Here is a 44,891-nt window from a genome sequence, read left to right as displayed (position 1 = left end):
CTGCTCACCGCCCCGACCCTGCCCCAGGCGCATCGGGAAGGCATCAACGCCCTGGCGGCCACCCAGTTGCAAGTGGACATTGCGCCCTACCCCGGCATGGAGGAAGGCGACTTGATCGAACTGTTCTGGAACGACTGCTTTGCCGCCTCACGGCGGATCACTGCCTGCAAGGTCGGCATGTCGACCCACCTGCGCGTCCCGCAGAGTTTTGTGCAGGATGGCCGCGCTTGTGTGCACTACCAGGTGATGCAAGTGGGTTACGGCCCCGCGCGCTCGGCCCCGGCTCGGGTAAAGGTCAAGACCAATTACCCGGGCGGCGAACCTTCACCGCTGCTGGGTGACGAAAACCAGAACCTCGCCCCGGTGGACCTGCCCGAAACGATCCGCCGCCATGGGGTCAACGGCCGCCAGGTGCGACGTGGCATCCCCCTGGCCATCGAACCCTACCTGAACATGAGCTGCGGTGACGCCATCACCTTGCGCTGGGGAGACGTGCGCCTGGATCTGCCGAAAATAGCCGCCCGGGACGTCGGCCTGGCGGTACAGGTGTGGGTGCCCTCGGCGGTGATTGTCGAGGCGGGGGACGACTGTCGGCTGGACGTGACGTACTGCATCCTCGACCGGGTCGGCAATAATTCACGCTGGGCACCGGCCCGCATGCTGAGCATCGCCGCCTGTTCCCCACAGGTGCCAGCCCGGCCGGCCAGGGCCGCGTCGACCTACCAACCGCGTCACCCCGGCTCACCCTGCGAACCGGGGTGACAGCCCTTCTATGCATATTCCTAAAAGTTAGTTTATTTAAAGATTTAACACGCTTAGGGTATATGCACCGGACCACCGGACATCTCTGATTTTTCTGTTTTTATTTCATTGAATGCGAGGTCGGTATGGTCAGAATTACCCCGGTGCATAACGCCAGGGCATTACGTGCAGCCAAGGAGCGGCGCTGATGTCTAACTTGGCTCAAACACCCCCCCAGAGCGATCTGGATGTAGCCCCCCTGCTGTTGCCGGCCGCCGTGCTGCGCAACGACGCCGAGGCACTGGCCGCTGCCCACGAGCTTGCCAAGGCTGCACGCCTGCAAGCCGCCAAGCGCGACAGCCAACGCAAGCTGCCGTGGGCACAGATCGAACAGTTCACCCGCAGCGGGTTGGGCAGTATTTCCATTCCCCGCGAATACGGCGGCCCGCAGGTGTCCTTCGTGACCCTGGCCGAGGTGTTCGCGATCATCAGTGCGGCCGACCCGGCCCTCGGGCAGATCCCGCAGAACCATTTCGGCATCCTGCACCTGCTGCAGGGCGCGGCCACCGAACGCCAGAAAAAGCAGCTGTTCCAGAGCGTCCTCGACGGCTGGCGCATCGGCAATGGCGGTCCGGAACGCGGCACCAAGAACACCCTGGAACTCAAGGCACGCATCACCGCCAAGGGTGACGGGCATGTGATCAGCGGCCAGAAGTTCTACTCCACCGGCGCGCTGTTTGCCCATTGGGTCGCGGTCAAGGCGCTGAACGATGACGGCAAGCAGATCATGGCGTTCGTGCGCCGTGGCACCGAAGGGCTGCGCATCGTGGATGACTGGTCGGGCTTCGGCCAACGCACCACTGCCAGCGGCACGGTGCTGCTGGACCAGGTACCGGTGGACGCAGAGCTGGTGGTCGAAAACTGGCGCATCGGCGAATCCCCGAATATCCAGGGCGCTGTCTCGCAGTTGATCCAGGCTGCCATTGACGCGGGCATCGCACGCGGTGCGCTGGATGACACCATCGCCTTCGTGCGTGAACGTTCGCGCCCGTGGGTCGACGCCAACGTCGAACGCGCCAGCGATGACCTGTATGTGATCGCTGACATCGGCAAGCTCAAGATCGAGCTGCACGCCGCCGAAGCGCTGCTGCGCAAGGCCGGCCACGTGCTGGACCAGGTCAGCGCCGCACCGATCACCGCACAGTCTGCCGCCCGCGCCTCGATTGCCGTGGCCGAGGCAAAGGTGCTGGCCACCGAAGTGTCGCTGCTGGTCAGCGAAAAGCTCTTCGAACTGGCCGGCAGCCGCGCGACCCTCGCCGAGTTCAACCTCGACCGGCACTGGCGCAACGCCCGGGTGCACACCCTGCACGACCCGGTGCGCTGGAAGTATCACGCCATCGGCGCCTTTCGACTCAATGGCACCCTTCCGGCCCGCCATTCCTGGATTTGACCGACCAGACCTCTGGAGAAATACGCATGACCCTTTCTCATCACGTCGCGGTCATAACCAGCGACGAACAAGCCCTTATTGTCGCCAGCGACCTGGCCGAAGACTTCCGTCGCGACAGCGCCCAGCGTGACCGTGAGCGCCGCCTGCCCCTGCCCGAACTGGACGTGTTCTCCCGCTCCGGCCTGTGGGGCATCAGCGTGCCCAAGGAATACGGCGGCGCCGGTGTGTCCAACGTCACCCTGGCCAAGGTCATTGCGCTGATCGCCCAGGCGGATGCCTCGCTGGGCCAGATCCCGCAGAACCATTTCTACGCCCTGGAAGTGCTGCGCGTGAACGGCGCCCCGGCACAGCAACAACGCCTGTATGCCGAAGTGCTCGCGGGCCAGCGCTTTGGTAACGCCCTGGCGGAACTGGGCACCAAGACGGCCCACGACCGCGTTACATCGATCACCCGCGACGGTGATGGCTTTCGCATCAGCGGCCGCAAGTTCTACGCCACCGGTGCGATCTACGCCCAGCGCATCCCCACCTCCGTGGTGGATGAGCACGGCGTGCAGCAACTGGCATTTGTCCCACGTGACAGCGAAGGGCTGACGGTAATCGACGACTGGAGCGGCTTTGGCCAGCGCACCACCGGCAGCGGTTCGGTGGTGTTCGACAACGTGTGGGTGGCGGCGCAGGACGTGATCGCGTTCCAGAGCGCGTTCGAACGCCCGACCACCGTCGGCCCGCTGGCGCAGATTCTTCACGCGGCCATCGACACCGGCATCGCCCGTGCAGCCTTTGAAGACGCGTTGCATTTTGTGCGCACCAAGACCCGCCCGTGGATCGACTCAGGCAACGACAAAGCCACCGAAGACCCGCTGACACTAAAAAGTTTCGGCCATCTGAGCGTGCGCCTGCATGCCGCAGAAGCACTGCTTGAGCGTTCCGGCGAATTTCTCGACCGCGCCCAGGCCGACAGCAACGCCGAGACCGTCGCCGCCGCCTCGATTGCCGTCGCCGAAGTGCGCGCCCTGAGCACCGAGATTTCCCTGGCAGCCGGTAGCACGCTGTTCGAACTGGCCGGCAGCCAGGCGACCCTCGCCGAGCACGGCCTGGACCGTCACTGGCGCAACGCCCGCGTGCATACGCTGCACGACCCGGTGCGCTGGAAGTACCACGCGGTGGGCAATTACTACCTCAACGATGCAAACCCGCCACTGCGGGGGACCATTTGATGACCAAGAAAAAGATCCTGCTCAATGCCTTCAACATGAACTGCATCGGGCATATCAACCACGGCCTGTGGACGCACCCACGGGACACATCCACCCAGTATAAAACCATCGAATACTGGACCGACCTGGCCAAGACCCTGGAGCGCGGGCTGTTCGACGGGTTGTTCATCGCCGATATCGTCGGGGTGTATGACGTCTATCAGAACTCCATCGATGTGCCGCTCAAAGAGTCGATCCAGTTGCCGGTGAATGACCCGTTGCTGTTGGTCTCGGCCATGGCCGCCGTGACCCAGAACCTTGGCTTCGGCCTCACCGCCAACCTCACCTACGAGCCGCCGTATCTGTTCGCCCGGCGCATGTCCACGCTCGACCACCTGAGCCGTGGCCGCGTGGGCTGGAACATCGTCACCGGCTACCTCGACAGCGCGGCCAAGGCCATGGGTCTGACCGAGCAGGTCGAGCACGACCGCCGTTATGACCAGGCCGATGAGTACCTGGAGGTGCTCTACAAACTCTGGGAAGGCAGCTGGGAAGACGACGCGGTGCTCAACGATCCGCAGGCGCGGGTGTATGCCCAGCCCGGCAAGGTGCACAAGGTCGAGCACCACGGCGAGTTCTACCAGGTGGAGGGTTATCACCTGTGCGAACCCTCGCCGCAGCGCACCCCGGTGCTGTTCCAGGCCGGCAGTTCGGATCGCGGTTTGCTGTTCGCCGGGCATCACGCCGAGTGCGTGTTCATCAGCGGGCAGAACAAGGCCTCGACAAAAGTGCAGGTGGACAAGGTACGCGCCAGCGCCGTCGAGGCGGGGCGTAACCCGGACGACATCAAGGTGTTCATGGGCCTCAATGTGATCGTGGGCGCCACCGAAGCGCTGGCCTGGGCCAAGCACGCCGAGTACCTGAGCTATGCCAGCGCGGAAGCCGGCGTGGCGCACTTCTCGGCCTCCACGGCCATCGACTTTTCTCAATACGAACTGGACGAACCGATCCAGTACGTGAAGAGCAACGCGATCCAGTCGGCCACCAAAAACCTGCAGAACAACGACTGGACCCGACGCAAGTTGCTCGAGCAGCACGCCCTGGGCGGCCGCTACATCACCCTGGTCGGCTCGCCCGAGCAGGTGGCGGATGAGCTGGAGTCGTGGATCGCCGAGACTGGGCTGGATGGTTTCAACCTGACGCGCATCGTCACGCCGGAAAGCTATGTGGACTTCATCGACCTGGTGGTGCCGGAGCTGCAGAAGCGCGGGTCGTACAAGACCGCCTACGAGGCCGGCACGCTGCGGGAAAAAGTCTTTCACAACAGCGCGCGCCTGCCCGAACAACACACCGGTTCTACCTACCGCCACTGAACCAAAACTGTGAACCACAAAAAATGTGGGAGCTGGCTTGCCTGCGATAGCGGTGTGTCAGCAAAAGCACCTGCAACTGATAGACCGCTATCGCAGGCAAGCCGGCTCCCACAGTGGACCGCATTGTTAATACCGACACCTTATGACTGGAAAATGATGATGAAAAAAACACTGCTCACCCACCCAGTCAAAGCACTGGCCCTGGCGTTTGGTTTGTTCAGCTCGGCCGTCTTCGCCGCCGATGCACCCCTGAAAATCGGCACCACCGCCGCCTTCGCAATACCCCTGGAAGCCGCTGTGGCCGAGGCCGGCAAGCAGGGTTTGAAAGTCGAGCTGGTGGAGTTCACCGACTGGATCGCCCCCAACGTCAGCCTGGCGGCCGGCGATATCGATGTGAACTACTTCCAGCACATCCCGTTCCTGGAAAACGCCAAGGCTGCCGCAGGCTTTGACCTGGTGCCCTACGCCCCGGGCATCATCAACAACGTCGGCCTGTATTCGAAGAAGTACAAAAGCATCAACGACCTGCCCCAGGGCGCCAGCGTGGCCATCGCCAACGACCCGATCAACAGCGGGCGTGGCTTGCAACTGCTGGCCAAGGCCGGGCTGATCACCCTCAAGCCGGGCGTGGGCTACAAGGCCACCGAAGAAGACATCGTTTCCAACCCGAAAAAGATCAAGATCCTGCAAGTCGAGGCCGTGCAACTGGTGCGTGCCTATGACGACGCCGACCTGGTGCAGGGCTACCCGGCGTACATCCGCCTGTCCAAGACCTTCGACGCGGAGTCGGCGCTGCTGTTCGACGGCCTCGACCACCCGGAATACGTGATCCAGTTCGTGATCCAGCCGAAAAGCAAAACCGACCCGCGCGTGATCAAGTTCGTCGACATCTACCAGCACTCGCCGGTGGTGCGTGCTGCGCTGGATAAATCCCTGGGCAAGCTCTACCAGGTCGGCTGGGAAGATAAAAAATGACCGCCGCCCACGCCCAACTGCGCGACCTGGGCTTGCCGCCCAGGGACGCCGAGCAGACTGAACTGCACCCCGACCTGAACCGTGCCCATGTACGCTTTATCAACCTGGGCAAGACCTACGACGGCGCCGTGCATGCCTTGCAAGGCATCGACCTGGCGATCCAGCGCGGTGAAGTGTTCGGCATCATCGGCCGCAGCGGCGCCGGTAAGTCGTCGCTGATCCGTACCATCAACCGCCTGGAGCAGCCCAGCAGCGGACGCGTGCTGATCGACCAAGTGGACATCGGCGACTTCGACGAAGACCGCTTGGTGGCGCTGCGCCGGCGCATCGGCATGATCTTCCAGCACTTCAACCTGATGTCGGCCAAGACGGTGTGGCAGAACGTCGAGCTGCCGCTGAAAGTGGCCGGCGTGCCGAAATTGCAGCGCGAGCAGAAGGTGCGTGAGCTGTTGGAACTGGTGGGCTTGCAGGATAAGCACACGTCTTACCCTGCGCAGCTGTCCGGTGGGCAGAAACAACGGGTGGGCATCGCCCGCTCGTTGGTGCACGACCCTGAAATTTTGCTGTGCGACGAGGCCACCTCGGCCCTCGACCCGGAGACTACCCAGTCGATCCTCGGCCTGCTGCGTGAGATCAACAAACGCCTGGGTTTGACCATCGTGCTGATCACCCACGAAATGGCAGTGATCCGCGAGATTTGCGACCGCGTGGTGGTGCTCGAACACGGGCGTATCGTCGAGCAAGGCCCGGTGTGGCAAGTATTTGGCAACCCGCAGCACGAGGTCAGCAAGACCCTGCTGGCGCCGCTGCAACATGGGCTGCCGGAAGAACTGCACAACCGTTTGCAAGCCAGCCCGACGTCGGCGGAGGCCGCGGTGGTACTGCGCTTGCAGTTCACCGGCAGCGACACCGATGAGCCAGACCTGGCTGCGCTGTTCAGCGCCCTCGGCGGGCGGGTGCGCTTGCTGCAAGGCGGCGTGGAACGCATCCAGGGCCACGCCCTCGGGCAACTGCTGCTGGCGGTGAGCGGCTCGCCCCACACGCCCGAAGAACTGTGCACCCGCGCCGGCAATTGGGCACAACACGCAGAGGTGCTGGGCTATGTGGTTTGATCGTTTAGTGCAGGGCGCCATCGACACCTTGCTGATGGTGGGCGTGTCGTCGCTGATAGCGTTGCTGGTGGGGATTCCGCTGGCGGTGTTCCTGGTGACCAGCAACAAGGGCGGTATTTACCAGGCCCCGACGCTTAACCGCGTGCTGGGGGCGTTCGTCAATCTGTTCCGCTCTATTCCGTTTTTGATCCTGATGGTGGCCTTGATCCCCTTCACGCGGCTGATCGTCGGCACCACCTATGGCGTATGGGCCGCCGTCGTGCCGCTGACCATCGCCGCCACACCGTTCTTTGCGCGGATCGCCGAGGTGAGCTTGCGCGAGGTCGACCATGGCCTGATCGAAGCCGCACAAGCCATGGGCTGCCGGCGCTGGCACATCATCTGGCATGTGCTGTTGCCAGAAGCGCTGCCGGGGATTGTCGGCGGGTTCACCATCACGTTGGTGACCATGATCAACTCGTCGGCGATGGCGGGGGCGATTGGCGCAGGTGGGCTGGGGGATATCGCCTACCGCTATGGTTATCAGCGCTTCGATACGCAGATCATGCTCACGGTGATCGTGCTGCTGGTGATTCTGGTGGCGGTGATTCAGTTGGGGGGTGATCGCCTGGCGCGGGTGCTCAACAAGCGGTGAGGTATAGTCGGGCTATCTCAACGCCCGGTACTTCCCGTCATGCCCCTCAAACCCGACGACCTCGACCAGATTACCTCCACCACCCTCGGCCACTACAACAAGGTGGCCGAGGACTTCCGTGAAGGCACCCGCGATCATGATGTGAGCCAGAACATCGACGCGCTGCTGCGGCATATCCAGGGCACGGCGCCCTTTACTGTGCTGGATTTCGGCTGCGGGCCGGGGCGGGATTTGCAGACGTTCACGCGCATGGGGCACATCGCCGTAGGGCTGGACGGCTCAGAGCGCTTTGCGCAGATGGCGCGTGAAGACAGTGGCTGTGAAGTGCTGCAACAGGACTTCCTCAAGCTGGACCTGCCGGCCGAACGCTTCGACGGGATCTTTGCCAACGCCGTGCTGTTTCATGTTCCCAAGCAGGAGTTGCCGCGCGTGCTCAAGCAGCTGCATGGGGCGTTGAAGCCTGGCGGCGTATTGTTCAGCTCCAATCCTCGAGGTGAGAACCAGGAAGGCTGGAATGGGCCACGGTACGGGTCTTATCACGACCTTGAAGCGTGGCGGGTGCTGTTGACCGAGGCCGGGTTTGAAGAGCTGGAGCATTACTATCGGCCGGCGGGGTTGCCTCGGGAGCAGCAGCCGTGGTTGGCGAGTGTGTGGAGAAAAATTTAGATTTTTTGCGTCTGGGCCGGCCTCATCGCGGGCAAGCCAGCTCCCACAGTTGGAATGCGTTCCCCTGTAGGCGCTGGCTTGCCTGCGATAGCTATTTCACCTGGTACACCACTGGATCTTCGCCCACCACCAACGCCGTCACACTGCGCTCGGCAAAATTGGCGATCAACCGCGTGCCATCTGCAAAGGTGGTTTCCTGCACACGCCGATCAGCTGTCAGCCACCGAAAGCCCGTCATTTCCTGCGTGGCCAAGCGTTGATGCAACGGGCGGAAAAACGCGTCCTGGCGTTGAATGATGGGCAATCGCTGCTTAACCGTCCCGGCACTCAGGTGATACAGCGGCGGCACGTTGTAGAGCAGTTGGGTCAACTCGTTCTCTGCCCGCACATTGCTCAGCTTCAGGCTGTCGAACAGCCAGTGATGCGTGGTGATGACCGACCCGTGGAACACCGCCTGGTACAACGGCAGGCGCATACTCGGCTCGAAATACACCGTGCGAAACGGCTCCTTCAACGGCACTTGCTTGAAGAACACCGCAGGTTGCTCCGGCGGGTACCAGTTACCCACGTAATAGGGTGATTGCTTATCTTTGGTCATGTCCTGGTCACCCCAGCCCATCACCGGAGTCTGCATGCCATGGGCAAACAGGATGCCCTGGGCGGTGATGGCGTTGCCGTCTTCGGAACCGGCCGGCAGCTTGAGCACCGTATTGATCCACCGGGAGGCGTCGATATTGCCTTGGGCATTCTGTGCCTGGGACATCGGCGCGCTGTCGCGATAGCTGTCGAACACCATGCTTGTCGCGTACGCATCGAGGAACCAGGCGTTGAAACCGGACTTGGCCTGCACGGCCTTCACCCGGTCTTCCAGCAAGGGCCTTACGCAACGGGGGTCGGTGTAGTGGCCCGATTGCTGGAAGCCGGTTTTCAACGTGCCGCTCTTCAACACGATCGCGCAGTCGCGGTAGGCCTTACTGCCCAGGTGCGCGGTGGTCCAGTCCGGGTTTTCGGTGGCGGACAAGGCGGTTTCATAGGAGTCGTAGGGCGCCATGAGGTAACCGGCAGCGACACCTGAGCGAATCGCTTCGGGGTGCCAGAGGCCACCTTCCCAGCCTTCGCCAAGGGTCAGCAACAGGCGTTGCAGGCCGGATTGACGCAGCGTCTCAATCGTCTGGCCACCCCAGGTTCCCGGCGTATCACTCAATGCTCCGGCGAACGCCACGGCCAATTCGGCGCGCAGCTCGCCGTAGCGGGCAGCGAGCTGCGTCATATCGGGTTCCTCGACCTGCCAGCGCTGCCGGGCTTTCTTGTTGATCGCGGCGTTAAGGCCCCGGAGCAACACGCCCTGCTCGTAGCGATTGAGCGCCGACGTCTGCGCCAGAACCTTTGCCGCCTCCTTATCCAGCAAGCCTTTGAGTTCATGGCCACGCAAGCGCTTGAGCAACAGCGGCCAGTCACGCACGTCGCTCGATGCCAGCAGATCATTGCCCCACAGGTACACATGGCTGGCGCCCAGCAGTTTTTGCGCTTCGGGCGTTTGCCGAAACTTGTCTGCCAACGATTCATAGCGGCCCTGCTCCACCAACCATTGGCGATAGCGCTTGGCACCGGCCAACGGGTCGGCGTCGCCCAGGTGCAACAGCAGGGTCATCGGTGCAGAGGGATCGAGCGAGGTGAACTCATGGGCCAATGACAGGACCATGCCTTCCTGCCAGTGCAGGCGGTTGTTGTAGGGGTTGGTCAGCAGCCAATTCAGGGTGAAGCCGCCATGGTCCAGACCCCAGAGGGGCAGGCTGAGGTCCTGGGTGGTGTTGAGCTCGCCCTGGTCCAGCAGGAAGGCCTTCCACACCGGGTTATCGGCCGGCACGTAATGCCCTTCGGCCAATGGCCACATCACACCGCGTCCCATGGCACTGGCCGGTTGCTGGAGGATCGCCAGTGCGCCGGGCTCCCGTGCGTGGAGGGACAGCAGCAAGTCACGTTGCTCAAGGGTGGCAGTGATACGAAAGGCGCCCTCATCCCACTGCCAGCTGGCCTGCTGCTGATTATGTGAAAGTTGACTGACGACGTGCGCCTGCACGCCGCTTGAAGCCTGCACCGACGACTGGCCGCTGGGTGTGACGCGGATGCCCAGGGTGGCGGGGTCGAGCTCGACGCGCCACTGAGGGTTTTCCAGGACCGTGGCAGCAGAGACCAGTGGAGAGAGAAGGAGCGTGCAGGCCAGTAGGAAATGATGTTGCCAGTTCATGGTGCTCATCCTGTGCCGAAGGGGGGTCGAGGGTAAAACACCCGGGGGCTAGCAGGAGGAACGAAAGGTATTTCGAGATACTTCCTACAGCATAAATATCCAACTGTGGGAGCGGGCTTGCCTGCGATAGCGGTGCGTCAGCCACTCATTCGCTGACGGGTAGACCGCTATCGCAGGCAAGCCAGCTCCCACAGGTTTAACCACGTTTTTCCTGATGTTCCTGCTTCGGTTCGCGGATCTTGTACCAGGCCACATACAGCGCCGGCAGGAACAACAGGGTCAGCAACGTGGCAATGATGATGCCGCCAATCATCGCGTAGGCCATCGGCCCCCAGAACACTTCACGGGCGATGGGGATCATGCCCAGGCTCGCCGCCGCCGCGGTGAGCAAGATCGGTCGGCGCCGGTGCTCGGTGGCTTCCACCACCGCGTCCCACGGCGTGTAGCCAGCCAGTTCGTACTCGTGGATCTGCGTCACCAGAATCACCGAGTTGCGGATGATGATGCCGATCAGCGCCAGGATGCCCAGGATCGCCACAAAGCCCATGGGCGTGCCCGTGGGAATCAGCGCCAGCACCACGCCGATCAAGCCCAGCGGCGCGACGCTGGCCACCAGGAACATCTTCTGCACGCTGTGCAGCTGGATCATCAGGAAGGTCGCCATCAGGAACAGCATCAGCGGCACCACCTTGGCAATCGGCCCCTGGGCCTTGCCGCTTTCTTCCACGGTGCCACCGGTGGCGACCTTGTAGCCCACCGGCAAGCCGGCGCTGAATTGCTCGATGGTCGGCGCCAGCTGCTTCACCAGGTCGGTAGGCTGCATCTCGTCGCGCACCGAGGCCTTGATGGTGATGGTCGGCTTGCGGTCGCGACGCCACACCAGCGGTTGCTCCAGCTCGTAACGCACGGTGGCAAACGCCAGCAGCGGGATCGACGTGCCGTTGGGCGTGACAATCTGCAGGTTCTGCAAGGTTTCCGGGGTGCCGCGCTCGGCATCTTCGGCGCGGCCGACCACGTTGATCAGGTAGATGTCATCGTGCACCTGGGTCACCGAGGCGCCGCTGACCACGCTGTTCATCAACTGCGCCACGTCTTCCGACGACAGCCCCAACTGGCGCGCCTTGTCTTGCGCAATGTCCACGCGCAGCACTTTGCCCGGCTCGTTCCAGTCGTAGATGATCTCGCCCAGGTGGGTGTTTTTATCCAGCAAGGTCGCCAGCTCGATGGCGTGCTTGCGCACTTGGTCGATGTCTTTGCCCGACACGCGATACTGGATCGGCCGCCCCACAGGCGGGCCCATTTCCAGTGGCTGCACGTAGCTGCCGATACCGACGAAGTCATCACGCAGGCGTTTTTGCAGGCGCGCAATCAAGGCGCCGCGTTCTTCCAGGCCCTTGCTCACGATCACCAGCTGCGCGTAGTAAGGGTTTTCCAGTTGCTGGTCGAGGGGCAGGTAGAAACGAATCGCACCCTGGCCGATGTAGGTGCTCCAACGGGCGATGTCCGGGTCGTCCTTGATGATCGCTTCCAGGCGGTCGACGGCCTTGCGCGTCTCGTTGATCGAGGCGTTTTGCGGCAGGTTCAGGTCGACAAGGATTTCCGGGCGGTCGGATGACGGAAAGAACTGGTTCTGCACGAACTGCATCGAGAATACAGACGCCACGAACAGCGCGACGGTGATACCAATGGCCCACCAGCGGTTGCGCATCGCCCAGAGCATGCCGCCGTTGAACGCGCGGCCAATCCGCCCCGGCTCGGCATCGTGGGGTTTCACGTTGGCACTGAGAATGTGCACCCCGATCACCGGCGCGAACAACACCGCCACCACCCACGACACCAGCATCGCCACGGCAATCACCGCGAACAGGGTGAAGGTGTACTCGCCCGCCGAACTGGCGTTGAGGCCAATCGGCACAAAGCCGGCCACGGTCACCAGCGTACCGGTGAGCATCGGGAACGCCGTAGAGGTGTAGGCGTAGGTCGCCGCCTGTTCCTTGGTTTCGCCTTTTTCCAGCCGTGTGATCATCATCTCCACGGTGATCATCGCGTCGTCCACTAACAGGCCCAGGGCGATGATCAGCGCGCCGAGCGACACCCGCTGCATGGTGATGCCGCTGTACTCCATGAACACGAACACCAGCGCCAGCACCAGTGGAATCGAGCAGGCCACCACCAACCCTGCGCGCATGCCCAGGCTGATGAAGCTCACCACCAGCACGATAATCACGGCTTCGAACAGCGCGCTGGTAAAGCCGCCGACGGCCTCTTCCACCACTTCGGCCTGGTCGGACACCTTGTGCACGCCCACGCCCACCGGCAGGTCGGCGGTCAGCTCGTCCATGCGCTCATGCAGGGCCTTGCCGAACGACTGGATATTGCCGCCCTTCTGCATGGCAATCGCCAAACCGATGGCTGGCTTGCCATTGAAACGGAACATCGGCCGCGCCGGGTCGACGTAGCCACGGCTGATCTCGGCAACATCCGCCAAGCGATAAAAACGGTCGTTGAGCCGCAGGTTGACGTTGGCCAGGTCTTTCTCCGAGGCAAACTGCCCCGAGGTACGCACCGAAATCCGCTCCGGCCCGGCCTCGATCACCCCGGCTGGCGTGACCGCGTTCTGCGATTGCAGGCTCTGCACGACTTGGCGCTGGTCGATCCCCAAGGCGGCAAGTTTGCGTGTGGAGAAGTTCAGGTAAATCACTTCATCTTGCTGGCCGATCATCTCGACCTTGCCCAGCCCCGGCACCGAACGGATCTCGGCGCGCACCTGCTCCACGTAGTCGCGCAACTGGCGCATCGTCAGGCCGTCGCCGGTAAAGGCGTACACCGAGCCGAATACGTCACCGAATTCATCGTTGAACGACGGCCCCTGCAAACCCTGGGGGAAGGTGCCGCGAATGTCGTCGATTTTCTTGTGCACCAGGTACCAGATATGGGGGATGTCCTTGGCGCTGGTGGTGTCCTTCAAGAACACGAACACCGTGGACTCACCCGGCCGGGTGTAGCTCTTCACGTAGTCGAGGGCGTCGAGCTCCTCAAGCTTTTTCTCGATGCGGTCGGTGACCTGCTTGAGGGTTTCTTCCTGGGTCGCGCCCGGCCAGCGGGTCTGGATCACCATGGTCTTGATGGTGAACGAGGGGTCTTCCTCGCGGCCCAGGTTCATGTACGAGAACACGCCCATCAGCAGCGCGACGAACATCAGGTACCAGACGAAGGACTGATGCTTGAGGGCCCAGTCGGATAAGTTGAAGCTCCCTTTCATCGCGGGCTGTCCTCGTCGATTTTGACTTTCTGCCCAGGCTTCAGGCTGTTCACGCCAGCGGTGACAATGCGCTCGCCGGGTTTGACGCCGCCGTTGAGCACGGCACTGGCGCCATCGCGGCTGACGACGGTGACGTCACGCGGTTGCACCGTTTGGCTTGCGGTGTCGAGCAGCCAGATACGCGTTTTGCCGTCGACCTCCTGCAAGGCGCTCAGGGGCAACTCGATACGTGGCGCGATGGCGGTGCTCAAGGTCACGCTGATCGCCGTGCCCAGGCGGAACGCAGGCGGTGTCTCGGCCAGGGTCAAGCGCGCGCGACGGGTGCGCGTGGCGCTTTGGGCCTGAGGCTCGATCTCGCGCACGATGGCGGTGGTGTGCACATTGGGGTCCAGTTGCTCGGCGACCAGGAACACCACGTCGGGCGGCAGGCGCTCAGCCAGCCCGGCCGGCAGATCAATCACCGCTTCCTTGATGTCCGGGCGGGCCAGGGTCACCACTTGCTGGCCGGCGCTGACCACCTGGCCAGCCTCGGCATTCCAGGCGGTGACGATGCCGGCGTGGTCGGTGCGCAGTTCGGCATAGTTGAGCTGGTCCTTGGCCTGGTTGACCGAAGCCTGGGCCTGATCAAGGGACGCCTGGGTGGTTTTCAGGTCGGTCTGGGCCACGTCCAACTGGGCCTGGGCACCGACGCCACGGTTAAACAGCTCTTGCTGACGACGGGCATTGGCCTGGGCATTGATGTACTGCGCCTGCACCCGGGCCAGGTCGCCCTGGGCGGCGCGCAACTGGTTCTGCTGGTCGGTAGGGTCGAGCACTGCGAGCAAGGCGCCCTTCTCCACTTCGGTGCCCACATCCACGGCGCGGCGGGCGATACGGCCTGGCACACGGAAACCCAGGTTGCTCTCATAGCGCGCCTGGATGGTGCCCGCGAAGCGGCCAAGGTTTTCCTGGTCTTCGGCTTTCACCTCCATGGACAGCACCGGGCGCACGGGCTCCGGTGGCGCCTCTTCCTTGGAGCACGCGACCAGCAACAGGCTGGCGGCGAGTACCGCCGTCAGGCGCTTCATGGCTGGACTCCTTGCTGCGCGATCTCGACCACCATGCCGGGGTGCAGCAACTGCCCGCCCGCCACCACGACCTTTTCGCCGCCTTTGAGTCCATCGCCAATGATCACTTTGCCCGTGAGGTACCGCGCCACCGTGACCTTGTGCAATTGCGCCTTGCCGTCACCGTCGATCAACCACACGGCCGGTTCGTTGAGGTCTTTGGTGAGCGCTGCCCAGGGCAGTTCGATGCTGGGTTTGGCCGGGCCATTGGCGGTGGCGCTGACCACCGAGCCCAGCTCCATGCCTTTAGGCAGCGCCTGCAGGGCAATCTTCACTTGCACGGTGCCGGTGTTGGCGGCCACGGCTGGCGTGACTTCGCGCACTTTGCCCACGGCCTTGATGCTGGGGTTCTCCAGCAGGCTGACGGTGATCGGCGCGTCGGGTGGCGGCTCCACCAGCAGCGACTCATATACGTTGAACACCGCATCGCGCTCGCCGTCTTGGGCCAGGCTGAAAATCGGCACGGTGGCCTGCACCACCTGGCCCACTTCGGCCTGGCGCGCAGTGATCACACCCGGCGCGTCAGCAATCAACGCGGTGTAGCCCAGCTGTTCGCGGGCATTGGCCAATTGGGCCTGCGCGGCGGCCAGCGCGCTTTGGCTGCTGCGCAATGCAGCCTGGGCGGCGTCGTACTCGCTGCGGCTGGTGTAGCCCTTGGGCAGCAGCTTTTCCTGGCGCACAAAGGCGGCGGCAGTCTGTTTGACTCGCGCCTGCTCGGCCACGACCTGGGCCTGGGCGGAGTCGACGTTGGTCTGCAGATCCTTGGGATCGAGCTTGGCCAGCACTTGCTTGGCGGTCACGCGGTCGCCGACGTCCACCATGCGCTGGATGATCTTGCCGCCGACGCGGAAGGACAGGTCGGTTTGCACCCGGGCCTGGACATCGCCCGTGAGGGTGACCGCCACGGCAAAATCCGCCGACTGCACGGTTTGCACAAACACCCGGGAATGGGCCTTGGGTTCGGCCTTTTCCTGGCCGCAGCCGCTCAACAGCGTCAGTAGGCCAAGTCCGAAGATCAATGTGGAAGTACGACCGCCCATGCAGGCTCCTTATGCGTGATGCCGACGTGCCAGTGTGTATGCGACTGTGAGCTTAGATCAGGGTTCCACGTTGCAGGTGTACAACTGGCGAAGACTCAAGATATTTCCGACACTCATCCTCCGTGCTCTCACAGGTAACATGCAGTCTTCCTTCAATCGCGGCACCTCTCATGCTGAAAACCCTCGCGGTGGCCAATTACCGCTCGATCAATAAATTGGTGGTGCCCCTGGACCGGCTCAACCTGGTCACCGGCCCCAATGGCAGCGGCAAGTCCAACTTGTACCGCGCCCTGCGCCTGCTGGCCGAAACCGCCCAGGGCGGGGTGATCAATGCATTGGCCCGAGAGGGTGGGTTGGACTCCACCTTCTGGGCCGGGCCGGAAACCATCACCCGACGCATGCGCAACGGCGAGGTGCCCATCGAGTCCACCGTGCGCCAAGGCGTCAAGCGCCTGCGCCTGGGGTTTGCCGGGGACGATTTCAGCTACGCCATTTCACTGGGCTTGCCCGAGCCAAGCTTGTCCTTTTTCTCCCTCGACCCGGAAGTGAAGAAGGAATGCATCTGGGCCGGCCCTATCTACCGCCCAGCCAGCCTGCTGGTGCAGCGTTCGGGACCGATGGTGCGCGCGCGCGACGGTCGAAGCTGGGATGTGCTGGCCCAGCACACCCCCAACTATCACAGCCTGTTTGATCAGGTCGGTAGCCTACGCGGCTCGCCGGAAGTGTTGCTGCTGCGCGAAAGCATCCGTGGCTGGCGTTTTTATGATCACTTTCGCAGCGATGTGGATGCTCCGGTGCGTCAGCCTCAGTTGGGCACACGCACGCCCGTGCTGCATCACGACGGGCGCGACCTGGCGGCCGCCTTGCAGACGATTCGGGAGATTGGCGACCCCGAGGCGTTGCAGCGGGCCGTCAGCGATGCATTCCCCGGCGCGCGCTTGAATATCCAGCCGTTGCAGGGCGGGCGTTTTGCGATTGAGTTCTATCAGGAAGGCTTGCTGCGGCCGTTGTCGGCGGCGGAGTTGTCGGACGGGACCTTGCGCTACTTACTGCTGATCGCGGCGCTGCTGACGCCACGGCCGCCGACCATGATGGTGCTGAACGAGCCGGAAACCAGCCTGCATCCGGACCTGCTGCCGGCGCTGGCGCGCTTGATCATGCAGGCGTCCCATCACTGCCAGGTGTGGGTGGTGTCCCATGCCAGCCGCCTGATTGCGGCGTTGCAGCAGGATGAAGGGTGCAATTCGATTGTGCTGGAGAAAGTGCTGGGGGAGACCCAGATCGTTGGGCAGGGGATTCTGGATGCGCCGGCGTGGCATTGGCCGGAATAGTCATCGCCTGCAAGGGCCTCTTCGCGGGCAAGTCGAATCGTCGCACCGCAGCTCCCATATTTGACCGAGTTCCACCTTTGGAATGCGGATAACTGTGGGAGCTGCGGTGCGACGATTCGACTTGCCTGCGATAGCGGTAGATCAGCCACTCAATAACTGACTGATCAACCCTGCCACTTACCGCCTTCAACAATCACGCTCTCAGGCTTGGTGTCATCGCTCAGCTCTTTGCGCACATATTGGTCGTACAGCTTGAGCAGGAACTTCTCCTCACCCAACTTGGCCAACTCGGCATTCACCCAGTCACGCAGTTCGGCGTTGCCTTTCTTCACGGCTGGCGCGATCGGCGCTTCATCGCCGAGTTTCTGTTCCAGCACGCGGTAGCCCGGGTTCTGCTTGGCCCAGCTGAACAGCACCAGGTTGTCCTGGGCATAGGCATCGCCACGGCCGGCCGACAGCGCTTGCAGCGATTCGGAGTTTTTCTCGAACTTGAGCAATTTCCAATCCGGGTGGTTCTTGGTCAGCCAGATATCGGCGGTGGTGCCAGTGGTGACGATGGTGGTGCGGGTGGCCAGGTCATCCAGGCTTTTCACCGCACTGTCGTTTGGCACCAGGGCCTGCACCGCGACTTTCAAGTTGGGGTTGGTGAAGTCCACCGCTTCCTTGCGCTCCGGGGTCACGGTCATGTTGGCGAGGATCAAATCGACCTTGTCGCTTTGCAGGAACGGGATTCGGCTGGCGGGCTCGACGGCAACGAACTCGACCTTGTTCTCATCGCCCAGCAGATCCTTGGCGAATTGGCGGCCGATGTCGGTATCAAACCCGACGTAGCGGCCCGCTTCGTTCACAAAACCGAACGGCGGTTTGTCGGTGAACACGCCGACGATCAGTTTGTCGCGCGCCTTGATCTTGTCGAGGTAGCTCGCCGCAGCGGCAGTCGGTTTGGCAGGCTCTTCGGCCTTTTTATCGCAGCCGGCCAGCAGTGCGACGGCCAACAGTGGCAGCAGTAACTTTTTCATATCAGCTCCAGTTCCTTGGGTTTCTTGGGCAGTGTTGAAACAAAGGAGAACTTCTCCAGGAACTGCTGCGCGCGTGCGGTTTGCGGGTTCGTAAAGAATGCCTCAGGGGTGTTGTGTTCGAGGATGCGCCCGGCCTCCATAAACACCACGCGGTCTGCGACGGCGCGGGCAAATGCCATTTCGTGGGTGACGATCAGCAGGGTCATGCCATCGCGGGCCAGGCTCTGGATCACTTCCAGCACTTCCTTGACCATCTCCGGGTCGAGGGCGGCGGTGACCTCATCAAAGAGCATGACCTGGGGGTTCATGCACAACGAACGGACGATGGCGATGCGTTGCTGCTGGCCGCCGGAGAGCTGGCGCGGGAAGGCGTCGCGCTTGTCGGCCAGGCCCACGCGCTCCAGTAGTTTCTCGGCCTGCTCGCGGGCTTCGCGAGGGTCGCGCTTCTGCACTTTCAGCGGACCGAGCAGGATGTTGTCGAGCACGCTCATGTGCGGGAACAGGTGGTAGCTCTGGAACACCATGCCGATGTCCTGGCGCACCTGGCGCCAGTCAGTTTTTTTATCCAGCAGCTCATTGCCGGCAAAGCGCAGGCTGCCGCTGTGGGCCACTTCCAGCCCATTCAGGCAACGCAGCAGGGTGCTTTTGCCACAGCCGCTGGGGCCGAGGATCACCACCACTTCGCCGCTTTGCACGCGCAGGTCGATGCCCTTGAGCACCTGCGCTTCGCCGAAGTATTTGTTGAAACCCTGGAACTCGATCAATGCGCTCATGCTTGGGCCCAGCGCCGTTCCAGCACCTTGGAGGCAGCCGACAACGGGTAGCAGATAAAGAAGAAAAACAGGAACAGCACGCCGTAGATCAACACGGATTCATAGGTGCGCTCGATGATTTGCTGGCCAACCTTGATCACATCCACCACGCCAATCAGCACCGCCAGGGAGCTGGTCTTGATGATGCGCGTGTAGACGTTGATGGTCGGCGGGGTCATGCGCTTGAGGGCCTGGGGCAGCAGTACATAGCCGTAGAGTTGCGGGTCGGACAGGCCAATCGACAGGCCGGCTTCGCGCTGGCCACGGGGCAGCGAATGCAACGCACCACGCACCACCTCGCCCACTTCACTGGCGCCCCACAGCGACAGCACCAGCACTGCGCACCAGAAGCTCGGGATGCTCAACCCGAAGAAAATCGGCAGGCCAAAAAACAGCAGGTACAACCACACCAGCACCGGGATTGCGCGGAACAGCTCCAGGTACACCCGCAGCACGGCGTTGATCAGCCGGTTGTTCAAGGTGCGCAGCACGCCGTACAACACGCCGCCGACGGTGCTGAAGGCGATGCTCAGCAACGAAATCGACAGGGTTTGCGCGGCGCCCTTGCCCAGTTGCGGCAACGACACCCACAACAACTCAAGACCCGAACTGGCCATGCTGGAGCCTCCTTTCCAGGCGGCTGAGCAGCAGCGACAACGGCAAAAACAACAGCACGCAGATCAGCGTCAGCACGGCGAGCATTTCGTAAGTCTTGTAGTAGAGGGCGATGTAGCTCTTGCTGGTGTAGAGAATCTCCGGCACCGCCACGGCAGACACCACGGTGGTCTCCTTGAGCAGGAAGATGAAGTTGGCGAACAGCGCCGGCAGACTGAGGATGCCGGCCTGGGGCAGGATCACGTGGCGCAGCAGTTGCCAGTCCGACAGGCCAATGGACTTGCCCGACTCGATCTGCGCCAGCGGCACCGCTTCCACGCCCGCGCGCAGCACTTCGGTGAGGTAGGCGCCACCGAGGAACGTCATGGTGATGATCGCCGCCCAGAACCCGGAGATATTCAAACCCAGGGCCGGCAGCGCGAAGTAGACGAAAAACAGTTGGATCAGCAGCGGCGTGTTACGCGCCAGCTCTACGTACAGCGCCACCAGGCGCGACACGTAGGGCGTGCGAAACACCAGCAGCGCGGCGTTGATCAGCGCCACCAGCAGGGAGGTGGCAATGGCGATCAGGCCCACTTGCAGCGTCACCCCCACGGCTTTCAGAAACGCCGGCAAGGTGCTGAGGATAAAAGCGAAATCGAAGGTCATTGGCAATCCATGACGCCGCAGGGGTAATGCAGCGAGCGCAATCCAGACCGGCGTGGGTAACGTCGGGTAGCGCGAACTTTAAAGGTATAAAAATTAAAATTTAAATACCTAAATAGCATATTGATATCACCCAAAAAGATAACCCCCGGATTCGCGGGTTTGACAGGTGGCAGCTATGGTCTTGGGGTCGCAGGAAAGCCGTTTCGAGGGAATGAACCATGAACGAAGCGAAACCGATTGACCCGCAAGAACTGGTGAAGTGGTTGGTGGCGCTACGCAGGGCCATCAACAGCCGCGCTCTTTAATCCAATGAAGACCAAAATGTGGGAGCGGGCTTGCTCGCGAATACGGTGGATCAGTCAACACATCTGTTGCTGACAGACCGCTTTCGCGAGCAAGCCCGCTCCCACAGTTTTGATTGTGTTCCAGTCATAAAAAACGCCGACACTATGAAAGCCGTCGGCGTTGAAACCTTGAAGGGGGTTTTGGGTTACATCAGAACGCCGGCACGACTGCGCCGTTGTACTTCTTCTCGATGAAGGCTTTGACTTCCGGGCTAGTCAGGGCCTTGGACAGTTTCTGGATAGCGTCGCTGTCCTTGTTGTCCGGGCGAGCCACCAGGAAGTTCACGTACGGGGACTTGGCGTCTTCGATGATCAGCGCGTCCTTGGCTGGGTTCAGGCCGGCTTCCAGGGCGTAGTTGGTGTTGATCAGGTCCAGGTCAACCTGGTCCAGCACACGTGGCAGCAGGGCCGATTCCAGCTCCTTGAATTTCAGGTGTTTCGGGTTGCTGGCGATGTCTTTCGGGGTGGCCAGGGCGTTGGTCGGGTCTTTGAGGGTGATCACCCCGGCCTTCTGCAGCAGCAACAGGGCACGGCCGCTGTTGGAGCCTTCGTTAGGAATGGCAACGGTGGCGCCGTCTTTGAGTTCAGAGATGTTCTTGATCTTCTTCGAGTAGCCGCCGAACGGTTCAACGTGCACGCCGACCACGGTCACCAGGTTGGTGCCCTTGCCCTTGTTGAAGTTTTCCAGGTACGGCAGGGTCTGGAAGTAGTTGGCGTCCAGGCGCTTCTCGGCCACTTGCACGTTAGGCTGCACGTAGTCGGTGAAGACTTTGATTTCCAGGTCCACGCCTTCTTTGGCCAGGGTTGGCTTGACCAGCTCGAGGATCTCCGCGTGCGGGATCGGGGTGGCAGCCACCACCAGCTTCTCGTTGGCCTGGGCGAAGCTTGCAGTCAGGGCAGCCGCCAGTGCGGTAAACAACAGAACCTTTTTCATGCAGTGTCCTTATCGACATTCCGGGGCGTCTCTGACGACCGTTTTTATAGGGTGTGCCAGCGAAATGCTATCGCGGCGTGGGAGTGACAATACCTAGATTTTTTATTCCCGAATAATATCTTTTATTCACGTTGATATTCCATTTTGTTCATACAACTCCCTCTCCCCACCTACCTGTAGGAGCCCGGCTTGTCGAATCGTCGCACCGCGGCGATGGCGCCTTGAAGACCGCCATCGCCGGCAAGCCGGCTCCTACAGGGAGGCGAGGTAGGCTTTGAGGGCCAAGCGGTCAGAGGGGCTCGCTGCCTCGACAATCCGCTGCACCTGCTCCAAAGGCGAGCCCGCCGCCGGCAAGTTCAAATGCTCGGGCAAAATCTCGTCGCCACTGCTCACCAGCAACGCGAAGTGAATGACGTTTTCCAACTCGCGGGTATTGCCCGGCCAGCTGTGGTGTTCCAGCACGCGCTGGGCGGCTTCGCTGATCAGCGGCACCGGCAGGTCCAGGCGCTGGCTGTAGATGCCGAGGAAATATTCGGCCAGGGACAGGATGTCACCGATACGCTCACGCAACGCCGGTAGCTCCAGCTGGCCCTCGCTCAGGTAATGGAACAACCGCTCATGAAATTTGCCCGCCGCCACGGCCTGGGCCAGGTCGATGCTGGTGGCAGCTACCAGGCGCACGTCCACGGGGCTGGGCTGATGGGCGCCGACGCGGGTGACTTCGTGGTTCTCAAGGGCGGCGAGTAATTTGATCTGGATCGGCAACGGCAAGTCGCCGATCTCATCCAGGTACAAGGTGCCGCCATTGGCTGAACCAAACCACCCGGCCCGGCTGCTGGCCGCGCCACTGTGGCTGCCGGCGGCATAGCCGAACAACTCGGCGTCCGCATAAGTGGGGCTGATCGCTCCGCAATTGACCGACACAAACAAACCGCCGCGATCACTGCCACGGTGGATATGCCGCGCCAACAGTTCTTTACCGCTACCGGTCTCGCCACGAATCAACACGGGCAAGGCACGGGGGGCGAGGCTTTCGAGGTCTTCGCGCAGTTGGCGCGAGCGTGGGTCGACGAATACCAAAGCCTTGGCGCGGATGCTCAGCGGGCTTTTTTCGGCGTCGGGGAAGGTCAGCAAAGGCTGGCCGTAGGTTTCATGCAGACTCATGGCAGGCTCCCGCCCCAGATCCACTCAAGGGACGGGGCGTTGAAAAATGTTCAGGCAGTACGCCGGGCGTGGTGCTCAAGGCGGTGTTGCAGGCGATAGAGGTAAGCGAAGCCCTGCTCCCAGCGCTGGTGGCCGGATTTCACATTGATATGGCCGGCGCCTGCGAGGATGCCGGCTTCGGCGCCCCAGTTGCGCGCCAGTTCCAGGGCCCGGGGAGCGCTGACGGCGCTGTCGTTGTCGGAACTGACCACTTGGCTGGGGAACGGCAACAGGTCGGTGGGAATCGGCGCAAAGTTGCGCAGAGCGGGGGCACAGGCCGGGCGTTCGACATCGGCGGGCGCCACCAGCAAGGCGCCGCGCACCTGACGCAAAAACTGCACCGGCGCGGTGGCGGCCCAGTGCGCTACGGTGATGCAACCCAGGCTATGGGCGATGAGGATCACCGGCGTGCTGTCGGCCGCGATGGCCTCGGCCAGCGCTGCCACCCAGTCTTCGCGACGGGGTGTCAGCCAATCGGCCTGCTCCACACGCGCACTGTTGGGCAGGCTGTTCTGCCAATGACTTTGCCAATGATCTTCTGGCGATCCTTGCCAGCCCGGCACGATCAGGTAACGAATCAACTCGCTGTGCATGGGTGTGCCCTCCTGCAGCGTTTAACGTTGCTGACCAGTATAGGGACGAGGTTTATATTCGTTAAGGAATAAGAAGCTATTTATTAATAACCAAAAACCACTTTAGATCCAGCAACCGTTCAAGGGTATGCATCAGGGAACCCGACACCTACGTGTCGGGATGAAACCGTCGCATACAAACATCGGCTCAACGGGAGTGGAGCATGGAATGTTCGCCTCCTATGTCGACCCCAAATTTCGAGTGCATGGACTGGTAGAAATCCAGGGCTTGCTGCAGCTCCCGACCATAGCCTTCGGGCATTATCAGGGCGTCGCCCATTATCTCGTGAAAATCGTCGAGAATTGGGAATAAACCATAGTTTTCTTGTTTAAGGACGTCGTTGAAAACGACAGGCCCTGTCACTCCAAAAATTTTCTTTTCATATACCTTGTACGACTCCAGCTCTGATTTAGTTGCACCTTCCCCTATAAAAGGTCGATTGGCGTCCAGCCAATTCTTGGTGTTTTTGAAGCGTCGATACATTTCTTCGAGAATTTTATCAAAGGTAGGATTACCCGCATGGCTGCCAAAATTACTATTGTTAAATCCGAAAAAATCCGCAGGCTCGTAGGTGACAGGTGAATTCAACAAAATATCATTGGGGGAGGCCATTAAAGAAACGTCACCTACGGAATGGGTTAGCGCATCATCGGTGTCCAAATATATGCCACCGTACCGTTTGATTAACACCGCCCGCATGACGTCTGAAGAAGCCGCAAAATTCTGTCCCTGTCCCGAGCGAAAGTATTTATACATCTCACCGTATTGCCCAGCATTGAGCTCATGAAAGCTTTCATCTGTTTTCAAGTCATGCACTTCAAGGCCGCCCACCTTATTATCCAGTGCATCTTTAATCATGGAAAAGGCACTCTGACTATTGGCATCAACGTGCACAATCGATTTATACCCTGGGCTTTTTCGAGCGTTTTCCATGATATTTTTGACAAGGTGCTCAGGCATTTCATTTCCGGCCCAGAAATAATGTATCACCTTGGGTATTTCTGTAGGGTTCAACGATATCGAGGGCAATACAGGCAATGTGAATGTTTTATTTTTAACCGACGCCAACTTCGCTTCAGCACGCGCCAACATCTGCTCGCGGGTGCCCGACAACCATTCGCCCGGAGTTTCACGCCAATAAAATATATTCCCAATGCGTCCCTCCAAATCGCGCCCCCGCCAAGCACCGACTTCCAAGTCATACATGACCGGCACATAGTACCCATTGACAGAAATGGCGTACGTTTTTTGAGCCGTAACCATTACGTCATCCAAGGGGATTTCGAACGATTTAATTAGCCTCGGCGCCGAAGTAGGCCCCATGGGGTATCCGATATGACCATTTATACGTTGTGGCGCCCTGAATAATGCTGGTCGCGGCTCAACCACCGAACTTGAAGGTATAACAGCCCCGCTTTCAGGCTTCAAAACCGAACTACTCCCATGTATCACCAGTGGTGGTAAAGCATTCAACGCACCAAATACAATTCGGTCGGTTCCAGTGGATTTGCCCTTGGTTAAATCGTCAATGCCAACTCCGGTCTCGGCGATACCCGCCCCCAAGTAAAATGCATCCAATGCCAGCGCCACTTCTGGCATTACAATCGCCAACGGCGTCATGAACAGTGCGACTTTGGCAGCCTCGTCCAAACCTTGGATTATCTTGCCCTTTGTATAATCACTGTCACTGACGATTGCATTGTCGGCATCCGAGAATGACCGCGCCTTTTGTCGAGTCATGACCTCCTGAAACGGATCGCCACTTACCTGGCCAATCTGGATGTAGCGTTCGGGTAACCAATCATTGATTTTGGAAAAGCCGAACCCTTCCTGCTCCTGCGCAGTCGACCAGGCACCCAAGCCTTGCAAAGCCTGATGTACACCATTGGAAAAAGTTTTGTCTGCCTGGTCTTCGAGGGAAAAGTGCGCCATGAGCGAAGCGAGCTTGACCGGATCGGCGGACTGCTTGGCCAGCCACACACCCATCTGCTGAGGGTTATCGAAACGGTGCAGTGGCGAAGAGTTACCAGGAACATACAGCAATGTCAGTTGGGTTTTCTTATCCGTCACACACAGCAAGTCTGTCGACTTTATACCGTTTACGCTAACCAGACCGATGTCCAGGCCCGGGTCCTGCAAGCTGCGCCTCTCAAAGTCTTGAACGCTCAGTTCAGACCATGGTTTCTGCGCAAAGGGCCCCATTGCACGCTGGGCCAGTTCTACCTCCTGCGGGCCCAGGCTCCCCTCAAGACTCTGATACTTGATGGCCTTGACGAAAGCCATCCTGCTCAAGGTTGTATAGGAGTCGGATTGATTCTCCCAAAAAGTGGTAAGCGCATTTTTGTACAGCTGTGTTCGGTCTGTGTCCCAGACCAGGGCTTTAAAGTCGGCGACAGGTATGTCGACACGCGTGGATGCACTGTAGGGCGGAACCGCCGCAGATGCCGGATCATGATAGATACCTTGTTCCGCATGCAAATGTTCAACCACCTCCTCCCCTCTACTGTAAGCAAATATCAAGGGTGAAACGTATTGACCAAACTTCTGGAGCCAGTTCTTATTATCTTCAATCGGCACCCCTTGGAGATTTTTCAATGCCGCCTGAGTCAGCGTCACTTTTTCCACAACATCTTTTTCGGTGCGCCCTGAACGCTTGAATGTAACCAGGAATGTTTTATCCGGATCAACATGTATATGCCAGCGCTTATTAATTTTAGTTGTCAGAAGTTTTGACATTTCATTTTCTGGTGTCATCAGGCGGGAAGCATGCGACTTCAGATAAGCATTGACTTGATCATTTTCCTTCAACGGCGGTGGGTCGAATACTATCGGAACGGATGTCTGAGAAACATCCGATAAAGGGGTGAGCGTTTTAGAAGGCGGGATCACATCTTCATGAATGCGGGATTGATCCGTTTTTTTAACTTCAGAGGCAGGATGGTTCAATACGCTGACAAGATGAACAGGGAACCGAATACCCATTTATTTTTTGCTCCGACAAAATCACCATATATCACCCCAGTAAAATAATAAAACCTTCGACAAATCTCACGTTCGGAAACACTAGAAAACAACAGTGAATATTACAGAGACCACGACGGAGCACTACACACTCATATACATTTCCAGAATAAAAAAAGGCCGCACCCTGCCAAGGAGACGGCCAAAAACTTGTCGAGGCTTTTGCAATTAACGCGCGGTAATCACCGACAGCTTGGTAATGCCCGCGCGTTCGATCGACGCCATGGCTCGCGCCACTTCGCCGTAGTTCACTCCATCGTCAGCCTGCAGTTGCACCCGCACATCGGGGTCCTTGGCCTTGGCCGCCTGCAGGTTGAATTCCAGCAGGTCCGGCTGGATTTCGTCCTTGTTGATAAACAGTTTGCCGGCGCCGTCGATGCTCACCACCAGCGGGTCTTTCTGCTCCACCGGGGCCACGGCCTGGGTCTTGGGCAGGTTGATCGGAATCGCGTTGGTCAAGAGCGGCGCGGTGACGATAAACACCACCAGCAGCACCAGCATCACGTCCACCAGGGGCGTCACGTTGATCTCGCTCAGCACCTCATCGCTGTCTTGCGTGGAGAAAGCCATCTCAGGACGCCTCCTTCACTTTTTGCGGGTTGCCGGCAGCCGCTTTGTTCAGGGCTGGGTGCAGCAGCACGCGGAAGGAATTCTTCTGCGCCAGGCTGTAGAAGTCGTGGGCAAAGTCGTCCAGGTCGGCGGCGGTCAGCTTGAGGCGACGCAGGAAGTAGTTGTAGACCAGCACCGCAGGTACGGCGACGGCGATACCCACACCCGTTGCAACCAGTGCGGCACCAATCGGGCCAGCCACGGTTTCGAGGCTGGCGGAACCGGCGGCGCTGATCCCTTTCAACGCTTCCATGATGCCCCACACGGTGCCGAACAGACCGATGAACGGCGAGGTGCTGCCGATACTGGCGACCACGGCCAGGCCGGTTTCCAGAGAGCGGCGTTCACGCACGATCTGCTGGCGCAGGGCGCGTTCGAGGCGGTCCTGGTGGTTGATGGCCTGGCTCAAATCGGCGGCGTGTGGCGCATCGCCCACCTGGATCGCGGCATAACCGGCCTGGGCCACTCGGGCAGCCGCACCGGGCTGGGTTTCGGCCAGTTCTGCCGCAGAGTCGAGACTCGACGCCGCCCAGAACTGTTTATGGAACTTGCGATCCTGCGCCTTGAGGCGGCCGAACTGCACGCCCTTGAGCAGGGCCAAGCCCCAGGTGGCAACCGAAAAGACCACCAGCAGCCAGATCACCGCGCTTTCGATGGATTCAAGTGGAGATGCTAATGCCATGATGTTTTCCCTCTGTGCAGGTCGCGGCGTGTCCAACACACCGCAGCCGAATAGTTAGTGAATCTTGAAATCGATCGGTACGCTGACCCAGCCGTCCTGTGCCACGTCGCCCTGCTTGGCCGGCACGAAACTCCAGCGCTTCACGGCGGCCAGCGCGGCGTCGTCGAGTTGCTGGCGACCGCTGCTCTTCTGGACCTGGATCTCACCCGGCTTGCCGCTGGCCAACACATGCACCCTGAGCAACACCGTGCCTTCCCAGCCCCGGCGCTGGGCCAACGAGGGGTATTCGGGCGCCGGGTTCTTCAAGTACGCGGCGTTGGCCGAAGCCGGTGTCACGGGTGCCGGCGACGGCGGTGCGGCCGGCGCAGGGGGAGCCGGTGGCGCGGGCGTCGGTGGCGCAGGTGGCTGCTCGACCGGTTTAGGCGCGGGCTTGGGCTCAGGTTTTGGCACTGGCTTGGGCTTGGGTTTTGGAATCGGTTTGGGTGGCGCCGGCTTGGCGGCCAATTCATCCACCACCGGTGGCGGTGGCTCGACCACAGGCGGCGGCGGGGGTGGCGGAACCGGTGGAGGCGGCTCGACCACAGGCGGCGCCGGCTGGGAAAACTCGATGGTCATCGGCGGAATTTCCGGCGGCACAATCGGCAACACCGGGGTCGGCTTCTGGCTCACCCAATAGATCACCGCGCCGTGCAGGGCCAGCACCAGCAAGCCCAGCAAAAGGCCTTCGCGGCGGCTCGAAAAGCGTTTCGGGGCTTGCTGCAAACGCTGCTGCCCCAACGGCGCACGGTGCGGCCGGCCAAGGTCAACCAACTCACCACCTGGTGCCTGGCGCCACAGCGCCTCGGGTGCACTGGCGGCGGTCTGGACATTGCCCATTGATTCACTCCCTACGGTTTTGAAACAAAAAAACCGACAGGCCTGCCTGGGAGGCCGTCGAGGGCTGAATCATCGGGGCCAGACGCTTATCTCTTAAAGTAATCTTTAAAGTTATACATAGATCTAAAGTGAATAAATGATACATCCCGAAACGCCAAAGCCACGTCCTGCGTGGCCTGGCGCGTAGGCCGAGTTTTTCGATGCTTTTGAGGCATAAAAAATATTCGGCAAAGGCATGGCTCAGGCAGGGCTGTTTGCGCACAAATCGAGCAATTGGCGCTGCAAGGTCTGCCCTGCCGGGCCTAAACCACTGCGGGCATACAGGGCCAGCCGCACGCCCTGCACGGCGGGCAGGCCACTGTCTGGTCCCAGCACCACGTGCCCTGCCTGCACGACGCGTTTGGGCAACAGGCTGATGCCCAACCCCGCCGCCACGGCTGAACACACGCTGGCCAGGCTGGCGCTGGAATAGCCGATGCGCCAACGCCAGCCGCCGACTTCCAGGTGCTGCAGCATTTCGTTGCGGTACAGGCCACCCACCGGAAACGCCACCAAGGGCAACAGATCGCGCCCCAGGGATGGCGTGCTGCGGCTGTCGACCCAGCACAAAGGCTCCGGCCAGGAAGCCAGGCAGTCATCGCTGTCGCCCATCTGCTTGACCAGCAGCACATCAAACTCACCACTCCGGTATTGACGCTGCAGTTCCGGGCCGAGGCCGCTGGTGACCTCCAGACGCACCCGGGGGTAGGCCACCACAAACGCCGACAGCAATGGCATCAGGCGTTCGGCCGCAAAGTCTTCCGGCACGCCCAGGCGCAACACGCCGTCGCTTTGCTGGTTGATCAAGACGTCGGCGGCCTCTTCATGCAGCGCGAGGATGCGCCGCGCGTAGGCCAGCAAACGCTCGCCTTCGGCAGTGGCGACAACCCGGCGCTGGTCGCGGTCGAGCAGTTGGCACGCCACGGCGTCCTCCAGGCGGCGGATCTGCTGGCTGACGGTGGACTGGGTCACATGCAGGCGCTCGGCGGCGCGGGTGAAATTGCCGCAGTCCACCACGGCGACAAAGCTGCGCAGCAACACGGGGTCGAACATGGGCCTCACCATTCTCTTTGCCACTGGTTGGCATGGTTATATTTAATTTCAGAATACCAAGGCCGCTGCCCATACTTCACCCTCCATTCCTCCCCGAGGTAGCGCCATGAGCGATGACCACCCGCACCTGCAACGCGCCATCGCCCTGGCCCGGGCCAATGTGAGTCAAGGCGGCAGGCCGTTTGGCGCGGTCCTGACGCACAACGGCGAGGTACTGGCGGAAGCGGTGAACGAGATCCATCTGACCCAGGACCCCACCGCCCACGCCGAGCTGCTGGCGATCCGCGCGGCCAGCCGCCAACTCGGTGCGCGCCTGGAAGGCTGCGTGATCTACGCCAGCGGCCAGCCCTGCCCGATGTGCCTGAGCGCCATGTACCTGTGCGGCGTGGAACGGGTGGTGTTTGCGGCCAGCAACGCAATGGCCGAGCCCTTCGGCTTGTCGACGGCGGCGATTGGGCAACAGGTCGGCTTACCCCTGGACGAGCAGCGCCTGCCGATCCAGCACCTGCCCGACGCGGCCATGACCACTCTGTACCAGCAATGGAAAACCCTGCATGACCCTCAATAAATCCCTCGCCGGCTGGGGGCTGCTGGTGGTACTGGGCCTGAACCTGCGGCCGATCCTCAGTTCCATCAGCCCGCTGTTGGGCGAGATCCGCCAGGCCACCGGCCTGAGCTTCCAGAGCAGTGCCCTGCTCACCAGCTTGCCCGTGGTGTGCATGGGCCTGGTGGCCCTGGTCGGCGTGCGGGTGGAGGCACGGCTGGGCGAGCGGCGCGGCATCGCCTTGGGCTTGATGATGATTCTGTTGGCGTGCCTGGCGCGCTGGCTGATGGGCCAGGCCTCGGCGCTGCTGGTCACAGCCTTGCTGGGCGGCGCCGGGGTGGCGCTGATCCAAGCGTTGGTGCCGGCAATGATCAAGCGCGAATTCCATCACCGCGTGCCGGTGGCGATGGGCGTGTATTCGGCCTCGCTGATGGCCGGTGGCGGGCTGGCCGCGTTGCTCAGCCCGGTGGTGGCCACGCACTTCCAGCAGTGGCAGGCGGGGCTCGGAATCTGGCTGTTGCCGGCGTTGGCCGCGTTGTTGCTGTGGGCATTTGTGCCGCTGGGAGCGCCCAGAAGCGCCCTGGTGATTCCCGCCTTCAAAGGCCTGCGCAACCGCCGTGCCTGGTTGCTGGCGCTGTATTTCGGCCTGGTGAACTGCGGCTACATGAGCATGGTGGCGTGGCTGCCGGCGTACTACCAGCAACTGGGCTGGGGCGTGTTGCCGAGTGGTTCGCTGCTGGCGTTCATGACCATCTTCCAGGTGATCGCGGCGTTGCTGATGCCGGTACTGGCCCAACGCGGGATCGACCGTCGGCCCTTGCTCGGCATCAGCCTGTTGGCGCAGACCGTGGGTTACCTCGGGTTGCTGATGGCGCCGCAGCAGTTTCCCCACCTGTGGGTCGCGCTGATCGGCTTTGGTCTGGGCGCCTGTTTCGCCTTGAGCCTGTTGCTGACCCTCGATCACCACCGCGACCCGCGCCAAGCTGGGCAGCTGGCAGCCTTCGTGCAGGGCGTGGGCTTCTTGATCAATGCAATTTCGCCCTGGTTGACCGGCTGGCTGCGTGAACTGACCGGCACCTTTGTCAGCGCCTGGGTAGTACTCACGGTGACCGTGGTGGCGATGCTGGTGGTGACGCGGGTGTTCAGCCCGGCTACCTACCGCACGGTGCCTGCTCTATAGATATGCATTTAAGATCTAGATAAAACAAACATGCTTCATTGACGGAATAAGCAAGCCCCTTAAAATCCCGGTTCCCCTCTTGGACGCCGGGCGCCCCATGGATCTTCGTCAGCTGCGCTACTTCATCGCGCTCAACGAGCACCGCAGTTTTGTGCGCGCCGCCGACGCCATGGGCATCACGCAGCCAGCGTTCAGCCGCAGCATCCAGGGTCTGGAACAGGAGTTCGGCTGCGTGTTGGTGGACCGCGCCCACAAGGACCTGCGCCCTACACCCGAGGGCCAGGTGGTGCTGCAACATGCCTTGAGCCTGGTCCAGGGCGCCGCGCTGCTCAGCCATGAAGTCACGCGCATGACCAAGCTCGACGCCGGTGAAGTGCGCCTGGGCAGCGATGCCGTCGCAGCCGTCAACCTGGTGCCCCAGGCCATGGCGCGGTTTATCACCACCTACCCCAAGGTGCGCACCGCGTTGCAGGTGGATAACTGGGAAAAACTCGGGCGCAGCCTGAGCCGCGAGGAGATCGAATTCTTTATCGCCGATGTGCGCCACTTCGAGGCTGACCCCAACTTCCAGATCCAGGCCCTCACGCCCCGGCGCAGCGTATTTTTCTGCCGTGCCGGTCACCCGCTGCTGGCGAAGGACAGCCTTTCCACCAACGACCTGTTCGGTTTCCCGCTGGCCACGCCGTTGATTGCACCGGGCATTCGCAAGTTGCTCGCCAACCTCAGCGGGCGCATCGATTTTGCACCCGCCATTGAGCTTGAACAGTTCGCGGCGCTGGCCACCATCGTGCGTCAGTCCGACGCCATTGGCCTAGGCGCCGAAGAGGCGTTTGTCGATGAATTGGCCAGCGGCACGCTGAAGGTACTGCACTGGCGCAACCTGCCTCACAACCTCGACAGCCTGAATAACCGTTGCGGCGTGATCAGCCGCGCTGGGGTGCGCTTGTCGCCTGCGGCGAAGGCGCTGATCGAAACCCTGCTGGCGGTGGAAAGCCAAGCCGATTGGCCCGGGCAAACGTCCCGAAATCATTGAAGCGCACGCCCATCTCGGCCATCACTTTATGCGCCACCTTGGCGGTCATCTGGCGGATGTAGAACGGCTCCTTCACTACAAAATGATGGATGCCATGGGTGCTGCCGAAGTTGAAGCAGAACGCCTGCAACGGCCACATCCACCAGGGGTTGAGCACCTGGGTCTGCTGGATCACGTTGCCCAGTTCCACATCGCCGTAGTAGTGCATGTTGGAGCTGACAAAGTGCAGGCAGAAGGTGCGCAGCACGTTGGGGCCGATGATCACGACGGCGGCGATGTCGATCACCTGCATCACTTGCAGGGTGGTGGCTGACCATTCGATGGGCGCGCCCAACAGGCTGGCGATCCCGTTCGCCGTGTGAAAACCGAGGAACACGTACCACGCGCCCCAATGCAGCAGCGCCAGCGGTGCGTACACCAGCAGCGAGCGCTTGAGGATGCTGAGTTTGTGCTTCCAGGTCTTGGCCCGCAGGATGCGGATAAACGCTGACATCACGTTATCGCCCACCATCAGCAACCGCGCCACGCCCCAGGGTTCGCCGTTGGTGATGGCGCGCTCTTCCATGTCAGTCTCGGTGCCGGAAACCTTGTGGTGGTTGAGGTGCAGATGCCGGCGCACCCACGGGTTGATCGTGCTCGGTCGCGCCAGCCAGACCAGGCCCATCATCAGGTTGTGGGGCAGGCGCTGCTTGCGAAAGTACATGCTGTGGATCAGGTCGTGCTCCAGCTCGTGGGTCAGCGAGGCGAGGAACGCATTGAGCAGCAGGCACGACCACCAGGCCATGTGGCCGGTGATGTAGAGCGCCGCCGAGCCCACCATGCCCACCAACGCAAACGCCAGGATGCCCGCGCCCAGCGCGTCCTGATGCAGCAGCCAGGGGTGTTGTTGGCGCAAGCGCACGCCTTCGGCCAGCACCACGTCACGGATATGCGCCGAACGCTGTTGCGCGTTCATCTGCTGGGGACTTGCAGAAGTACCGTCCATGCTTCCATCCTCTTGCTTATTGATGCGCCCATCCTGCCCCAAGCGATCTCGCAGGACGCTAGCCCCGGACGCCAACCTGTTGACCGCAAGCGCCAATCGCCATGACCGAACCCACTTCACTCGCCAGCTGGACCCGCGCCCTGCGCAAGCAGCTCGATGCCTTGGGCCTCGACAGCGCCGCGCTGTGCGCCCAGGCCGGGCTCGACCCGCAGCACATGGACGACCCGAATGCGCGCTACCCGCTGTCGGCCACCACACGCTTGTGGGAACTGGCCGTGCAGGCCAGCGGGGACCCGGCGATCGGCTTGCGCGTGTCGCGGTTTGTCAGCCCCACCACCTTTCATGCGCTGGGCTATGCGCTGGTGGCCAGCGGCAGCCTGCGCGAGGTGTTCGAGCGCATCGTGCGCTATCACCAGGTGGTCAGCGATGCCCTGGCCCTGGAGCTTAGCCGAGACGGCGAGCGTTACCGCTTCCGCCTGCTGCAGCCTGAGGGTAGCCCGGCCCCGGCGTTCGAGGCCATCGATGCGTTTGCGGCGATTTACGTGCGCACCTGCCGCAACCGGCTGGGCCGTGAGTACGCACCGCTGGCGGTGTACCTGCGCCGGCCTGAACCGGCCGATCCCCAGCCGTGGCACACGGTATTTCGCGCCCCGGTATTTTTTGCTGCCGAGGAAGATCGCCTGGAATTCGCCGCCCACGATTTCGACAGCCATTTGGACGACGCCAACCCGGAGCTGGCCGAGCACAACGAGACCGTGCTCAAACGCACCCTCGCCCAACTGCAGCCCCTGACCTGGGAGCGCAAGGTGCGCCGGGTGATCGAGGCGCAACTACCCGATGGCGAGCCGAGTGCCGAACGCGTCGCCCAAGCGCTGCACCTGAGCTTGCGCAGCCTGCAACGGCACCTGGCGGACGAAGGCTGCCGCTTTGATGCGTTGCTCAATGAGTGCCGGGAGAACCTCGCGTTGCTGCATTTGCGCGACCCGCAGTGCTCATTGGCGGAGATCAGTCACCTGTTGGGGTTTGCCGACACCAGCAGTTTCAACCGCGCGTTCAAGCGCTGGACGGGGCTGACGCCGGGGCAGTTTCGGGATGGGTTGCGGTAGACCGTTTTGTGGCGATGGTGAGGGCCCTATCGCCGGCAAGCCGGCGCCTACAGGGGTATGCATTCCAACTGTGGGAGCGGGCTTGCCCGCGATGGGGCCCCCTCAGGTATGCGCAACCTCCCGCAGCCGCTGCACATCCAGCACTTCAATTTCGCCATAGCCCAAACGCACCACGCCCTGGGCCTGCAGGCCCTTGAGCAACGCATTGGTGGTCTGGCGCGACAGGCTCAACATCGCCGCCAAGTCTTCCTGGGGCAGTTGCAGCACGCGCCTGGAGTGTTCGATGTCGCCGTACCCTTCGACGATCATCAATAACCGATGGGCCAGGCGCACCGGGGCCGGCATCAGGCTGAGCTGTTCCAGGCCGATAAAACTCAGGCGCAGTTTCTGGCTCATCAACAGCGCCAGGTTGCGCCAGTAGTGCGGGGCTTCGTCGAGGATATTCAACAACGCCTGCTGCGGCACCTGCAACAAGGTGCACGGCCCGACGGCGCAGGCGTCGTGGGTGCGTGGCAAACCGTCGAACAGGCAAATCTCACCGAACCAGTAAGGCGGCTCCACCAGGCTCAATATCGCTTCCTTGCCCTGCTCATTCACTGCACTGATGCGCAAGGTGCCGTCGAGCACCGCATACAAGCCGCACGGTGGGTCGCCGCGCTTGAACAGGGTTTGCCCCGCCGCCAGCTGCCGTAACCGGGCCTGGGCCAGCAGGCTATGCTGAAAGGACTCGGGCAGGTGGCTGAACCAGTGACCGATGGCCAGTCGCGAACGCCATTTCTCTGTGTCCATGAGCACTCCGAAGATTGTCGCCCAGCTGACAGTCAGGCAAAGGCTGACAGGGCATGATCAAACATCCTACAGGAGGAACAACAATGAAAAGCCTCGTCGACCATCTCAGTCAATACGCTGCCTACCACCGCGACCCGCGCAATATCGCCAGCCACTTTATCGGCATCCCGCTGATTGTCGTGGCCGTGGCGGTGCTGCTGTCGCGCCCCGAATGGGCAGTGGGCGGGCTCTGGCTCTCACCCGCCGTTCTGCTCGCGCTGTTTTCCGCGTGGTTTTACCTGCGCCTGGAGTTGGCGCTGGGCGTGCTGATGACGCTGCTGATGGGCTTGTCGGTGTGGGCCGGGCACGTGCTGGCCGCGCAGAGCACCCCGGTGTGGCTGAGCAGCGGCATCGGGATGTTTGTGGTGGGCTGGGTAATCCAGTTTGTCGGGCACTACTACGAAGGGCGCAAGCCGGCGTTCGTGGACGATGTGTCGGGACTGATCGTCGGGCCGCTGTTTGTGGTGGCGGAGCTGGCGTTTCTGGTGGGGTTGCGGGGTGACCTCAAGCAGCAGATCGAAGAGCGGTCGGGGCCGGTGGAGCGCCGTGATCTAAAGCCGAGCAAAGTCTAAATGTGGGAGCGGGCTTGCTCGCGAAGGCGGTGATTCAGTCACAACATCTTTGACTGACACGCCGCCTTCGCGAGCAAGCCCGCTCCCACATAAGCCCGGTTCCCACAGGGGGGATGGGTGGGATTAAGCTTTTTGCCAGACCTTGGGCTTGAAGAACAGGGTCTCGCCACGGGCCAAACCGGTGAGGCTGTCGTGGTCTTTCACCACTTCGGCTTCGATCAGTTCGCTCTGGCCTTCCACTTTCAAGGTCACACGGGTGGTCGCGCCCAGTGGGCGGATGTCGCGCACTTCGGCCGCGTGGTGGTCTTCCAGCTCGTGGCGCGACAGCGACACTTCATGCGGGCGGAACAGCACGTGCTGGTCTTCACCCAGGTGCAGGCGGTTGGAGTCGCCGAGGAAGTGGTAGACGAAATCGCTGGCCGGGTTTTCGTAGACTTCGCCTGGTGAGCCGATCTGCTCGATCACGCCCTTGTTCATCACCACGATGCGGTCGGCGACTTCCATGGCCTCTTCCTGGTCGTGGGTCACGAACACCGAGGTCAGGTTGATGTCTTCGTGCAGGCGCGCCAGCCAGCGGCGCAGCTCCTTACGCACCTTGGCGTCAAGGGCGCCGAAGGGTTCGTCCAGCAGCAGCACTTTCGGTTCGACCGCCAGGGCGCGGGCCAGGGCGATACGTTGGCGCTGGCCACCGGAGAGTTGTTCCGGGTAGCGATCCGACAACCAGTCGAGCTGCACCATGTTCAGCAGTTCGTGCACTTTGCTGGCGATCTGGCTTTCGCTCGGGCGCTGGTTCTTGGGCTTCATGCGCAGGCCGAAGGCGACGTTGTCGAACACGGTCATGTGGCGGAACAACGCATAGTGCTGGAACACAAACCCGACGTTGCGATCACGCACATCGTGGCCGGACACGTCTTCACCGTGGAACACGATGTTGCCGTCATCCGGGGTTTCCAGGCCGGCGATGATGCGCAGCAAGGTGGTCTTGCCGCAGCCGGACGGGCCCAGCAACGCCACCAGCTCGCCACTCTGGATGTCCAGATTGATGCTGTTCAGGGCCTTGAAGGCGTTGAAATTCTTGCTGACATTACGGACTTCGATCGACATGACTTATTCCTCACCGGCGCTTTTGCGCAGGCGGTTGATACGGTTCTCGCTCCACTGCTTGAGCAGCAGGATGAAGAGCGCCAGGATCAGCAGCAGGCTGGCCACCGCAAACGCGGCGACGTGGTTGTATTCGTTGTAGAGAATCTCGACGTGCAGCGGCAGGGTGTTGGTGACGCCACGGATGTGGCCGGACACCACCGACACCGCGCCGAACTCACCCATGGCCCGTGCGGTACACAGCACCACGCCGTAGATCAGGCCCCACTTGATGTTCGGCACGGTCACATGCCAGAACATCTGCCAGCCGTTGGCGCCCAGCAACCGCGCGGCTTCCTCTTCCTGGGTGCCCTGCTCTTGCATCAGCGGGATCAGTTCACGGGCCACGAATGGCACGGTGACGAAGATGGTCGCCAACACGATGCCGGGCAAGGCGAACACGATCTGGATGTCGTGGTCGGCCAGCCACGGGCCGAAAAAGCCCTGGGCGCCGAACATCAGCACGTAGACCAGGCCCGCGATCACCGGCGACACCGAGAACGGCAGGTCGATCAGCGTGACCAGGATACTTTTGCCACGGAACGAGTACTTGCTCACGCACCAGGCGGCGCTGACACCGAATACCACGTTGAGCGGTACTGAGATCACCACGGCAATCACCGTGAGTTTCAGTGCCGACAGCGCGTCGGGTTCCAGGATCGCGGTGAAGAATGCGCCGAGGCCGTTCTTCAAGCCTTGAGTCACCACGATCAGCAATGGCAACAGCAAGAACAACGCGAACACCAGCCAGCCAAGGCTGATCAGAATGCGTCGGGACGCCGCGCTGCCACGACGGGCGGCGTTGGCCGAGGACGCAGCGGAAATAGACGATTGGGACATGTTCCGCGCCTCCTTATGGACGTTCGATGCGCCGCTGCAACAAGTTGATCAGCAGCAGCAGGACAAAGGAAACCACCAGCATCAGCACACCGATGGAGGTAGCGCCGCGGTAGTCGTATTGGTCGAGCTTGACCATGATCAGCAACGGCAGGATCTCGGTCTTCATCGGCATGTTGCCGGCGATGAAGATCACCGAGCCGTACTCGCCAACGCCACGGGCAAACGCCAGGGCAAAGCCGGTGAGCCAAGCAGGCAGCAGCGCGGGCACGAGGATATAGCGGAACACCTGCAACGGCTTGGCGCCCAGGCAGGCCGCGGCTTCTTCGACTTCCCGAGGAATGTCGGCCAGCACTGGTTGCACGGTACGCACCACGAACGGCAGTGTGACGAAGGTCAGCGCCAGGGTGATGCCCAGCGGGGTGTAAGCGATTTTGAAGCCCAGATCAGCCGCGAACTGGCCGACGAAACCATTGGGTGTGTACAACGCGGTCAGCGCGATACCCGCCACGGCAGTGGGCAGTGCGAACGGCAGGTCGATCATCGCGTCGATGATCTTGCGGCCGGGGAAGGTGTAGCGCACCAGCACCCAGGCCAGCAGCGTGCCGATCACACCGTTGATCAGCGCGGCGTATAGCGCGGTGCTGAAGCTCAGTTTCAACGCCGCCAGCACACGCGGTGCGGAGATGATGTTCCAGAACTGATCCCAGGTGAGTTGAGCGGCGTGTACAAACATCGCCGCAAGCGGGATGAGTACGATCAGGCTGAGGTACACCACGGTGTAGCCCAGCGTCAGCCCGAAGCCGGGTATGACGGGGGAGATACGACGCGACATAAGAGTCCTTGAGTAAGGGGACAAACATACAAAACCCGCAAATGAATGCGGGCTCTAACTGCAGGAGCCGGCTTTGTGTGGCGAGGGAGCTTGCTCCCTCGCCACAACAAGCCAGCGCCTACAGGGGCATGCGTTTACTGTGCGGTGTAGATCTGGTCGAACACGCCGCCGTCGTTAAAGAATTTCGGTTGGGCAGTCTTCCAGCCGCCGAAGTCTTTGTCGATAGTCACCAGGTCCAGTTTCGGGAACTGCTGGGCGTATTTGGCGGCTACTTTCGCATCGCGTGGGCGGTAGAAGTTCTTCGCCGCGATCTCCTGGCCAGCCGGGCTGTACAGGTGCTTCAGGTATTCAGTGGCGATCTCGGTGTTGCCCTTTTTCTCGGCGTTCTTGTCGACCACGGCAACCGGTGGCTCCGCGAGGATCGACAGGGAAGGCACGACGATGTCGAACTTGTCGGCGCCGCCGTCTTCTTTCAGAGCCAGGAAGGCTTCGTTTTCCCAAGCCAGCAACACGTCGCCCTGACCGTTGTTGACGAAGGTGATGGTCGAACCACGAGCGCCGGTGTCCAGCACAGGCACGTGCTTGAACAGCTCTTTCACGTACTCTTGGGCCTTGGCTTCGCTGCCACCGGCTTTCAGGCCGTAGGCCCAGGCGGCGAGGAAGTTCCAGCGCGCACCGCCGGAGGTTTTCGGGTTCGGGGTGATCACCGAGACGTCTTTCTTGATCAGGTCGCCCCAATCCTTGATGCCTTTAGGGTTGCCCTTGCGTACCAAGAACACGATGGTCGAGGTGTACGGGGTGCTGGCGTCCGGCAGGCGGGTCTGCCAGTTTTCCGGCAGGGTCTTGCCCAGCTTGGCGATTTCGTCGATGTCGCCGGCCAGGGCCAGGGTCACGACGTCGGCGCGCAGGCCGTCGATCACGGCACGGCCTTGTTTGCCCGAGCCACCGTGGGATTGCTGGATCTTGACGTTGTCACCGGGGTGGGACTGCTTCCAGAAGTTGGTGAACTCAGCGTTGTAGTCCTGGTACAGCTCACGGGTAGGGTCATACGAGACGTTGAGCAACTCGTAGTCCTTGGCAACGGCGGAACCTGCAAACACGGCGCTGGCCAGGGCGGCCAGGGCGTAACGGCGAATCGACGACATAGAAGCTCCTGAAAATTCTGGGTGTTGGCTTTTTCTTATAGTTGCGGGTCTAGCATGCGAATCGCCGTGGCTGCTTACGCCGGTTTGTTACCCGGGTTCTGCAGGCGGAATTTTTCTTTGCGTTCGATCTGTACCACTTGGGCGTTGTGCACCGTGATTTCCACCGCGCCAAAACGCAGGTCGCGCAACGCGCTCTGGATCTCACGCAAAATGGCTGCTTCGTCCTGGCCGTCGACGCTACGTAGAGATGCGCTCATGGTCTCGCTCCTGAAATGAATAGTGCCTCGCAGTGGCGGCACTGCTTGTGGCGTGAGGGCGATAGTAGATAAGCGCGGATATTCTTAAAAATACTATTTAAGAATGTTTATATAACCAGAAAGAATTTTCTGGCGGGACGTGGGGTTGCGAGAGTTTTCGGCTTCGAAATACTGCTGCAAGGGCGCTACGAAACCCTGTGGGAGCCCTGTCCCAATCCATTTCACCTGCCGGCACCGGCCTTCCAAACCAATACCCCTGCCCCATGTCGCAATCATGGTCCAGCAGAAACTGCGCCTGCTCCCGTTGCTCGATGCCTTCGGCATGCACCTGCATGCCCATGCTTTTAGCCAGGGCGATGACCACGCGCACGATCGCGGCGTCGTCTTCGTCCCACGGCAACCCGGCGACGAAACCCTGGTCGATCTTGAGCTTCTGCACGGGCAGGCGCTTGAGGCGCAACAGCGAGGAATAGCCGGTGCCAAAGTCGTCGATGGCCAGGCGCAGGCCCAGTTCACGCAAACGGTGCAATTGCTCAAGGGCCACTTCCGGGTCGTCCATGACGGCGCTTTCGGTCACCTCCAGCTCCAGGAAGGCAGGGTCCAGCCCCGTGTCGTGCAACACCTGGGCGACCTGCTCATACAGCTCGCGCCGGGCAAACAGGCGGCTGGAGACATTCACGGCAATGAAGCTCAACGGCACGCCCTCCGCCAGCCATTGGCACATCTGGCGACAGGCCTGGTCCATCACCCAGGCATCGATGTCGGCAATCAGCCCGGTGCGCTCGGCAATCGGGATGAAATCGCCCGGGGGCACCAGGCCGCGTTCCGGGTGTTGCCAACGCACCAGCGCTTCCACGCCGATCAGGCGGCTGCCGTGCAAGTCATGCACAGGTTGGTAATAGACGCGCAACTCCTGCAGGTCGAGGGCGCGGCGCAATTCGCTGGCGATTTCCACGCGGTGCTGGGCGTGAGCCGTCAGCTCTTCGGTGTACAAGGCATAGCCTTCGCGTCCCGCGCTCTTGGCCTTGAACAGCGCCGAGTCGGCATTACGCAGCAATTGTTCGGCGCTCAGGGCATCACTGGGGAACAGGCTGATGCCAATACTGGCGCTGATAAACAGTTGGTGCCCGTCGAAGATGAACGGCTGCTTCATCGCATCCAGCATGCGCTGGGCCAGTGCCGCCGCCTGCACCACCTGTGGACAACTTTCGGCAAGCACCGCGAACTCATCGCCGCCCAGGCGCGCCAGGGTCACGCCGGGGCCGAACAGCCCCTTGAGGCGCTCACCTACCACTTTGAGCAACTGGTCGCCGACGTTGTGGCCAAGGCTGTCGTTGATGATCTTGAAGTGGTCCAGGTCCAGCAGCAGCAGGGCGCAGCCGCGCTTGTGAGCCTGGGCGGATGCCAGCGCCTGTTCGGCGCGGTCGGTGAACAGCAGGCGGTTGGGCAGGTCGGTGAGCGGGTCGTGGTGGGCCAGGTGAGCCAGTTCGTGCTCGGAGTCCTTGATGGCGCTGATGTCGGAAAACACCGCGACATAGTGGCTGACCTGGCCCTGATCGTCGTGGATCACGCGAATGGTCTGCCACTGTGGATAAATCTCGCCGCTTTTGCGCCGGTTCCAGATTTCGCCGCTCCACTCGCCGTTGCGCGCCAGGGTCTGGAACATCTGTTGATAAAAATTCGACGAATGGCGCCCCGACTTGAACAGGCTTGGCTGCTGGCCCATGACATCTTCGCGGCTGTAGCCGGTGATCTCCATGAACGCCCGGTTGACGTGCACGATCTGTCCCTTGGCATCGGTGACCAGCACACCTTCACGGGTGCAGTCGAACACGGCGGCCGCCTGGCGCAAGCGCTCGCGGTTCTCTTTCAAGGGCTGCTGCAACTGGTGGGTGCGGGCAAATCGCAAGCAAATCAGGTAGATAGCCAGCGCGCTGAAGGCCACCCACACATAGCCGCGCACCTGCAGCCAGCGCCCCAACTCCCCAGGCTCATCGAGAAAGTTGATCAATAGGTGGTTGCTGAGCTGGAGCCATGCAATGGACACCAACAGGTATACCAGCCCCGCACGCAGGGCACCTCGGTATGAAAACAGCATATGGTCAGTAATCCTTACCAAAAAACAGAATCGCCCTACAAAGGCTGCGGATTATAGAATAAGAAACATCCAGTCACTCCTATCTGAAAGGGCGGCTGGTTTTCTCTGTAGGCTTAGTGATAATGCGTGAGCTGTTTTTTTCTTTATCTGAGGGCCATACAGCCTATGTGGTACAACGGTTTTCTTGACCTGTCAGCCTGGCAACTGGTGGCAGTCACGCTGTTGATGACCCACGTGACCATTGTTGGGGTCACGGTCTATCTGCACCGTTATTCAGCGCACCGCTCCCTGGAGCTCAATGGTGGGCTGAAACACTTCTTCCGCTTCTGGCTGTGGCTGACCACGGCGCAGAACACCCGCGAGTGGACCGCCATCCACCGCAAGCACCACGCCAAATGCGAAACCGTCGATGACCCGCACAGCCCGGTCATCAAGGGCCTGTCGACGGTGTTGCGCAAAGGCGCCGAGCTGTACCGCGCCGAAGCCGAGAACCCCGAAACCCTGCGCATCTACGGCAAGAACTGCCCGGACGACTGGATCGAACGCAACCTCTACACGCCCTACCCGCTGCTGGGCGTGGCGATCATGGCCGTGATCGACCTGCTGCTGTTCGGCACCATCGGTATCACCATCTGGGCGATCCAGATGATGTGGATCCCGTTCTGGGCCGCCGGCGTGATCAACGGCCTGGGCCATGCCGTGGGTTACCGCAACTTCGAATGCCGTGATGCCGCCACTAACCTGGTGCCGTGGGGCATCATCGTCGGCGGCGAAGAGCTGCACAATAACCACCACACCTACCCCAACTCCGCCAAGCTGTCGGTGAAGAAATGGGAGTTCGACCTAGGCTGGGCGTGGATCAAGGTGTTCAGCTTCCTGCGCTTGGCCAAGGTGCAGCGTGTTGCTCCCATTGCCCACCGCGTGGAAGGCAAGGGTCACCTGGACATGGACACCGCCATGGCGATCCTCAACAACCGCTTCCAGATCATGGCCCAGTACCGCAAGTTGGTGATCGGCCCGCTGGTCAAGCAGGAGCTGGAGAAGGTCGATCATTCGGTACGCCACCAGTTCCACCGGGCCAAGCGATTGCTGTCGCGTGAAACCAGCCTGCTGGATGACCGCCATCACGTGCGCATCCAGAGCCTGCTGGAACACAGCCATGCCCTGACGGTGATCTACGAGAAGCGCCTGGCGCTGCAACAGATCTGGCTCAAGACCAGCACCAATGGCCACGACATGCTGGCCGCGATCAAGGAATGGGTACACGAGGCCGAGGCCAGCGGCATCCAATCCTTGCGCGATTTTGCTCATCAGTTGAAGACCTACTCCCTGCGTCCAGCAGCAGTGTAAGCGTGATGTGGGAGGGTTCGCCCTCCCACACATCCTCTTTTTGGCGTCATTTTCCGGGCACGGGCAATCCATGCCAATCACGGAACTTCACCGCAATTCCCCTCTCTCAAAGAACACTTCGCCATCATGGTGGCCCCTTGTAGTGACCGCTGTTCATTCCTGCGGCGCGCCCAGAGAGAGTTGTGCCGATGGTCCCCGAAAAGCCTTACCTGCCCGACACCCCCACCGCCGAGCCCCCTCGCCCGGCAGCGGCGGCCACCCTGCTGGCATTGATGCATGCCCAAGGCGAGGTCGAGCGCCTGAGCGAGCGCGAACAACTGCTCAGTTCGCTGCTGGTCAGTGTGAACGCGGTACTGTGGGCCATCGATTGGGCGACGCGCCGGGTGCTGTATGTGAGCCCGGCCTATGAACGGGTATTTGGCCGTTCAGCAGGCCTGCTGCTGGCCGACCATCGGGAATGGCGCAACAGCATCCACCCTGAAGACCTCGATTACGCCGAACACAGCCTGGCCCGTGTGCTCGAACACGGCAGTGTGGAAGACCGCGAGTACCGCATCATCACCGCCGACGGGCAGATCCGCTGGTTGAGCGACAAGTGCTACATCAACCAGCAGGTAGAACCCGGCGAACCGGTGATCGTGGTGGGGATGGCCGAAGACATCACCGAAAAGAAACAGCTTGAGCTTGAATTGCACCGCCTGGCCACCACCGATGTACTGACACAAAGCAGCAACCGCCGGCACTTCTTCGAATGTGCCAACCAGGCGTTCGACAGCGCCTGCGCCCAGGGCGCCCCGCTGGCCTTCCTGTTGCTGGACATTGATGACTTCAAGGACATCAACGACTCCTACGGCCATCTGGAGGGCGATCAGGTGTTGCGCCGTATCGCCGAGAGCGGCCGGGGCGTTTTACGTCGTGGCGATCTGTTCGGGCGCATTGGTGGCGAAGAGTTCGCGGCCGTGCTGCCCGGTTGTGCGCCGGACATGGCGTTGCAGGTGGCAGAGCGGCTGGGCAACGAGATCCAGGCGCTGACCTTCAGCTACGAGGGACAGGCGTTTACCGTGACCGTCAGCCAGGGTCTGGCCAGCCTCAGCGAAGAGGACTCGACCCTCGACAGCCTGTTCGCACGAGCCGATGCGGCCATGTACGAGGCCAAGCGCCTAGGCAAGAATCGCGTAGTCGCGGGCTAAAGCCGGACACGGTAAGCGCCAGCACTGAGTATCCAATGTGGGAGCGGGCTTGCTCGCGAAGGCGGTGGGTCAGCGCCACAAGTCGCAGCTGACACGACGCCTTCGCGAGCAAGCCCGCTCCCACATTTGGATTTTGTCGTCCTCCAGGCCCTTGTATATCCGTAGG

At 61.4% G+C, this 44,891-nt stretch carries 40 protein-coding genes; 16 read left to right on the top strand and 24 right to left on the bottom strand.

Annotation, left to right across the window (positions count from 1 at the left end):
- The 8 genes from HX803_RS25165 to HX803_RS25130 all read left to right on the top strand — a co-directional run.
- Positions 1 to 762, top strand: a 762-nt coding sequence (locus HX803_RS25165) for a hypothetical protein (protein ID WP_256732937.1), incomplete at its 5' end; no start/stop codon positions are given.
- 187 nt (positions 763 to 949) lie between these two features.
- Positions 950 to 2,191 (top strand): SfnB family sulfur acquisition oxidoreductase, encoded by a 1,242-nt coding sequence (locus HX803_RS25160; protein ID WP_178924394.1) that lies wholly within the window; start codon positions 950 to 952, stop codon positions 2,189 to 2,191.
- A gap of 26 nt (positions 2,192 to 2,217) precedes the next feature.
- Positions 2,218 to 3,411: an SfnB family sulfur acquisition oxidoreductase gene (locus HX803_RS25155; RefSeq protein ID WP_178924392.1), complete on the top strand. Its 1,194-nt coding sequence runs from the start codon at positions 2,218 to 2,220 to the stop codon at positions 3,409 to 3,411.
- A complete protein-coding gene (locus tag HX803_RS25150) occupies positions 3,411 to 4,763 on the top strand; it encodes an LLM class flavin-dependent oxidoreductase (RefSeq protein WP_178924390.1) in 1,353 nt (450 codons plus the stop codon). Before HX803_RS25155 ends, HX803_RS25150 begins: the two co-directional genes overlap by 1 nt.
- Before the next feature lie 159 nt (positions 4,764 to 4,922).
- Entirely contained in the window at positions 4,923 to 5,738 is an 816-nt protein-coding gene (locus tag HX803_RS25145) for a MetQ/NlpA family ABC transporter substrate-binding protein (RefSeq protein ID WP_025855519.1), read from the top strand.
- A complete protein-coding gene (locus HX803_RS25140) occupies positions 5,735 to 6,850 on the top strand; it encodes a methionine ABC transporter ATP-binding protein (protein WP_178924388.1) in 1,116 nt (371 codons plus the stop codon). Before HX803_RS25145 ends, HX803_RS25140 begins: the two co-directional genes overlap by 4 nt.
- Entirely contained in the window at positions 6,840 to 7,484 is a 645-nt protein-coding gene (locus tag HX803_RS25135; protein WP_178924378.1) for a methionine ABC transporter permease, read from the top strand. Before HX803_RS25140 ends, HX803_RS25135 begins: the two co-directional genes overlap by 11 nt.
- 39 nt (positions 7,485 to 7,523) lie before the next feature.
- Positions 7,524 to 8,150, top strand: a complete 627-nt coding sequence (locus tag HX803_RS25130) for a bifunctional 2-polyprenyl-6-hydroxyphenol methylase/3-demethylubiquinol 3-O-methyltransferase UbiG (protein ID WP_178924376.1) — start codon at positions 7,524 to 7,526, stop codon at positions 8,148 to 8,150.
- Between the two features lie 91 nt (positions 8,151 to 8,241).
- On the opposite strand, the gene HX803_RS25125 is transcribed toward HX803_RS25130, so the two are convergent.
- The 4 genes from HX803_RS25125 to HX803_RS25110 all read right to left on the bottom strand — a co-directional run bounded on the left by HX803_RS25125 (position 8,242) and on the right by HX803_RS25110 (position 15,806).
- Positions 8,242 to 10,398 carry a glycoside hydrolase gene (locus HX803_RS25125; RefSeq protein WP_178924374.1) on the bottom strand — a complete coding sequence of 719 codons (2,157 nt, stop codon included), beginning with the start codon at positions 10,396 to 10,398 and terminating at the stop codon, positions 8,242 to 8,244.
- 196 nt (positions 10,399 to 10,594) lie between these two features.
- Positions 10,595 to 13,660: an efflux RND transporter permease subunit gene (locus tag HX803_RS25120; protein WP_178924372.1), complete on the bottom strand. Its 3,066-nt coding sequence runs from the start codon at positions 13,658 to 13,660 to the stop codon at positions 10,595 to 10,597.
- Positions 13,657 to 14,727, bottom strand: coding sequence for an efflux RND transporter periplasmic adaptor subunit (locus HX803_RS25115; protein WP_178924370.1), 1,071 nt, complete (start codon positions 14,725 to 14,727; stop codon positions 13,657 to 13,659). Before HX803_RS25115 ends, HX803_RS25120 begins: the two co-directional genes overlap by 4 nt.
- Positions 14,724 to 15,806 (bottom strand): efflux RND transporter periplasmic adaptor subunit, encoded by a 1,083-nt coding sequence (locus tag HX803_RS25110; protein ID WP_178924368.1) that lies wholly within the window; start codon positions 15,804 to 15,806, stop codon positions 14,724 to 14,726. Before HX803_RS25110 ends, HX803_RS25115 begins: the two co-directional genes overlap by 4 nt.
- 170 nt (positions 15,807 to 15,976) lie before the next feature.
- On the opposite strand from HX803_RS25110, the gene HX803_RS25105 reads away from it, so the two are divergent.
- The gene (locus tag HX803_RS25105) at positions 15,977 to 17,137 is read left to right on the top strand and encodes an AAA family ATPase (protein ID WP_178924367.1); all 1,161 of its coding nucleotides are present in this window, start codon (positions 15,977 to 15,979) and stop codon (positions 17,135 to 17,137) included.
- A gap of 164 nt (positions 17,138 to 17,301) precedes the next feature.
- Here the strand turns inward: HX803_RS25105 and HX803_RS25100 are convergent, their stop codons facing one another.
- The 12 genes from HX803_RS25100 to HX803_RS25045 form a co-directional block, all read right to left on the bottom strand.
- Positions 17,302 to 18,156 (bottom strand): transporter substrate-binding domain-containing protein, encoded by an 855-nt coding sequence (locus tag HX803_RS25100; protein ID WP_178924365.1) that lies wholly within the window; start codon positions 18,154 to 18,156, stop codon positions 17,302 to 17,304.
- Positions 18,153 to 18,929, bottom strand: coding sequence for an amino acid ABC transporter ATP-binding protein (locus HX803_RS25095; protein WP_178924363.1), 777 nt, complete (start codon positions 18,927 to 18,929; stop codon positions 18,153 to 18,155). Before HX803_RS25095 ends, HX803_RS25100 begins: the two co-directional genes overlap by 4 nt.
- Positions 18,926 to 19,585, bottom strand: coding sequence for an amino acid ABC transporter permease (locus HX803_RS25090; protein WP_176997384.1), 660 nt, complete (start codon positions 19,583 to 19,585; stop codon positions 18,926 to 18,928). Before HX803_RS25090 ends, HX803_RS25095 begins: the two co-directional genes overlap by 4 nt.
- Positions 19,566 to 20,231: an amino acid ABC transporter permease gene (locus tag HX803_RS25085; RefSeq protein ID WP_178924361.1), complete on the bottom strand. Its 666-nt coding sequence runs from the start codon at positions 20,229 to 20,231 to the stop codon at positions 19,566 to 19,568. Before HX803_RS25085 ends, HX803_RS25090 begins: the two co-directional genes overlap by 20 nt.
- A gap of 495 nt (positions 20,232 to 20,726) precedes the next feature.
- A complete protein-coding gene (locus tag HX803_RS25080) occupies positions 20,727 to 21,509 on the bottom strand; it encodes a MetQ/NlpA family ABC transporter substrate-binding protein (RefSeq protein WP_124384617.1) in 783 nt (260 codons plus the stop codon).
- A gap of 252 nt (positions 21,510 to 21,761) precedes the next feature.
- The gene (locus HX803_RS25075) at positions 21,762 to 22,673 is read right to left on the bottom strand and encodes a sigma 54-interacting transcriptional regulator (RefSeq protein ID WP_178924359.1); all 912 of its coding nucleotides are present in this window, start codon (positions 22,671 to 22,673) and stop codon (positions 21,762 to 21,764) included.
- A 50-nt stretch (positions 22,674 to 22,723) separates the two neighbouring features.
- Positions 22,724 to 23,305 carry an alpha/beta hydrolase gene (locus tag HX803_RS25070; protein ID WP_178924357.1) on the bottom strand — a complete coding sequence of 194 codons (582 nt, stop codon included), beginning with the start codon at positions 23,303 to 23,305 and terminating at the stop codon, positions 22,724 to 22,726.
- Between the two features lie 187 nt (positions 23,306 to 23,492).
- A complete protein-coding gene (locus HX803_RS25065; protein ID WP_178924355.1) occupies positions 23,493 to 26,327 on the bottom strand; it encodes a glycosyltransferase family 32 protein in 2,835 nt (944 codons plus the stop codon).
- A gap of 207 nt (positions 26,328 to 26,534) precedes the next feature.
- Entirely contained in the window at positions 26,535 to 26,936 is a 402-nt protein-coding gene (locus HX803_RS25060; protein ID WP_060755558.1) for a biopolymer transporter ExbD, read from the bottom strand.
- 1 nt (position 26,937) lies between these two features.
- A complete protein-coding gene (locus HX803_RS25055) occupies positions 26,938 to 27,660 on the bottom strand; it encodes a MotA/TolQ/ExbB proton channel family protein (protein WP_178924397.1) in 723 nt (240 codons plus the stop codon).
- 51 nt (positions 27,661 to 27,711) lie between these two features.
- Entirely contained in the window at positions 27,712 to 28,533 is an 822-nt protein-coding gene (locus tag HX803_RS25050; protein WP_178924354.1) for an energy transducer TonB, read from the bottom strand.
- 240 nt (positions 28,534 to 28,773) lie between these two features.
- A complete protein-coding gene (locus HX803_RS25045; RefSeq protein WP_178924352.1) occupies positions 28,774 to 29,625 on the bottom strand; it encodes a LysR family transcriptional regulator in 852 nt (283 codons plus the stop codon).
- A gap of 106 nt (positions 29,626 to 29,731) precedes the next feature.
- On the opposite strand from HX803_RS25045, the gene HX803_RS25040 reads away from it, so the two are divergent.
- The 3 genes from HX803_RS25040 (at position 29,732) to HX803_RS25030 (ending at position 32,382) form a co-directional block, all read left to right on the top strand.
- Positions 29,732 to 30,193: a nucleoside deaminase gene (locus HX803_RS25040; RefSeq protein WP_178924350.1), complete on the top strand. Its 462-nt coding sequence runs from the start codon at positions 29,732 to 29,734 to the stop codon at positions 30,191 to 30,193.
- Complete coding sequence (locus HX803_RS25035) at positions 30,180 to 31,349, top strand: CynX/NimT family MFS transporter (RefSeq protein ID WP_178924348.1); 1,170 nt, start codon at positions 30,180 to 30,182, stop codon at positions 31,347 to 31,349. Before HX803_RS25040 ends, HX803_RS25035 begins: the two co-directional genes overlap by 14 nt.
- Positions 31,350 to 31,446: 97 nt before the next feature.
- On the top strand, positions 31,447 to 32,382 hold the full coding sequence (locus tag HX803_RS25030) for a LysR family transcriptional regulator (protein WP_178924346.1): 936 nt from the start codon (positions 31,447 to 31,449) through the stop codon (positions 32,380 to 32,382).
- On the opposite strand, the gene HX803_RS25025 is transcribed toward HX803_RS25030, so the two are convergent.
- A complete protein-coding gene (locus HX803_RS25025) occupies positions 32,273 to 33,367 on the bottom strand; it encodes a fatty acid desaturase (RefSeq protein ID WP_178924344.1) in 1,095 nt (364 codons plus the stop codon). The two genes, HX803_RS25030 and HX803_RS25025, sit on opposite strands and share 110 nt — an antisense overlap.
- 101 nt (positions 33,368 to 33,468) lie before the next feature.
- Between HX803_RS25025 and HX803_RS25020 the strand changes: the two genes are divergently transcribed.
- A complete protein-coding gene (locus HX803_RS25020) occupies positions 33,469 to 34,473 on the top strand; it encodes an AraC family transcriptional regulator (protein ID WP_178924342.1) in 1,005 nt (334 codons plus the stop codon).
- Between the two features lie 102 nt (positions 34,474 to 34,575).
- On the opposite strand, the gene HX803_RS25015 is transcribed toward HX803_RS25020, so the two are convergent.
- The gene (locus HX803_RS25015; RefSeq protein ID WP_178924340.1) at positions 34,576 to 35,262 is read right to left on the bottom strand and encodes a Crp/Fnr family transcriptional regulator; all 687 of its coding nucleotides are present in this window, start codon (positions 35,260 to 35,262) and stop codon (positions 34,576 to 34,578) included.
- Positions 35,263 to 35,345: 83 nt separating this feature from the next.
- Here HX803_RS25015 and HX803_RS25010 point away from each other — a divergent pair, with 83 nt between their 5' ends.
- Positions 35,346 to 35,873 (top strand): DUF962 domain-containing protein, encoded by a 528-nt coding sequence (locus HX803_RS25010; protein ID WP_178924338.1) that lies wholly within the window; start codon positions 35,346 to 35,348, stop codon positions 35,871 to 35,873.
- A gap of 123 nt (positions 35,874 to 35,996) precedes the next feature.
- Here the strand turns inward: HX803_RS25010 and HX803_RS25005 are convergent, their stop codons facing one another.
- The 6 genes from HX803_RS25005 to dibA all read right to left on the bottom strand — a co-directional run bounded on the left by HX803_RS25005 (position 35,997) and on the right by dibA (position 42,185).
- Entirely contained in the window at positions 35,997 to 36,977 is a 981-nt protein-coding gene (locus HX803_RS25005; protein WP_178924336.1) for a sulfate/molybdate ABC transporter ATP-binding protein, read from the bottom strand.
- A gap of 3 nt (positions 36,978 to 36,980) precedes the next feature.
- Positions 36,981 to 37,853 carry a sulfate ABC transporter permease subunit CysW gene (gene cysW / locus HX803_RS25000; RefSeq protein ID WP_176997399.1) on the bottom strand — a complete coding sequence of 291 codons (873 nt, stop codon included), beginning with the start codon at positions 37,851 to 37,853 and terminating at the stop codon, positions 36,981 to 36,983.
- A gap of 13 nt (positions 37,854 to 37,866) precedes the next feature.
- Positions 37,867 to 38,685 (bottom strand): sulfate ABC transporter permease subunit CysT, encoded by an 819-nt coding sequence (gene cysT, locus HX803_RS24995; protein WP_178924334.1) that lies wholly within the window; start codon positions 38,683 to 38,685, stop codon positions 37,867 to 37,869.
- A gap of 134 nt (positions 38,686 to 38,819) precedes the next feature.
- On the bottom strand, positions 38,820 to 39,830 hold the full coding sequence (locus HX803_RS24990; RefSeq protein WP_016975030.1) for a sulfate ABC transporter substrate-binding protein: 1,011 nt from the start codon (positions 39,828 to 39,830) through the stop codon (positions 38,820 to 38,822).
- Between the two features lie 74 nt (positions 39,831 to 39,904).
- A complete protein-coding gene (oscA, locus tag HX803_RS24985; RefSeq protein ID WP_010565387.1) occupies positions 39,905 to 40,087 on the bottom strand; it encodes a sulfur starvation response protein OscA in 183 nt (60 codons plus the stop codon).
- Between the two features lie 97 nt (positions 40,088 to 40,184).
- On the bottom strand, positions 40,185 to 42,185 hold the full coding sequence (dibA, locus tag HX803_RS24980; protein ID WP_256732936.1) for a phosphodiesterase DibA: 2,001 nt from the start codon (positions 42,183 to 42,185) through the stop codon (positions 40,185 to 40,187).
- Positions 42,186 to 42,350: 165 nt separating this feature from the next.
- Here dibA and desA point away from each other — a divergent pair, with 165 nt between their 5' ends.
- Both desA and HX803_RS24970 read left to right on the top strand, forming a co-directional pair.
- Entirely contained in the window at positions 42,351 to 43,535 is a 1,185-nt protein-coding gene (gene desA / locus HX803_RS24975; protein ID WP_178924332.1) for a delta-9 fatty acid desaturase DesA, read from the top strand.
- A 188-nt stretch (positions 43,536 to 43,723) separates the two neighbouring features.
- Positions 43,724 to 44,725 carry a sensor domain-containing diguanylate cyclase gene (locus tag HX803_RS24970; RefSeq protein WP_178924330.1) on the top strand — a complete coding sequence of 334 codons (1,002 nt, stop codon included), beginning with the start codon at positions 43,724 to 43,726 and terminating at the stop codon, positions 44,723 to 44,725.
- The last annotated feature ends 166 nt before the right edge of the window (positions 44,726 to 44,891 follow it).

The sequence above is a fragment of the Pseudomonas sp. P7548 genome (genome assembly GCF_013386585.1).
Lineage (GTDB): Bacteria > Pseudomonadota > Gammaproteobacteria > Pseudomonadales > Pseudomonadaceae > Aquipseudomonas.
Note: the sequence above shows the minus strand (reverse complement) of the source record. Positions and strands in the feature narration are given on the sequence as shown.

Coding starts and splice junctions, on each gene's coding strand:
- HX803_RS25160 (WP_178924394.1), top strand. CDS start 950: ATGTCTAACTTGGCTCAAACACCCCCCCAGAGCGATCTGGATGTAGCC.
- HX803_RS25155 (WP_178924392.1), top strand. CDS start 2,218: ATGACCCTTTCTCATCACGTCGCGGTCATAACCAGCGACGAACAAGCC.
- HX803_RS25150 (WP_178924390.1), top strand. CDS start 3,411: ATGACCAAGAAAAAGATCCTGCTCAATGCCTTCAACATGAACTGCATC.
- HX803_RS25145 (WP_025855519.1), top strand. CDS start 4,923: ATGAAAAAAACACTGCTCACCCACCCAGTCAAAGCACTGGCCCTGGCG.
- HX803_RS25140 (WP_178924388.1), top strand. CDS start 5,735: ATGACCGCCGCCCACGCCCAACTGCGCGACCTGGGCTTGCCGCCCAGG.
- HX803_RS25135 (WP_178924378.1), top strand. CDS start 6,840: ATGTGGTTTGATCGTTTAGTGCAGGGCGCCATCGACACCTTGCTGATG.
- HX803_RS25130 (WP_178924376.1), top strand. CDS start 7,524: ATGCCCCTCAAACCCGACGACCTCGACCAGATTACCTCCACCACCCTC.
- HX803_RS25125 (WP_178924374.1), bottom strand. CDS start 10,398: ATGAACTGGCAACATCATTTCCTACTGGCCTGCACGCTCCTTCTCTCT.
- HX803_RS25120 (WP_178924372.1), bottom strand. CDS start 13,660: ATGAAAGGGAGCTTCAACTTATCCGACTGGGCCCTCAAGCATCAGTCC.
- HX803_RS25115 (WP_178924370.1), bottom strand. CDS start 14,727: ATGAAGCGCCTGACGGCGGTACTCGCCGCCAGCCTGTTGCTGGTCGCG.
- HX803_RS25110 (WP_178924368.1), bottom strand. CDS start 15,806: ATGGGCGGTCGTACTTCCACATTGATCTTCGGACTTGGCCTACTGACG.
- HX803_RS25105 (WP_178924367.1), top strand. CDS start 15,977: ATGCTGAAAACCCTCGCGGTGGCCAATTACCGCTCGATCAATAAATTG.
- HX803_RS25100 (WP_178924365.1), bottom strand. CDS start 18,156: ATGAAAAAGTTACTGCTGCCACTGTTGGCCGTCGCACTGCTGGCCGGC.
- HX803_RS25095 (WP_178924363.1), bottom strand. CDS start 18,929: ATGAGCGCATTGATCGAGTTCCAGGGTTTCAACAAATACTTCGGCGAA.
- HX803_RS25090 (WP_176997384.1), bottom strand. CDS start 19,585: ATGGCCAGTTCGGGTCTTGAGTTGTTGTGGGTGTCGTTGCCGCAACTG.
- HX803_RS25085 (WP_178924361.1), bottom strand. CDS start 20,231: ATGACCTTCGATTTCGCTTTTATCCTCAGCACCTTGCCGGCGTTTCTG.
- HX803_RS25080 (WP_124384617.1), bottom strand. CDS start 21,509: ATGAAAAAGGTTCTGTTGTTTACCGCACTGGCGGCTGCCCTGACTGCA.
- HX803_RS25075 (WP_178924359.1), bottom strand. CDS start 22,673: ATGAGTCTGCATGAAACCTACGGCCAGCCTTTGCTGACCTTCCCCGAC.
- HX803_RS25070 (WP_178924357.1), bottom strand. CDS start 23,305: ATGCACAGCGAGTTGATTCGTTACCTGATCGTGCCGGGCTGGCAAGGA.
- HX803_RS25065 (WP_178924355.1), bottom strand. CDS start 26,327: ATGGGTATTCGGTTCCCTGTTCATCTTGTCAGCGTATTGAACCATCCT.
- HX803_RS25060 (WP_060755558.1), bottom strand. CDS start 26,936: ATGGCTTTCTCCACGCAAGACAGCGATGAGGTGCTGAGCGAGATCAAC.
- HX803_RS25050 (WP_178924354.1), bottom strand. CDS start 28,533: ATGGGCAATGTCCAGACCGCCGCCAGTGCACCCGAGGCGCTGTGGCGC.
- HX803_RS25045 (WP_178924352.1), bottom strand. CDS start 29,625: ATGTTCGACCCCGTGTTGCTGCGCAGCTTTGTCGCCGTGGTGGACTGC.
- HX803_RS25040 (WP_178924350.1), top strand. CDS start 29,732: ATGAGCGATGACCACCCGCACCTGCAACGCGCCATCGCCCTGGCCCGG.
- HX803_RS25035 (WP_178924348.1), top strand. CDS start 30,180: ATGACCCTCAATAAATCCCTCGCCGGCTGGGGGCTGCTGGTGGTACTG.
- HX803_RS25030 (WP_178924346.1), top strand. CDS start 31,447: ATGGATCTTCGTCAGCTGCGCTACTTCATCGCGCTCAACGAGCACCGC.
- HX803_RS25025 (WP_178924344.1), bottom strand. CDS start 33,367: ATGGACGGTACTTCTGCAAGTCCCCAGCAGATGAACGCGCAACAGCGT.
- HX803_RS25020 (WP_178924342.1), top strand. CDS start 33,469: ATGACCGAACCCACTTCACTCGCCAGCTGGACCCGCGCCCTGCGCAAG.
- HX803_RS25015 (WP_178924340.1), bottom strand. CDS start 35,262: ATGGACACAGAGAAATGGCGTTCGCGACTGGCCATCGGTCACTGGTTC.
- HX803_RS25010 (WP_178924338.1), top strand. CDS start 35,346: ATGAAAAGCCTCGTCGACCATCTCAGTCAATACGCTGCCTACCACCGC.
- HX803_RS25005 (WP_178924336.1), bottom strand. CDS start 36,977: ATGTCGATCGAAGTCCGTAATGTCAGCAAGAATTTCAACGCCTTCAAG.
- cysW (WP_176997399.1), bottom strand. CDS start 37,853: ATGTCCCAATCGTCTATTTCCGCTGCGTCCTCGGCCAACGCCGCCCGT.
- cysT (WP_178924334.1), bottom strand. CDS start 38,685: ATGTCGCGTCGTATCTCCCCCGTCATACCCGGCTTCGGGCTGACGCTG.
- HX803_RS24990 (WP_016975030.1), bottom strand. CDS start 39,830: ATGTCGTCGATTCGCCGTTACGCCCTGGCCGCCCTGGCCAGCGCCGTG.
- oscA (WP_010565387.1), bottom strand. CDS start 40,087: ATGAGCGCATCTCTACGTAGCGTCGACGGCCAGGACGAAGCAGCCATT.
- dibA (WP_256732936.1), bottom strand. CDS start 42,185: ATGCTGTTTTCATACCGAGGTGCCCTGCGTGCGGGGCTGGTATACCTG.
- desA (WP_178924332.1), top strand. CDS start 42,351: ATGTGGTACAACGGTTTTCTTGACCTGTCAGCCTGGCAACTGGTGGCA.
- HX803_RS24970 (WP_178924330.1), top strand. CDS start 43,724: ATGGTCCCCGAAAAGCCTTACCTGCCCGACACCCCCACCGCCGAGCCC.